Here is a 57,671-nt window from a genome sequence, read left to right on the forward strand (position 1 = left end):
CAAGATACGCTACTGCTCGTTTTTGAGAAAAATAAAGATGCTTCGCATGAGGAATTTAAAAAGCGAATAGATGAAATTGTAAAGAATGTTCAAGAGAAAGAGAGCTATGAATCTTTCCATCACCCAATCCAAAATAAAGAAATGCTACAAGATGACATCGGTTATGCGACAATTTTATTTTCCGGGAAAACAAATAAAGAAAGAATGGAAAAGACATTACAATTTGCTGATGAGATTGAGAAAGAAAGTAATGTAGCATTAAAAGTAACACCTACAGGATTTCCGAAAATTAATCAAGAGATTAATGAAAGAACGCAAAATGATTTAAAAGTAGCAGAAATGATTGGATTACCAATTGCGTTTCTTGTATTACTATTTTCGTTTGGTAGTCTTTTGGCATCAATTTTACCGATTTTGAATGGGGCGCTTAGTGTTATTAGTACGATGGGGATATTGTATTTCATCGGTGTTGATAAAGAACTATCTATTTTCGTGTTAAACGTTGCGCCGATGATTGGACTTGCATTATCTATTGATTTTGCGCTATTATTTGTGAACCGTTTTCGAGAGGAAGTTGCTAAACGAACGGTAAAAGAAGCGATAGCAATTACATATCAAACGGCAGGACGTGCGATTGTATTTTCAGGATTATGCGTATTTGTTGGGTTATCCGGTTTGTTTTTCTTTAAGATAGATTATATTCAATCTGTCGCGATTAGCGGAATGATTGTTGTCATTATGAGCATTTTATTCTCACTCACACTTCTTCCAGCACTATTATCGTTAATAGGTAAAAGAATATTAAAAAAGAATCAAGTAGCACATACGCCGGCAAAAGCATGGCGTAAATTTGCACAATTTGTGATGAAACATCCAATTGCAATGATTATTGTTGTTACAACATTTATTGTTATTTGCTTATTACCATTACGTACAGCGAATTTGCAGTTCCCTGGTGTTGAAGCTTTACCTGAAAAGAGTGATACAAGGATTGCATATGAAAAGTATGAAGAATCATTTAATGAAACTGTCAAAACACACGCTGATGTTACGTTAGTTGTAGAGACGAAAAAAGATATGAAAGAAAAAGAAAGTCTACAAAAGATAGAAGAAGTCGTTCGAAAGTTAAAAGATGATAAGAAAGTACATGAAGTAAGAAGTTTATACGACGGGTTAACTGGAATGAAAGCAGATCAAGTTGTTGGAATATTGCAGTCGCCAGAATCAGCGAAACTAACTCCTGTATTTGAAGCATACACGCAAGGGAATAAGACGACGATAGAAATCTTTTTGAAAACAAAACCACGTACAGAGACTGCAAAACAGTGGGTACGTGACTTTAAAAAGAACTATAAAGAAACGGATGTTACGTATTATCTAGGCGGAATGACGACGTTTCAACAAGAATTAGAAGATGAAATTAAAGATAAAGTTGTAATTGGTATGTCTGTTATATTTGGATCGACCTTTGTTATATTATTATTTGCATTCCGATCTATACTCATTCCAATTAAGGCAATTGTTATGAATATACTTAGTTTAAGTGCAACCATTGGAATTGTTGTTTGGTTATTTGAAGGTGGTCATTTCGGTTTAGAAGCAAGTCCGGTTCTGTTTGTCTTACCAATCTTCATTTTTGGCCTCGTATTTGGGCTTAGTATGGATTATGAAGTATTTCTTATTTCACGTATTCATGAGCTCTATGAAGAAACAGGAGATAACGATCAAGCAACGTTAGAAGGGCTCGTTTCAACAAGTAGAATCATTACATCAGCTGCTTTAATAATGATTGTTGTAACTGGTGCATTCGCATTTACTGATATTTTACCAGTAAAGCAGATGGGTCTTGGCGTTGCATTAGCAATATTTCTTGATGCAACAATTATTCGTCTTATGCTCGTACCAAGCTTAATGAAGTTATTTGGAGACTGGAACTGGTGGTTACCATTTCGAAAAAAACGAGAAAAAGCATCGTAAAAAATGCTCATCAATATGATGAGCATTTTTTATGAATAGCAAAGCCTACATTTTGCAAATAGTATGTGATAAGAACATTACATAATAAGTAGGTGAAGGCAATGTTTCGTTATTTTAAGTTTAAGTTAAATGATACAGTACAGTTTGCCGAGAACGATGGGCATATGTATCGCATTGTCGGTTATCGGTTAGAAAAAGGATTTTATCCAAAAGATGAATGGACTCATATCATTTATGAACTACTTAGAGAATTTGACGGGTATACGATGGATGCAGAAGAGGAAGAACTTGTAAAGGTCGTTCAAGTAGAGGATGAGTATTACAAAATACAAGAAGTATCAGGTTATCGCTATCCAGTAAAAATGAAACAAAAACAACAAGTGATGAAAATAGAAAAGATGGACGATTTATTAGATGCTTACAATGATTATAAAAGGTTGGCGGATTTTTTTAAAGATTTATCGTATGAACAAAAAGCTGAAGAAGTATTATTAGAAATGAAAAGACTTAGAGCTTGAGGGGCAGTCTATTATAAGACTGTCCTCTATTTTTGACAGTGCATCAAAGTGTGTTTTCCGTTACAATGAGAGAATCAATAGAAATAAGGTGATAAACAGTATGGAAACAAAGAAAAAGGGCGAATGGTGTGAAATTATCGTTCCAGCTAAATGGAATGGTATAAGTATTGAATCGGTATTAAAAGTAGAATGGGAAATACCGAAAAAGCTATTACATCAGCTTCGTATGGAAAAAGGTGTTACGGTTAACGGGGAACAAAGAAGATGGAATGAGCTTTTAAAAGAGAACGATAAGTTACAAGTCCATATGTTTGCGGAGGAAGAGTACGGTGTAGATCCAGAATATGGTGAATTACATGTAGTATACGAAGATGATCACGTACTTGTCGTAAATAAACCAGAGCAAATGGACACACACCCTGCTGAAAAAGGTGGAACCGGGACGCTTGCAAATCTTGTTGCTTTTCATTTTCAAATGCAAGGTTTAGAGACGAAGGTGCGTCATATTCATCGTTTAGATAAAGATACGACAGGTGGTGTCGTGTTTGCTAAGCATAGAATTGCTGGTGCAATTATGGATCGTCTATTAATGGAAAGAAAAATTAAAAGAACGTACGCAGCGCTCGTTGAAGGGAAAGTAAAGAAGAAACAAGGAAAGATTGATGCTGCTATCGGAAGGGATCGCCATCATGCTACAAGGCGTCGTATTTCTTCAAAAGGTGACCAAGCTATCACATATTATAAAGTAGAAAAGTATTTTAAGAAGCAAAACACGACTTTCGTAACGTTACAATTAGAAACGGGTAGAACACATCAAATTCGTGTTCATATGAGTCATAATGGTAATCCACTAGTTGGGGATGTATTATATGGTGGACAAACAAAATATATGTCCAGTCAAGCATTGCATGCGATGAAGATAAATTTCTTGCATCCAATTACGAAAGAAGCAATTGAAGTTGATGTGCCGTTTCCTACAAATTTAAATAAAAAAATAAAAGAATTTCAAAAAGAAAATGCGTAAAGTATAAGTTTTAACTTGAAAAAAGTAGATTTTTGCAGGGATTTCTCTAAAAGAAGCGAAGCCGTTAAGAGAAAAGAGAGGTGAGAATCACTTGATCAAATATAAGTATGTACTTGGAATATTTTTCGCTTGTCTTTTACTTACTCTATTTCTCTATCCCTATTTACCAAATCGTATGGCAGTACATTGGAATGTAAATGGTGAGCCAAACGAGTTTATGAGTAAACAAGTTGTTGTAGCATTTATTCCCTGTTTTATTATTTCTTCATATGGATTTTTGTATATTATTTCACATAATATATTTAAGTTTAATGAAAGAGAGCATGGTATTATAGGCGGCTTTATAAAGAAAATTACGTTATTTATGTTGTTTATTCATATGCTTATCCTCTTTATTAATTTTAGGAAGGTGATATCCTTTCAAACAGGATTAACGATTGGGATTAGTATGTTTCTTTTTATGCTGAGTAAAGAATTTAAGAACATAAAAGGCAAAGAAAAAGAAAAAGAAAAAGAAAAAGACCCAATTAAATTACAAAAAATTCGTTTAGTGAGTAGACGGATTTTTCAAGTGATGGCATGGGGCATATTGTTTTCATTGTTTTTGAACTTAGAGTGGGGATTTTATGTATTGCTTAGTATAATAAGCTGTGGATCTATGTTGTTTATGTTATATATTTTCTATTCATACATAATAGAAAGCTATGAAACTTAAAAAAGAGTCTTCTCATTATGAGAAGACTCTTTTAATCTATTTACTTCGTAATAAATTGTTGTGTCCAGTAGTTGCCGCTTTCTACATAACCAACACCGATGTGAGTGAAGCCGTTATTTAAAATGTTTGCACGGTGTCCAGCGCTGTTCATCCAAGCTTGTACTACTTCTTCAGGTGTACGTTGGCCTTGAGCGATGTTTTCACCTGCAGATGTATAAGAAATACCAAATTTCTTCATCATATCAAACGGAGATCCGTATGTAGGGCTGTTATGATCAAAGTAGTTGTTTTTTTGCATATCTTCAGACTTAATACGTGCTACTTTGCTTAATTCAGTATCGATTTTTAGTGCTGGTAAGCCTTGTTTTGCACGCTCAGCGTTTGTTAATTCAACAACACGTTGTTCGAACTCACTTAAAGATTTTGCTTCTTCAGCAGGCTTTTGCTCAGCAGGTTTTTGTTCAGCAGGTTTTTGAGTATTGTTGTTTTCAGCAGGCTTTTGAGCTTCTGGTTTTTGAACTTCTTCAGCAGGCTTTTGCTCGGCTGGTTTTTGTTCAACTGGCTTTTGAGTTTCTGGCTTAGCTGTTGGTTGCTCAGTTACAACATTTTCAGTAGGTTGTTGACCAGGAATGAAGCAGTTTGGTTGGAAGTTTCCTTGTTGCCATTGTGCTAATGATTCAACTCCCATAGATTGTAAGAATGCTTGTAATTCTTGTTGGTTCATTTGTTTCATCATCACTTTTGAATGCTGAATATTTTGAACCTTTACGTTAGATGGTTGTACTGTTGCAGCTTGTGCATCTAGAGAAGATACTCCTAAAGTAAGAGCTGTTGCAGCAGCTACAGATAATAAAACACGCTTTTTCATGATGTGTGTCCCCCTATATAAAGTTTTAATTTGTTTTCACACGATTTGTTTTTGACAGCCTGTCTGACTGACAAATTCATCGTAGCATACAATTTGCGAGAAAAAAGATGGAAAAAAATTCATAGACTTTAAAATTACCTAATTTATCCTAAGAGAAGAAGGGAGCAAAAATAAGAGAAATATAGAGTATAAAAGGAATTTATAGTGTTTTTATACTTGGTTTTAAGAGGGGGTTTTTGGATAAAGTTACCTAAATAGAAAATGAAGAATCCTATTGTATCAATGGTTTGAACGATTTTTTGAGGAATATAATGGATTGATTTTTACAAAAATGTAATGTTTCTGTTGTTCTTTTTTATAATAAAGTAACATATTTTTAATGTTGTAGCAGACAAAAAAGCGGCTATCTCTTTACATAGACGAAGGAGATAGCCGTTTTCCTATTATTACGTATGTTACGAGTTATTACGAGTTAGTTTCAATTGCTTCTAATAATAAATCCACAATGTGAATTCCTCTCATTTTATGAGAAAGCCCTTCTCGCTCAATGCCCAATTTCATTTGTAATAAACAACCTGGATTTGCAGTAACAATGGTTGCTGCTTCTGTTTCATGCACACGGTCCATTTTGTAATCTAGAAATTCCATTGATAACTCTGAATGAACAATATTGTAAATACCAGCAGAGCCACAGCAGCGGTCGGCATCTTTCATTTCTCGATATGTTGCACCTTGGATAGCCTCTAGTAACATACGAGGTTCAGAAGATGTGCGCATAACATTGCGTAAATGACAAGAGTCTTGATACGTAATAACTTGCGGCGTGAGTCGTAAGTCAGTTCGCTTATGGAAGTCTAGTTCTACTAGTATAGCAGTAATATCTTTAATCTTAGAAACAAACTGCTTAGCACGTTCAGCCCAATCCGGATCATCCTTTAAAAGATAATCATAGTCTACGAGGTAAGCTCCGCAACCACCTGCATTCGTAATAATATAGTCGATGTTTAAGTCTTCGAATGCTTTTATATTGCGCTTTGCTAATTCTTTTGCTCCACTCTTTTCACCAGCATGTCCATGCAATGCACCGCAGCAACTTTGTGTTTTCGGAATAACGATATCACAACCAGCTAATTGAAGAAGTTTCATCGTTGCGTTATTTGTTTCTAAAAACATCGTATCCATTAAGCAGCCTGTGAAGAATGCAACTTGTTTTTTCTTTGTACTTTCTGCAGGTAAAAATGAAGGACGATCTTTCATCGCTTTCATTTTAGGGACTTTTGGTAAAACGAGATCCATCGTTGCAAGTGTTTCGGGGAATAACTTCATAATCCCTGTTTTATGTGTTAGCGTTTGTAAACCAGAACGTTGATAAAATCCGATTAGTCCAGTTAATGTTCTCATTCGATTTTGATGGGGGAATAATCCTTCAAAAACGACTTTTCGAACAGCTTTCACTGGCACCGAGAATTTTTTATTTTGATTAATAATATCACGAGCTTCTTCTAATAAATGCCCATAATTTACACCAGATGGACAAACAGGCTCACAAGCACGGCAACCAAGACAAACGTTTAATGTATTCTCAACATCTTCATCTGGTTCGATTAAACCATCAACGACAGCTTTCATTAATGCGATACGTCCGCGCGGTGAATGTGACTCTTTATATCCGGATTGAATGTAGGTAGGACAAGTAGGTAAACAAAAACCGCATCGCATACAGTTTAGTAATTCATCTTCACTTAATCGTTCTTTAAATTCTTTTTGAATATTTTCTTTATTTAATGTGGTCATCGCTCAACCACCACTCTTTTTCGGGTGTCTTTCGCGAACATTTTTCCAGGATTCATAATGTTATTTGGATCGAAAGCTTGCTTTATTCCTTGCATAGCTGCAATACCTTCCTTACCTAATTTCATTTCTAAATATGGAGCTTTCATCGCACCAACACCATGTTCACCAGTAATTGTGCCACCAAGTTCAATTGCTTTCGCAAATATTTCAGCAAAAGCTTGTTCAGCTCGGTGCATTTCTTCTGCATTACGAGCGTCTGTCATACAAGTTGGATGTAAGTTACCATCACCAGCGTGTCCAAACGTACAAATAGGAATATTATATTTTTTTGCAATGGTATTAATAGCTTCAACCATCGGAGCTATTTGTGAACGTGGTACAGTTGCATCTTCTAATATTGTAGTAGGTTTTAATCGTGCGAGCGCTGATAGGGCACTACGGCGAGCGGTACGAAGCGCATCTGCTTCCGTCTCATCTTTTGCAACGCGAACATCAACTGCATTCATAGAGTGACAAACGTTAGCCATTTTTTCAATATCTCGATTGACTACTTCGGGTGGACCGTCTTGTTCGATTAATAAAATTGCTTTTACATCTGTAGGTAAACCGATTTGTGCAAACTCTTCTACTACTTCAATTGTCGGTTGGTCTAAAAACTCCAGTGTTGCTGGAATGATTTTATTTGCAATAATAGAAGAAACAGCACGTGCAGCTTCATTAATATCTTCATATAATGCAAGCATTGTTTTCTTTGTTTCAGGCATAGGAACAAGTTTTAATATGGCTTCTGTTACCACGCCAAGTGTTCCTTCAGAACCGATAAATAAACGAGTTAAATCGTAACCAGCTACATCTTTTGCTAATTTACCACCAGTGCGAATAATATCACCATTTGGTAAGACAAGTTCAAGCCCCATTACATAATCACGTGTTACGCCATATTTCAAACCGCGTAATCCACCTGAGTTTTCATTAATATTACCGCCGATTGTAGAAATTTTCATCGAGCTTGGATCTGGTGGATAAAATAAACCTTTTTCTTCTACCGCTTTAATAATATCAAGTGTAATGACACCAGCTTGTACAGTAATTGTTAAGTTTTCTTCATCAATTTCTAAAATATTGTTCATATGGCGGAAAATAAGGACGATACCGCCTTCAAGTGGACATGTTCCTGCGCAAAGATTTGTTCCAGACCCGCGCACATACACAGGAATTTTGTGAGTGTTACATACTTTTAACACTTCAGCTACTTCATTTGTATTACGAGGAGCAATGACTGCATCAGGCATTGCTTGGAAGTTTGGAGTGGCATCATAACTATAAGTTAAACGCCCCATATTGGATGTATCTACATTATCTTCGCCAACAATAGATACGAATGAATGAATAATTTGTTTTTCTAACATTGGAAATCCCCCTCAAACTGTTAACGTGTTTAGTTATAATAAACAACGTGGTAACAGTGCTTTCATTATAATGATAAAAAAGTCGAGGGATTCTTTCTATGTATAATCATCTAAAGATTAATCTGTTTTATCGTTCTTTTTTGTATGATTATCTAATAGGAGGAGTGCGAAGTATAAAACGTTTAAGTCTTTGAATTGTTTTGGATCAAGTCCTGTATGTTCTTCAATCTTTTTTAGCCTATAATGTAAGGTGTTAATGTGTATATGTAATTGTTTAGCTGTCTGTTTATAAGATTGGTTATAATCGATAAATAAGCGTAAAGTGTGCATAAGCTCAGGAGATGATAGTAAGCTTTCGATGGTACGCTCTAGAAATTGTTCACGCGTTTCGGCAGAAATATCTTGTAAACACATTTCTAAACGTAAATCTTCATTAAATACAATTTTTTTCGTTTCCAATGATACAGAAAGAGCACGTAATGCTTGTTCGTAACATATGTTCATATTGTTTGGGGTAACTGTTTGCCCAATCCCGATATATAAAGGAATAGAAAATAAAGCTTCGCAGTCTTGTTTTAACCGTTTTAAAAACTGATAAGTTTGTTCTTTGGAGCTCATCGCTGTAAATAAAATAAAACGATCATTTCCCCAGCGAACAAATAGATGCTCTTTTGTTAAAATATTTCGTACATGTTGCCATATTTTACGCTGGAGCATTGTGTCATTTTTGCCAATAGAAAACAAAACAAGTTGTTTTTTCTTATATAAATCAATGCCAAGTGTTTTGGCACGATCAAGAAAACTCGGGGACCACTCTGTATTTTGAAGCCAATCAAAGACAAAAGCTTCATAAGAACGGTGCTCAAGTTCTAATTGCTCTAAAAAGTAGTTTTCATGAATTAATAATTCGGTCATCTTACGCAATATTTCTCCGTAGCGTGAAATATTTTCAGGTTCTCCGGTAATCCCAATGACACCAATTACTTCATCATGAAATAATAAAGGAAGATTCATCCCAGCCTTTACACCTTGCAATCGCCTTTCATCTTCTTTTGTAATGATGACGGTTTTCTTTTGTTTAGCGCAGCGGAGTGCACCTTCATGAAATTGGCCAATTCTTTCTGTATCTGTACTTGCGATAATAACGCCTTCTATATTAATGATAATTATATTTTCTGTAATTAGTCTGCGTACTTCTCGTACAATTTTATTCGCTAAATCAGGAAATAGCATAATTGACACACCTCAAATTCTATTTGTTGTACATTATATATGTAAATTGAGTAAGAAAGGGGAATTTCACACTTTCCACACATTTATTTGTTATTTTACAATTATAACGAAATCATCTGAAGATGGAGGGAATCTTTTGAGAAAGTATGTTTTTCTTCTCTGTTTTTTATTTCTATTAGTAGGGTGTCAAGGAAGTTCATATACACCAATTGCTAAAGATAAAAATGTTATTATAACTACGAATATAAAAGAAGGCAGTATTAGTTTTATTGATAAAAAAGATAAAAAGTTAATTACGACATGGGAACTAAATGAGCCAATGGCCGGAATCACACTGCTTCCAAATGGCGATGAAATACTTGTATACGGTAAGCAATTAGAATATATGTATGTATATTCACTAGCGGAAGGAAGGCAAGTGGAAAAATATAAAACTGGAAAGGGCATTGTAAATGTGGTCGTATCAGCAGATAAAAAACAATTATTTGCTGCTGATCAAAATGTTCAAAAGGTAAGGTTCTTTACGATAAATGGGAAAGAGACAGGAAATGTTTCAACAGGAAAAGGGCCTATAACGATGGTAGAGTATCAGAATCGGTTATCTGTACTAAACTTTTATGATACGAAACTAACGACAATTGATACGAAGAAAAAAGAAGTTGTTCAATCCTTTATGATTCCGCCAGCATCAACAGGAGCGACGATTAGTCCTGATGGGAAAGAAATATGGATTGGCGGGCATGGTGATGGAAATCAAGTGAATGAGAAAGTATTAGTGTATTCTTTACAGAGCGGTGAAATGGTACGTTCTTTACACGCTCCATTTATGCCTGTGAACATAACGAAAGATAATAAGTACGTATATGCATTAAGCCACGGTTCGAATATGCTTAGAAAATTTGATACTAGTACGTATAAAGAGGTAGCTTCCGTTGAAATAGGCTCAAATCCATTTGCATTTTTGAAAAGCGGAGCAGAAGGATATGTAGCAAGTTATGATAGTGATGAAGTGTGTGTTATGGATATGAAGAGTATGAAAATAAAACAAACAATTAAAGTCGGAAAAGGACCGTTTCAACTCATAGAGAGGGAAGGGAAGGACAATGAATAAATATAGAGTGCTAGTTGTAGATGATGAAAGTGATATGAGGCAGCTTGTTGGAATGTATTTGGATAACTTTGGATATGAGTGGGGAGAAGCTGAAAACGGAAAAGAGGCTCTTAAAAAACTAGAAACGAATCATTATGATTTCGTTGTATTAGATATAATGATGCCAGAAATGGATGGACTTTCAGTTTGTAAAGAAATTAGAAAAACGTCAGATGTGCCGATTATATTTTTAACCGCAAAAGGTGAAGAGTGGAATAGGGTGAATGGCTTACGTATGGGAGCAGATGATTATATTGTAAAACCGTTTAGTCCTGGTGAATTGGTTGCCCGTATGGAAGCTGTACTAAGAAGATATACAAAGCAAGAACAGCAAGAAGAGATTCAATTTGGACCAATTCTTATCAATGAAAAAAGCAGACGAATTGAGGCGAATGGTGAGTCGATTTCTCTTACTGTAAAAGAGTTTGATTTACTATATTTTCTTTGTCAGCATACAGGACAAGTATTTAGCCGGGAGCAATTACTTGAAAAGGTATGGGGATATGATTATGCCGGAAGTACAAGAACAGTAGATACGCACGTGAAAACGATGCGCTTGAAGCTTGGAGAAAGTGGAAACTACATTCAAACTGTTTGGGGTGTAGGCTATAAATTTGAGGTGTAACATATGTTTACGATGGTACAAAAACTTTGGCTTACAGTAGTATGTGCAGTATGTGTAACAGTGTCCTTTCTTTATTTCGTATCTTTATACTCGTATGAAAAGTTATACGTTGATAATTTAAAAACTTCGTTAGTAATGGAAGGGAAAAGTCTTGCTGCTCAATATGATAAGCGTGAAGGAATATCAACTTTTGAAGAGAAAGTAAGATCGTTTGATCAAATATCTAGTTCAGATGTTATTTTCGTATCTAATCCGCGTGATTTAAGCGCATGTTTGCCTTTTGATGTGCATCATCATTCTCTTATAAGTGAAGGAGATAGGCAAACGCTATTAGATGGGAAAACTGTGACAAAAATAGGATATGAAGAACATTTTGACCGTAATATTATGGGGGTTGTCATTCCTGTATTGGAAAATAAAAAATTAGTCGGAATTGTCTATTCGTATATTCCTTTAAAAAGTATAAAAGATTTAATCTATGATATGGGTCTTATTTTAGCACCGTTAGCAATTGCTATGATTTTAATTACGATATGGGTTGGAAGAAAAATTATAATTGCAATTACGAAGCCACTTTCGCAAATGGAGCGGGTTGCAAATCATTTGGCTACGGGAGATTTTTCGGAGCGGATTACAGTTTCTTCAGAGGATGAAATTGGACGATTAGGAAAAGCATTTAATAAAATGGCAAATTCATTAGAAACAGAAGATGTAAAGCGTAAGGAATTTTTAGCAAATGTTTCGCATGAACTTAGAACACCACTTAGTTATATAAAAGGGTATAGCGAGGCTATTTTAGATGGTGTTGCAAAGGGAGCTCAGCAGGAAAAAGTAACTCAGCTAATTCATAAAGAAGCAGGTCGTATGCAGCGTCTCGTTCATGACTTGTTAGACTTAGCACAATTAGAAGGTGAGCACTTTCCGTTAAAGAAGCAACCTATCGTTTTTTCACAGCTGATTGAAGACGTATTAGATACGTATGAGATTAAGTTTATAGAAAAGGAAATTCATATTTCAACCAATTTAAATCCAGAGGTCATTGTCATGATTGATGAGGATCGTATGCAACAAGTGCTTCATAATGTGTTAGATAATGCGATACGATATACAAATCAAAAAGGAAATATCGTTATAACTTTAGAGCAAATCGATGATTACTGTGAATTAAAAATAAAAGATACAGGAATTGGCATTGATATAGAGCATTTGGAGAATCTTGGGGAACGCTTTTACAGAGTTGATAAAGCGAGAAGTCGTCAACATGGTGGAACAGGTTTAGGCCTTGCTATTGTGAAACAAATTGTTCATATACATGGTGGACAGTGGAAAATTGAAAGTGAAAAAGATAAGGGAACAACGGTTATTATTAAACTGAATGTACAGGATGAGGGGGGCATGTTCTAATTTTTAGGGCATGTTCTTTATATTGAAGAAAATATTTATCCCGCTATTCGCCGGTCAGTAAGACCCTCACCTCAAAATTCAGCAGAAGCAAAGAAGTTAGGTGGAGGCACTGCTGCCCGTAAAAGCCCGATTGGTGAGGGCTAATAATCAGTGGGGGATGAACAAAACCCTCACTGATTAAAGTTTCACTTTATACGTAAAAATATAAATTAATATGTAATAAATATCGAAAATTTGACTATTTTATGAACAAAACATTTGTACTTCTTATCAATTCGGTCTAAAATAGTTATGATGCAAAGTTCTTATAAATCGTTTCAATTGTTGTTTGGAAGATACTGAGGTGATTTAACTGGAGTACAAATCTATTAAACCGAAAAAAATTTACGAAGAAGTATCTGAAGCTATTTTAACAATGATTAAAAATGGTACGTTAAAACCTGGTGACAAACTACTTCCTGTGCATCAATTAGCTGAGCAGTTTCAAGTTGGCAGATCTGCTGTTCGTGAAGCGCTAAGTGCGCTAAGAGCGATGGGCTTAATTGAGATGAAACAAGGAGAAGGTACATATGTGAAGAACTTCGATTCTTCTTCATTAACGAAATCATTAAACAATAGATTATTAATGAAGAAAGAAGATATTTTGAATTTATTAGAAGTACGAAAGGTGCTTGAAGTGGGGGCAGTTCGAGTAGCGGCGGCAAAACGTACGGAAGATAATTTACAAAATATGAAACATTGGTTAGATGAAATGGCAAAGAGCATTGGAGATGAAAAGGCTGGCGAAAAAGCCGATTTTCAATTTCATATGGGAATTGCAGAGTCTTCGCATAATAGCATTTTGCTTGAACTCATGAATCATGTTTCAGAGATGATTGCTGAAACGATTGGTGAATCAAGACGCATTATTTTATATGGTGAACAAACGACATCAGAACGACTTATAGAAGAGCATCAAGTTATATATGATGCGGTGTTAAAACAAGATGTAGAATTAGCGCAGCAAGCAATGCTAGATCACTTAACAAATGTAGAAAATATTGTCACAGGTAAAAACGATATAAATTCGTAATTTAATCTTTTAAAAATTTAATTTTCTGATAAAATAGAGAAAGATTAAGTAAGCGTTTTCTTTAGAAGAGGGAGAGGATAGGCCATGGTTGAGCCTATTTCTTCTCTGCTAAGTCATCTGATGACCATATGTTTGTTGGTGAAGTTGTAAAAAGGGGGAGTAATAGTTATGAAAGTTACTTTATTTGTTACTTGTTTAGTCGATATGTTTGAAACAAATGTCGGCAAAGCAACGGTTGAAGTGTTGGAGCGTTTAGGTTGTGAAATTGAATTTCCAGAAGCGCAAGTTTGTTGTGGTCAGCCTGCTTATAATAGCGGCCATGTAGAAGCAGCAAAAGAAGCAATGAAACATATGATTGAAACTTTCGAAGATGCAGAATATATTGTTACGCCATCTGGTTCTTGTGCGACAATGTTTCATGAGTATCCACATGTTTTCAAAGATGATCCAAAGTGGGCTAAACGTGCACAAAAAGTTGCTGATAAAACTTATGAATTTACACAGTTTATTGTGGATGTTTTAAAGGTTACTGATGTTGGTGCAAGTTTACCAGGGGTCGCTACTATTCATAAATCATGTCATATGACACGTATGCTTGGAATAAAAGAAGCACCAGGAATTTTATTATCAAATGTAAAAGGATTAACTGTGAGAGATTTGCCAAACGTGCAAAATTGTTGCGGGTTTGGGGGAACGTTTTCAGTTAAGATGACTCCAATTTCTGAGCAAATGGTAGACGAAAAAGTAGATAGTGTAATGGAAACAGGTGCAGATTATTTAATTGGTGCAGATTGTGGGTGTTTGTTAAACATTGGCGGACGTATTGAGCGTTTAGGAAAAGAAGTAAAAGTAATGCATATTGCTGAGGTACTGAATAGTCGCTCATGAAGGGGGAACATAAGCTATGTCTATGAAAATCAGTGAGAAAAAATTTAATGATCGCGTTGGTGATGGAATTCAAGATTCGTTTATGCGCGGAGCAGTATCTTCTGCACAAACGCGTTTATATACGAATCGCTTAAAAGCCGCAGATGAACTAGGAAACTGGGAAGAGTGGCGTGAACTAGGTGAACAAATTCGTCAACATACGTTAGAAAATCTTGATTATTACTTAATGCAGTTAAGTGAAAATGTATCAAAAAGAGGCGGACACGTGTACTTTGCGAAAACGAAAGAGGAAGCAGCAAAGTATATTCAAGACGTTGCAAAAAAGAAGCAGGCAAAAAAGGTAGTAAAATCAAAGTCGATGGTAACAGAAGAAATTAGTATGAACCATGCGCTTGAAGAGATTGGCTGTGAAGTGTTAGAGAGTGACTTAGGAGAGTATATCTTGCAAGTAGATAACGATCCACCTTCACATATTATTGCACCTGCACTTCATAAAAATAGAACGCAAATTCGCGACGTATTTAAAGAAAAGCTAGGCTATGAAAATTCTGATGACCCGTATGAAATGACAAAGTTTGTTCGTAAACAACTTCGTGAGAAATTTATGGATGCAGAAATTGGTGTAACTGGTTGTAACTTTGCTGTTGCAAATACTGGCTCTCTTTGTTTAGTAACGAATGAAGGTAATGCAGATCTTGTTATGTCAATTCCTAAAACACAAATAGCGGTAATGGGTATGGAACGTATGGTTCCGACAATGGAAGAATTAGATGTTTTAGTTGGTTTACTATGTCGTAGTGCAGTAGGTCAAAAATTAACAAGTTATGTAACAGTAGCGGGGCCAATTCAAGAAGAGGAAGTTGATGGACCTGAAGAATTTCATTTAGTTGTTGTTGATAATGGTCGCTCTCAAATTCTTGGATCTGAATTCCGTTCAGTATTACAATGTATTCGTTGCGCTGCTTGTGTTAATGTATGTCCTGTATATCGTCACGTTGGTGGACATTCATATGGATCGATTTACTCAGGACCAATCGGTGCGGTATTAACACCGCTTCTAGGTGGATATGATGATTACAAAGAGCTTCCTTATGCATCTAGTTTATGCGGAGCATGTACAGAAGCTTGTCCAGTAAAAATTCCATTGCATGATTTATTATTAAAACATCGTCAAGTCATCGTTGAGCAAGAAGGTCGTGCACCACTTGCAGAAAAACTGGCTATGAAAATGTTTAGTATGGGTGCTTCTTCAGCTGCTTTATATAAAATGGGTTCAAAAATGGCACCAGCGGCAATGAGTCCATTTACATCTGGTAATCGTGTATCAAAAGGTGTTGGACCACTTAAAAACTGGACGGATATTCGTGAATTTCCAGCTCCAAGTAAAGAACGATTCCGTGATTGGTATAAAGATCATAAGAAAGGCGGGGATAAATAATGACAGGATTAATTCAAAACCGTGATGCCTTTCTAGATAACATTGCAAAAGAACTTGGGCGCGCGCGTAAAACAGAAGGTGTAGAGCGTCCAGTATGGAAAAGTAATGTGAATATAGAAACGTTAAAAGATTATTCACAAGAAGAATTACTAGAAGTGTTTAAAGAGCAATGTACAAACATTCATACAACTGTAGTAGAAACGACAAACGACCGTTTAGGTGAAGACCTTCAAAAAGTAATCATGGAAAACGGCGGGGGACCTATTTTATTATCAGCAGATGCGCGTTTTGATGCATATGGTTTAACATCTTTATTTAAAGAAGAACTTCCAAAACGAGATGTTGAAGTAAATGTATGGGATCCAGAGAGAAAAGACGAAAATATGCGTTTAGCTGAAAAAGCGAATATTGGTATTGCATTTAGTGATTATACATTAGCTGAATCTGGTACAATTGTTGTACAAAGTCATAAAGGTCAAGGGCGTTCTTTACACTTTTTACCGACTGTATATTTTGCTATTATTCCACGTGAAACACTTGTGCCTCGTATTACACAAGCAGTTCAGGATATGAACTCACGCGTAGAAAATGGGGAGACAGCGGCATCTTGTATTAACTTTATTACAGGGCCAAGTAACTCGGCTGACATCGAGATGAATCTTGTTGTCGGAGTACATGGACCATTAAAAGCAGTTTATTTCATCGTATAAAAGAGGGGAAAGCAGGCCTGGAAATGGCCTGCTTTTTAGTAGAATAAAGGATAATATGAAGTAGAAGTTCTCTCCTTTTTTTGCTATGTTTTTTGGGAAAGGAGAGGAAGGGATGTTCACTTATTTATATGCACTGTTAGCAGGGATGGTGTTTGGTTCTTTTTTTATGCTAGTTGCGATGAGGGTTCCATTAGGTGCTTCTATTATTACCCCGCGTTCACATTGTGATTATTGCAAATATGTGCTAAGGACAAAAGAACTAATCCCCATCATTTCATTTTATATACAAAGAGGCTGTTGTACGAATTGTAAGAGGAAAATTCCAATTATGTATGTAGCATTTGAATGTATAACAGGAGGTATATTTCTTCTTACAGTGTATATGATTGGAATAGAACGAGAGCTTATTATTATTTTATCCCTTTTTTCGCTACTTCTTATTATTTCAGTTACAGATTACTTATATATGTTAATTCCTGATTGTATTTTAATTTCGTTTGCCTTTTTACTCATTCTCGAAAGTGTTTTTGTACAATTAGTTACTTGGACAGATAGTATAGCTGGTAGTGGTGTTATATTTATTTTGTTATATTGCATGCAAAAGATATATCCAGAAGGGCTTGGCGGAGGAGATATAAAACTACTTTCGTTACTTGGATTTATAGTAGGAGTGAAAGGAGTTTTTATCGTTTTATTTTTAGCATCTTGTTTTAGTCTTTGTTTTTTCGGGATTGGTATCGGATTAAAACGTATAGAAGTACGAAAGCCAATTCCATTTGGTCCTTTTATTAGTCTCGGGGCAATATGTTATGTATTGGCCGCATATTCAAATTAGAGAGGGAATCGAAAATGAACGTATATATGGATGATCAAAGAAGTTGCCCGTTCGGGTATGTGCCCGCAACTACAGTAGAATGTGCTTTGCAAATGGTTCGGGATTATGATGTGAATATTCTTTCTCTTGATTTTAATATGGGATGGGGAGCGAAAAATGGACTAGATTTTGTAGAAGCTTTTTGTACAGAGGGGTTATATGTAAATGAAATTCACTTTCATACGAATGATGTCATCGGTATGCACAAGATGAAACAGAGAATGGATAAGGGAAAGGAAGAAGGAGAAATTACTCCTCACCTTGTTATTAAATACGTGGGAAGCTAAAAACTCCAAAGTAAAACTTTGGAGTTTTTAATGTTTCATATGGGCTTGTAAAGGAATAATCTCTTCTTGTTGAGCTGTTGCGATTTCAGTTTCTTCCTGTTGAACTTCAGGCGTTTTCTTTGTTAAGTAGTGGTATACCATACCGACAAATACTGATCCGCCAATAATGTTACCAATTGTAACAGGAATTAAGTTATGAATAGCACCTGAAAAAGAAATTGTCTCAGGATGCGGTGAAACTAAAGATAAAGCAAAGAGTGATAAGTTTGCAATACTATGTTCGTAACCAGATAAGAAGAATGTGAAAACAAGTAGCATCATGACCATTATTTTTGCTGTGTCACCTTTAACCTGAGAAGGTAAGAAGCAAGCAAGACATACGAGCCAGTTACATAAAATGGCTTTAAAGAATAACTGCATCGTAGGTGTATTCATCTTTCCTTCAACGACTTTACTCATTAAGTGACCGTGATCAATTGCTTCAAAAATTCCAGTTGCGTAAAATAGTAAGGCAAAGAATAATGCGCCGGCTAAGTTACCTGCATAACAAGCAACCCAGTTACGAAGTGTATCAGAAATCGTTGTTTCTTTTCTTAAAGTTGCGACAGTAAAGTACATTGTGTTCCCAGTAAACAATTCAGCACCGCCATATATAATAAGTACGAGAGCAATCCCGAAAAACATAGAAGCGGCTAAATAAGTTGCTGGTGAATCTGCAATGTGAAAAAAGTTACCTAATTTAAAACATAGTACAATAATAAAACCGATATAAATACCAGCAAGTGCAGCACGAATGAAATATTGCATTGGGTTTGTATCTAGTATTTTCTTTTTGCTTTTAGCCAGTTTGACAACATAATCTAGTCCTTGTTCTAGCATGAGTAATACGCTCCTTTAGTAAATCTTCTATAAATACTCCTTATATGAATAAAGTACATGGAATTGTTCTTACTTTCAATAAGTTTGTGCAATGTTTCACAAAAAGGACATACATACATTAAGAAAACGTTTACAAAAGGTAGTATAATGGAATTTTTTCTGGACATTGCGAGGAAGAAAGGAAAAAGAAAAAGCGCTGTAATTACAGCGCTTTTTCGTCTAAATTCTTTTCCACTTTTACTTCTACTTCTTTTGAGAAGAACCAACCACCAACTGCGATTCCGACTAATACAATCCAGAATGTAAGCTTCCACGGAGTGGATTCTGGGAATGAATGTGGAATTACATTTAATGCAGGATGTGCTAATGTATAAACTGCTAGCTTCACACCAACCCAACCTACAATTAAGAATGCTGCAGTTTCAAGCCCTGGTTTACGTTTTAAGATTTGTACGAAAGCAGTTGCTGCAAATCGCATAATGATTAATCCGATAAGTCCACCTACAAAGATAACAACGAATTGCCCAGTATCAAGACTACCAATTGTACCTAGTCCTGTTTTTGGTAAAGTCATTGCTAGTGCAACAGCAGCTAAAATTGAATCAACTGCGAAGGCGATATCAGCAACCTCAACTTTAAATACAGTCCACCAAAAGTTCTCTTGTTTTTTCTTTGCTTCTTTTTCTTCTGTTTCTTCATCTGTATTCTTTTTAACATATGTTTTAAATAAGTGATTACCAGCGATAAACATAAGGTAGATGGCACCGATTGCTTGCACTTGCCATACATCGACTAAGAACGAAATCATAAATAACGATCCAAATCGGAAAACGAATGCCCCCGCTAATCCGTAAAATAGTGCTTTCTTTCGTTTTTCTTCTGGTAAATGTTTTACCATAATTGCAAGAACAAGAGCGTTATCAGCCGCTAAAATCCCTTCAAGTGCAATTAGGATGAGTAATACCCAACCATACTCCAATAATAATGATACATCCATGTACATTCTCCTCTCATCTCTATAACTTCTAAATAAGTGAAGAATTTCCCCACTATTTAGTTTCCCCATACTCCTGCCTATTAACTTTGGGAGAATCTGGAAATGAATGCAAAAAAGACCTCTGCCGTTAATAGGCAAAGGTCTTGCTAGACATATGTAATAAAAATGCCAACAAAGCCGGAAGAACTAAGTTCTACGTAATGACGACTTTGTTTCCAAGATATATTCTTGGACGCTACTCCCCTTTGGAGATATGTTATTGTATTCTCATTATATGGATAATTTATACGGTTGTCAACCTGTTAAAATATCTTCATTCGGATATTTTATTTTTCGGTTCTTTTTACGAGCAAATGAAAATGCCAATGTTAAAGGACCCATTTTCCCAAAAAACATCATAAAAATAATAATCGCTTTTCCAATTATAGTTAAGTGGGGTGTTAAGTTCATACTGAGGCCAACAGTCCCAAATGCTGAAAATACTTCGAAAGCACTCATCAATAGAGGAACTCGTTCAGTAATACTCAAAATTAAAATAGCAAAAAAGATAAATGAAATAGAAATAATAGTAATGGTTAATGATTTGACAATGAGAGTATCTTTAATGGATTTTTTAAATACGACAATATCTTCTTGTTGTTGTAAAAATTTAAATACACCAAAAAATATGATTAAAAATGTTGTTAACTTAATCCCCCCACCCGTTGAAGCACTACCAGCACCAATAAACATAAGTAGCATCATTAATAGTAGGGAAGGTTTTGACAATGTAGAAATATCAACTGTATTAAAACCGGCAGTTCGCGTTGAAATTGCTTGGAAATAAGAGGCCATTCCTTCTTCAAATGGGGTAAACCCTCTCATAGAAAGGGAGTTATGGAACTCGAATATAAAAATAAAAAGGGTAGCAATAATGTTGATGATTAGAGTAGAAGAGAGCATAAGTTTTGAATGTAGTGTAAGGTTTTTAAAGTTTTTCTTTCTTTTTATGTCTACGATCACTGTAAAACCAATTCCACCTAAAATGATGAGAGAGGAAATGACGAAATTGACAATAATGCTATGAGAATGGGACATTAAATTATCGCTCCACACAGAAAAACCAGCATTGTTAAAGGCTGAGATTGAATGGAAAAAACTATAATAGATCCCTTTGGTAACCCCGTATTTTGGTACCCACTCAAAAGAAAGAATTAAAGTAGCGATACATTCGACTGTAAAAGAGAATAAAAATAATGCTTTGGCAAGACGGATGACGCCGCCTATATTCGTTTGATTTAATGCTTGTTGCAGTAAAATCCGATTTTGAAGACCGATTTTTCTTCCGAGCATAATCGCAATTAAGACAGCAAAGCTCATAATACCAAGCCCGCCAACTTGTATAAGCGTTAAAATGATACATTGTCCAAACAAAGTAAATACTTTTCCAGTGTCCACAACACCAAGCCCTGTAACCGTACAAGCAGAAACTGTTGTAAATAAAGCATCGAGCCATGAAATAGACGTTGTTGTAGCAATTGGAAGCTTTAATAAGCATGTACCTATAATTGATAACATGATAAAAGACAAAGTAAGAACGCGGGGAGGACTCATACGAATGTTAATCCGTTTCATGTTATATATCGTTCCTTTCTGTTTGCTCTTACTAGTATGTGAAAAAGTCCGATTATGTATGTGAAAAATAGAAAGAGGCAGAGAATATCTGCCTCTAAGCCATATGTTATATTATTATCCACGTAATTGTTGTTGAGCTAAAGAAACAAGACGTTTTGTTACTTCACCGCCAACTGATCCGTTAGAACGAGATGCTGTATTAGACCCTAAGCTTACGCCGAATTCTTGTGCAATTTCATATTTAAATTGATCAAGTGCTTGTTCAGCACCTGGAACTAGTAATTTGTTTGTTTTTGCCATGATGATACACATCCTTATGAGTAATCCAGTCCAGATAAGTACTTATCTGAATTGGTACTGTTATTTTATGTGGAACCGGCGTGCTCATACGCGGAAGTAATCGGTGTGATTAGAAGTTATTGGATAGAAAAAAGAGTAGCAAATTTGCTACTCTTTTTTTAGTATTGTCGCTGTACCTTCCACGACAATATCATCCGATTGATTATATATATTTGTTTGCAACGTAATGATTTTTTTATCGTCACGCTTCTTAATAACCTCTGCCACAACGCGAAGTGTATCACCGATTTTGACAGGGGCACGGAATGAAACATTTTGGGATAAATAAATCGTATTTTTGCCTGGGAGTTTCGTTCCAAGGATGGTAGAAATAAAACTCGAAACGAGCATACCATGGGCAATACGTTCTTTAAACATTGTCGTTTTCGCAAAAGAATCTAAAATGTGAATAGGATTCACATCTCCAGTCAATTTTGCAAAATTGATAACATCTTCATCTGTAATTGTTTTTGTAAGGGATGCTTGATCACCGACTTGAATCTCATCATAGCGAAGCTCCGGAACAGTTTGTGCTTCTTGAAATGGATTCATTTTGTCCTCCTTCTTTTCCATATCGAAAAATGTTAGCCATCTTGATGTAGTAGGAGGAAGAAAGAGTTTTGTTTGTGCTGCGGTTAGCTCCCACATTTTTCTTACTTGATGGAAGTAAATAGATTTTTTGAGTTTTCCTCGAACTTTTTTGCGAGTTCCAACTGTTTTGACTTGAACTCTTCCAAAAAACCCTCTAACTGTTTTTGAGCCTCTTCACGTTGTAATTGTTGTTGCTCAATAAATTGTTTTGTTGTTTCTTCAAATTGACCGCTTGTTTGTGTAAGAATTGACAAAGATGTTTTTGTAGGAGAAACAGTAAGTTGATGCATATGAGCAGAAAGTTCCTTCCATTTGTCCTGCCACTCGTTAATTTGATCATTTAAGGAGTTTCCAGTTAATTGTTTCACGTAATCTGTATATTGGTTGTTGAACTGAGCAGTGAGTTGTTGTAGTTCTTTTTCTAGTTCATCTACTCCTGATGTTAATTTATGCAAAGCGTCTTGTTGTTGTTTTAATGTTTCTAAAGTAAGCTGCTCTAATTGTTTCCCAGCTGAAGAGAAAAGGGAAAGTGATTGAGACCAGTTTTTCCAAAATGCATCGACTAATTCGTATGGTTTAGTTTCCATTGTTTGACCCCCAAATGTTTTTTTGCATATTGTGAACGCAGATTACTCTGCTGTACCACCAGGTGAAGATGAAGAATCCTTTTCATCCTTTTCTGGAGAAGTAGAAAATGGAAAGAATGCATTGGTGTATAACGTGAAAAACGTTCGCAACATATTTTGATAATGTTCAAAAGAAGTCGCACATGTTGTTAAATATTGCTCTCCATATTCAGTTAAAGAATAAATTCTTTTTGCCGGCCCTCCATCGCTTGTATCCCAAGTAGAAGAAATAAGGTTTTCTTTTTCTAATTTGCGTAGTGTTCTATAAACATTACCTTGGTCAACAGAAGAAAAGCCGATATCCATTAGCATTTGAATAAGTTTGTAACCATGAAGACTCCAGTCTTTTAGACAGAGAAGTAAGAAGGGAACTAAGAAGTTTTTTGGCATGGAGTTTGGTTGCTTCGCTTGGTTGCTCTCCAAACTTTCGCGTTGTTCTGGTTCATTTTGTAGCATGATTGTGCATCACCTCATGAATCAGTTAGATGGAATTTTTTGCTTATAAGTGCAATTTACACCTATCTGTTTTTAAAGTCAACACATTTGTTAGAAAATAGAAAAAAATAAAATATAGACTTGAAGTTTTATTCAGAATATTAGAAAATAGTGAATAGGTTGAATTGTTTCAAAAACGAAAAAGGGAGTGTAGGTAAAGTGATTGATCAAAAATTCGATCCACTACAAGCATGGAAAAATGCTTATGAACAAACCGAAACATTTTGGGGAAAAGCGCTCAATGAAACAATTAAAACAGAAGAATATTCTGCTTGGATGGGCAGCGTTCTAGATTTGAATTTGTTTTATCAAAAAGCATTAAATGATACGACAAAAAACTATTTAGAACAAGTAAATGTGCCGACGAAAGAGGATATCGCGAGAGTAGCTACGCTAGTTATTAACTTAGAAAATAAAGTAGATAACATTGAGGAGTTTCTAGAGGAGAAAGTCGATTCTTTAGGACAAGCTCCTACATTAAAGCGTGATGTGACGAAAGTGAAACAAGATATTCGTACGCTTGAAACAAAAGTAGATCAAATTTTAGAATTGCTAGAAAAGCAAAATGCAGTACTAGCTAAACTACAAGTACCTGTAAAAGAAGAGGTAAAGCCTGCGAATAAGCCAGAAAATAAAAAATGATAAAAGCGCTTGTTTATAACAGATAAAAGAGAGAGGGAGAATCTCTTTTCACGTATAAACAGCGAAACATAATTATATATGGACTCTATAGTATGAGTACCAAAATGATTCATAACAATCGTTCACAAATTCATTTAAGGGGGAAAAGAAATGGTTCAATTAAATGGAAAAGTAGCAATCGTAACAGGTGGAGCAAAAGGAATTGGAAAAGCAATTACAGTAGCATTAGCACAAGAGGGAGCAAAAGTAGTTATTAACTATAATAGCAGTAAAGAAGCAGCTGAAAATTTAGTGAATGAATTAGGAAAAGACGGACATGATGTTTATGCAGTGCAAGCGGATGTTTCTAAGGTAGAAGATGCAAACCGACTTGTAGAAGAAGCTGTGAATCATTTTGGTAAAGTTGATATTCTTGTTAATAATGCTGGTATTACAAGAGATCGTACATTCAAAAAGTTAAATCGTGAAGATTGGGAGCGCGTAATTGACGTGAATTTAAGTAGCGTATTTAATACGACAAGCGCTGTTCTTCCATACATAACAGAAGCGGAAGAAGGAAGAATTATTAGCATTTCTTCTATTATTGGTCAAGCAGGTGGATTTGGCCAAACAAACTACTCAGCAGCAAAAGCAGGTATGTTAGGATTTACAAAATCATTAGCGTTAGAACTTGCAAAAACAAATGTCACTGTAAACGCTATTTGCCCAGGATTTATTGATACTGAAATGGTAGCAGAAGTACCAGAAGAAGTACGTCAAAAAATCGTTGCAAAAATCCCGAAAAAACGTTTTGGTCAAGCCGATGAAATTGCAAAAGGTGTAGTATACCTATGCCGTGACGGTGCGTATATCACAGGTCAACAATTAAACATTAACGGCGGATTATATATGTAATGAAGTAAGAAAAAAGTGCATATCCATAGCAGGAATGCACTTCTTTTTTTAAGAAGGAAATCGACCAAAAAGGAGATAAAAAAATGACTACATTCGCAACAGAATGGGAAAAGCAATTAGAGCTATACCCAGAAGAGTACCGAAAAGCATACCGCCGAGTGAAAAGGGCGAGTGAAATTTTATTACGTGAACCAGAGCCGCAAGTAGGGTTAACGCCGAAAGAGGTTATTTGGACGAAGAATAAGACGAAGCTTTATCGCTACATTCCAAAACAAGAAAAAACACAAAGAGTTCCAATTCTGTTAATATATGCTCTTATTAATAAACCATATATTATGGATTTAACTCCTGGAAATAGTTTAGTGGAATATCTAGTGGATCGTGGTTTTGATGTGTATATGCTTGATTGGGGCACATTTGGTTTAGAAGATAGTCATTTGAAATTTGATGATTTTGTGTTTGATTATATTGCAAAAGCAGTAAAAAAAGTAATGCGAACTGCAAAATCGGACGAGATTTCTTTACTTGGTTATTGCATGGGTGGAACGCTAACTTCTATTTATGCAGCACTTCATCCGCACATGCCAATTCGTAATTTAATTTTCATGACAAGTCCTTTTGATTTCTCTGAAACAGGATTGTATGGCCCTTTATTAGATGAGAAATACTTCAATTTAGATAAAGCGGTTGATACATTTGGAAATATTCCGCCAGAAATGATTGATTTCGGAAACAAAATGTTAAAGCCAATTACGAACTTTGTTGGTCCATATGTTGCTTTAGTAGATCGTTCAGAGAATGAGCGCTTCGTCGAAAGCTGGAGATTGGTTCAAAAGTGGGTTGGTGATGGTATTCCGTTCCCAGGTGAATCATACAGACAGTGGATTCGTGATTTTTATCAAAATAATAAGTTGGTTAAGGGTGAACTCGTTATTCGCGGACAAAAGGTAGACCTTGCAAATATTAAGGCGAATGTCTTAAATATTTCCGGGAAACGTGATCATATCGCTTTGCCATGTCAAGTAGAAGCATTACTAGACCATATTTCTAGCACAGATAAACAATATGTATGTTTACCAACAGGGCATATGTCTATCGTTTACGGTGGAACAGCTGTAAAACAAACATATCCGACGATTGGAAATTGGCTTGAAGAGCGTTCTAATTAAAAATAAAAAAATCCAACTAGCTTATGTTAGTTGGATTTTTTTATGAAAAATAACAAAACATAGAAAGGAGAAATTTATATTTTAGGAGTATAATTATGAAACTTATGATGGGTAAGTTGTTTTGGAATACAGGAGTTTCTGTACCTTGTTATCCACTGTTAGAAAATGATATGATATGTGATGTGCTCGTAGTTGGAAGCGGTGAAGCCGGTGCTCATATAGCGCATTCGTTAGCGAAAATTGGCATGAGTGTTACACTTATTGAAAAAAGAGCAATTGCGTGTGGTAGCACAGCTGCTAATACAGGTTTACTACAATTTCTTCATGATAAATCGTTAACCTCTCTTATCCATACATTTGGTAAAGAAAAAGGGGTACGAGCATATAAGCTTTGTTATGAAGCGCTAAGAACAATGGAAGAGGTTATACCGACTCTTGATATTAATCCCCATTTTATTCCGCGAAATAGTTTATATTATGCAAGTAAAAGTGAGGATGTCTCATTTTTACAAGAGGAATATAATACGTTACAGAATTATGGATTTCCAGTTGAATATTTTACAGAAGCTGATATTAAGAAACGTTATTCTTTTGCAAAACAAGCAGCGTTATATACGCAAGGTGATGCTGAGGTGAATCCGTATTTACTAGCGTATAGTTTTTTGCATAAAGCAAACCAAATGGGAGCTAATATATATGAACATACAGAGGCAATACATATAAAAAAACGCAAAAATGATTTAATTTGTTACACGAAAACAGGAAATCAAATTGTAGCAAAGAATATTATTATGGCGACAGGTTATGAGGCGCTTTTTGGAAAGAAAGAAAAAAATACAACAGTAGACACCTCTTATGCAATTGTAACAAATGAAATAGATCAATTTGAAGGCTGGCATGAGCGATCGTTAATTTGGGAAACGGCACGGCCCTACTTATATTTTCGAACGTATCGAAACCGCATTATTGTAGGCGGATTAGATGAAGCGCTACAAATTCAAACAATTGGTGATACGAAATTATTGCATAAGCGTGATATCCTTATTAATATTGTAAAAGAGATGTTCCCGCAGTATAAAAATATACAGGCAGACTACTATTGGGCAGCCGCATTTGGTGGTACTCATGATGGTCTCCCCATTTTAAAAGAAGACGAAAAGATACATAATTTGTTTTATGCATTGCCGTATGGAGGTAATGGAACTGTATATGGAATGGTCTTTGCCAAATTATTTGAGCAGTTATTTACAAATAAAGAAAGTAAAGATTTTTCTTTATTTAATCGATAGAAAAAAGGTAGCGAAGTGATGGAATGAGAGATATAAAAAAGTTTTTACAAAAATTACGTCCTGTACAACTCATCGTTTTGTTTTATTTATTAGCGGTAGTTGTATCGGTGATATTGCTTAGTTTACCGTTTGTTACGAAGCCTGGTGTGAAATGGACATTTATAGATGCGCTTTTTACATCGGTTAGTGCGGTAAGTGTTACGGGACTGTCTGTTATTACGATTTCAGATACGTTTACTACAGCAGGAATTATTGTTTTAGCTCTTATTTTACAATTAGGCGGCTTAGGAATTATGGCGCTTGGGACATTTGTTTGGATCATTACGGGGAAAAAGATTGGTTTGCAAAGAAGAAGATTAATTATGGCAGACCATAATCAAGGAAATTTATCGGGTCTCGTAGAATTGATGCGTTCTATTTTAATTGTAATTATTTCAATAGAACTTATTGGAGCAATCTTATTGGGGACAAGATTTTTACTTTACTTTCCGACTTGGCAAGAAGCTTATTTTCACGGTTTCTTTGCAGCTGTTAGTGCGACTACGAACGGCGGATTTGATTTAACAGGACAATCATTAATTCCGTATAAAAAAGATTATATTGTTCAAATGATTCATATGTTACTAATTATTTTAGGAGCGATTGGTTTCCCTGTGCTAATGGAAGTGAAACAATTCCTTAGTAAAAGGAGACAACAATTATTCCGTTTTTCATTATTTACAAAATTGACGACAACAACATTTTTTGCACTCGTTGTTGTTGGTACAATTATGATTTTTTTACTGGAGAGAAATCATTTTTTAGTAGGAAAGTCATGGCATGAAACTGTATTTTATACATTATTCCAATCTGTGACGACGCGAAGTGGTGGACTTGCAACAATGGATATACGTGAATTATCACAACCGACGCTTTTATTTATGAGTATATTAATGTTTATAGGGGCATCTCCAAGTTCGGTTGGGGGCGGAATACGTACAACTACATTTGCTGTTAGTATATTGTCACTATACACCTTTGCAAGGGGCGGTAGAACAGTTAGAGTCTTCAAACGTCAGCTACATGAAGAGGATGTACTGAAAGCATCTGTCGTTATGACGATGGGGATTTTGTTATGTGCTACTGCGCTATTCATTTTATCTATTACGGAAAATGTACCGCTTATGAGCTTAATTGTTGAAGTTTGTTCTGCTTTCGGAACGACGGGACTATCAACAGGTGTCACGCCTGATTTAACAACTGTTGGGAAACTTGTACTTATTGTGCTTATGTTTATCGGACGCGTTGGTATTTTAACATTTATTTTAGCTAGTGGTGGAAGGGAACAACCACCTCGCTATAAATACCCGAAAGAGCGGATTATTATTGGATAGTATGAAACCATTCTACCTACGTTAGGTAGAATGGTTTTTTAGTCGTTAATTCCAAATTGTGGATGCATGAAAGCTTCATCTTTATTATCCGCTTCGTTTTTTAGCAACTCTTGATTTTCTTCTGAAATCCACCCAATATCATTTGTAGGATGGATCCACTCATCGCCAGCCATAATGGCAGGATCTACTTCATCACTCCAATTGTTAAGCGGACTGTTCTCGGAATTATATTTACTGTCTCCAATTACAACATTATATTGATTCACAAAAGGTTGTTGCATCGTTTTTCCTGTTCCTTTAAAAGATGGAAAATTCATTTGATGCGGGAGCGTTTCGTCTAAAATGGGTGATTGAATCTTTTCTTTTTTCTTCAAAATTATCGCTCCTTTTTATAATGATTTCTTCATATGTAGTATTTCCATCTAACGCCTCTTATGTACTTGTTAACACTTGCCAGTAATAATTATTTTAAGTTGTTTCAAACTAGAGTAGAAAGTGATTTCTTGAGAGCAGGTGAATGTATTGGTAAAAAGAAAAGTGAAACAAAATGCGGCAATCAATAATAATAAAACTCCGAAAGAAAGCTTACCAGATGCAGAATTTGCATTAGAGTATGAAGGAGAAAATAGCGCAAAGTATGCGAATCGTAATTCAAAAAAAGGGAAACAAAAATGAGGCGTTTTTTACAAACGCCTCATTTTTTTGTGGGATTATAAAGGTTTTTTTAATTATTTGTAAATTTAGTGTTTTCTATGAGCAGAAAAATGCGAAAAAACATAGAAGTAGCAACGTATTACACAAAAACAAACAACAAACAAAAGATTAATGTTGGTTTAATACTGCTTTTACACTAGTTGTTTATATTTGAGTTGTACATAAGATTTGTAAAAGGAGAGAGAAACAGTGAAAAAAACAATCTTTAAAGCTGTAGCGACTGGAATGGTATTTTCGTTATTAATGGGGTGTGGTGCAAAGAAGGAAGAAAGTGCTGGAGCGAAAGTGAAAGATGACAAATTATCTGGATCATTAACTGTTTACACAGCAATTGAAGAAGAGCTTGTACCAATTTATCTTGATTCCTTTAAAAAGAAATATCCTGATGTGAAATTGAACATTGTACGTGATTCAACAGGAGTTATTACTGCGAAATTGCTAGCTGAAGGGAAAAATACACAAGCAGATGTTGTATGGGGAACTGCGGCATCAAGTCTATTAGCTTTAGATAAAAAAGATATGTTAAAAGGATACTCTCCAAAAGGAGCAGATCGTGTTCTTCCACAATTTAAAGATGATAAGCAACCTGAAAAATGGGTAGGAAATACTGCATTTATGACGGGGATTGCTGTAAATAAAGAAGAGTTAAAGAAGAAAAATTTACCGATGCCAGAATCATATGAAGATTTAACGAAACCAGAGTATAAAGGAACACTTGTTATGCCACATCCAGCATCATCTGGAACAGGATTTTTAACAGTTTCTGCATGGCTACAAATCATGGGTGAAGATAAAGGCTGGGATTACATGAAGAAACTTCATGATAATATGGCAAGTTATACGCATTCAGGATCAAAACCAGCGAAATTAGCAGGAGCGGGTGAATATCCAGTTGGCGTATCAATGGTTTATAGTGCTTTGAAAGAGAAACAAAAAGGTGCACCAGTTGAAGTTGTATTGCCGAAAGAAGGATTAGGTTGGGAAGTAGAAGCGAACGCACTTATTAAAAAAGATAATGCAAAAAATGAAAAATTAGCGCAAGCATTTTTAGATTGGGCGATTACTGATGATGTAATGAAGTTATACTTCGAGAAAAATGGATTTGCGACAATTAAAAATGATTATAAACTTCCAGATGGATTCCCTAAAGATGTAACAGAAAAGTTATACAAAAAGAATGACTTTAAGTGGGCAGCAGAAAATCGTGACAAAATTTTAGAAAAATGGGAAAAAGAGTTTGGCCAAAAAGCAGAACCGAAAAAGTAAGTGAGTGGGAGAGAGAAAAAATGAGCGAATATTTATCAATTCAACACATTCAAAAACAGTTTGATGCATTTACAGCGTTAAAAGATATTTCTTTTACTGTGAACAAAAATGAGTTTGTATGTTTATTAGGCCCAAGTGGTTGTGGGAAAACGACATTGCTTCGAATTTTAGCAGGGCTAGAAGAGGCAACAACAGGTAGCATAGCTGTGAATGGAAAAGATATTACAGCATTACCTCCTGGAAAGAGAAACTTCGGAATGGTGTTTCAATCGTATGCATTATTTCCGAATTTAACAGCACTTGAAAATATTGAATACGGCTTAAAGACAAAAAAATATGGAAAAGTAGAAGTAAAAGAGAAAGCGCTAGAGGCGTTAAAACTTGTAGATTTGCTGAATGTAAAAGATAAATATCCTGCTCAAATGTCTGGTGGACAACAGCAGCGAGTGGCACTTGCACGTGCGCTCGCTCTGTCTCCAGATATTTTGTTACTCGATGAGCCGTTATCTGCTTTAGATGCAAAAGTACGTGAAAAGTTACGTAGAGAAATGCGTGATTTGCAAGAGAAAGTAGGAGTAACAACTATTATGGTCACGCATGATCAAGAAGAGGCATTAACGATGGCTGATAAAATTGTTGTAATGAATCATGCGGAAATTATGCAGATTGGAACACCAGAGGAGATTTATCAAAGACCGGCCAATCCGTTTGTGGCAGATTTTATTGGTTCTATTAATTTCTTTTCGAAAAATAACGAAGAGCATGCAATTCGTCCTGAACATGTAACAATTGTACAAAAGGACGGTATTAAAACAGTTGTGGAAAGTATGGAATTTCGTGGATCTGTATATCGAACGGAAGTGCGAGTCGTAGAAGAAAACACACACCTTTATAATGAGAAAATTGTAGTGGATATATTAGCATCAGAAGTAGAAGTAGCTGATATTAGAAAAGGAAAGCCGATTCAAATCTCTTTCTCAGAAAATCATATGTTGTCATATGGAAAGAAGGTCATTGTATAGATGGAGATGTTAGAAAACTACAAGGTAGAAAGTGCGAAAAAAAAGATTAAGAGAAGTATAGGGAAAGAGGAATGGATCCAAAGGCTTGTAATTATCGGTATGATTCTTTCCTTCCTTGTCATACTTGTATTACCACTATTACAACTATTTACACAAGCTTTTTATAATAAAGATGGAGTTTTCATTGGTTTAGCGAATTTTAGTAAATATTTTACAACACCAACTTTAGTTCAGTCTTTACAAAATACGGTATGGATTTCGGGCGCAACAACAATTATTTCAGTTTCAATTGCATTCGTTTACGCATATGCAATTGCCCGTACGAATGTTTTTGGAAAGCGTGTATTTCAGTATGTAGCGTTATTACCATTGTTTGCACCAACGATGATGCACGGTATAGCACTTACATATTTATTTGGTAATCAAGGGCTAGTAACGAAAGGAATGTTTGGGTTATTTGAAGGTATACAAATCCCTTTATATGGACCAGTAGGAATTGTAATAGCTGAAGTTATGTATACATTTCCGCAAGCCTTTCTCATATTACTAATTGCCTTTCAAGGATCCGATTATCGTTTATATGAAGCTTCTAATATGCTAGGGGCGAGTAAAACAAAACAATTTTTCACGGTTACTTTACCTAGTGTAAAGTACGGATTAATTAGTGCAATGTTTGTTGTGTTTACACTTAGTTTCACTGATTTTGGGGCACCAAAAATTGTTGGTGGACAATATAATGTGCTTGCTACTGACGTATACAAACAAGTAATTGGACAGCAAAATATGTCGATGGGTGCAACAGTTGGAATGATTTTATTAATCCCAGCTATATTCGCATTTGCAGTTGATCGTATTACGCAAAGAAAGCAGGCGAATTTCTTATCTTCAAAAGCAGTACCATACAGAATAATAGCTAATAAGAAAAGAGATGTCATCTCATTCATATACTGTAGTGTGATTACATTTATGATCATTCTGTTATTTGTGGCAGTTGGTATTGCTGCAAGTGTGAAAGTATGGCCATATAATATGAGTTTTACATTTGAGCATTTTAATTTTTCGAGTTTAACAGGAGATGGACTTGAAGCATTTAAAAATAGCGTAATTGTTTCAGCAGTTACAGCAGTTATTGGGGCGATTTTAACATTTGTATTTGCATATGCAATTGAGAAAATAGACCAGCTACAATTCTTCCGAAAAACAGGTTACTTTTTCTCTATCGTTCCTTTAGCCATACCAGGTTTAGTACTCGGATTAGGATATGTCTTTTTCTTTAGTCAACCAACGATTCAAATTTTTGGACTATCAGTAACGAACCCGTTTCATTCTTTATACGGAACAATCGCTGTGTTAGTACTAGTAAATATCATTCATTTTTATTCTGTAACATTTGTCACGGCAACGACTGCTTTAAAGAAATTAGATCGAGAGTTTGAGCTTGTTTCGCAGTCGATGGGTATTCCGTTTTATAAAACATTCTTTAGAGTAACGGTACCAATGTGTTTACCAGCAATTTTAGAAATGGTAATGTACTACTTCGTAAATTCAATGGTAACTGTATCGGCAGTTGTATTCCTATATGCAGCTGATTTTAAACTAGCTGCCGTATCAATCGTAAATATGGATGATGCAGGAAATGTGGCGCCAGCAGCTGCAATGAGTGTGCTTATTGTTGTTACAAATATTGTAGTAAGAGTTGTATATGAATGGGGAACGAAAGCACTTCGTAACCGAACTTCACAATGGCAAAAAAGATAAGTAAGAAAGGTGATGGACAGAATGAAAATTGAAGCAGTTATTTTTGATTGGGCAGGGACAACAGTTGATTACGGATGTTTTGCACCACTAGAAGTATTCATGGAGATTTTTCATAAACGGGGTGTAGCAATTACAGCAGAAGAAGCTCGTAAGCCAATGGGGTTATTAAAAATAGATCATGTAAGGGCACTTACTGAGATGCCTCGTATTGCGAGTGAGTGGAATCGTGTTTTCCGACAATTACCAACAGAAGCAGACATTCAGGAGATGTATGAAGAATTTGAAGAGATTCTCTTCGCTATTTTACCGCGCTATGCTTCGCCGATTAATGGAGTAAAAGAAGTGATTGCTTCTTTACGTGAAAGAGGAATTAAAATTGGTTCAACGACTGGTTATACGAGAGAAATGATGGATATTGTAGCAAAGGAAGCAGCGTTACAAGGATATAAACCTGATTTTCTTGTTACGCCAGATGATGTTCCAGCAGGCCGTCCATATCCATGGATGTGCTATAAAAATGCAATGGAACTTGGTGTGTATCCGATGAACCATATGATAAAAGTTGGGGACACAGTATCAGATATGAAAGAAGGTAGAAATGCTGGAATGTGGACAGTTGGTGTAATTCTTGGCAGTAGCGAGCTCGGTTTAACGGAAGAAGAAGTGGAGAAGATGGATTCGGTAGAACTTCGTGAAAAAATAGAAGTAGTTCGCAATCGTTTCGTTGAAAATGGGGCGCACTTTACGATAGAAACGATGCAGGAACTCGAAAGCGTAATGGAACATATCGAGAAACAAGAACTTATTATTTCATAAAAGGGGAATAGGATCATGACTGAAAATCACTACTTATTATTAACACCAGGACCATTAACGACAACAAAATCAGTAAAAGAAGTTATGCTATACGATTGGTGTACGTGGGATGATGAATATAATACGATGGTGCAAGAAGTAAGAGCTAAACTTGTATCGTTAGCGACGAAGGAAGAAGAGAAATATACAACAGTGTTAATGCAAGGAAGCGGTACGTTTTCAGTTGAAGCAGTAATTGGTTCTGTTATTCCGGCAAATGGGAAGATTCTCGTTTGTACAAATGGTGCGTACGGTAAGCGCATTGTGCAAATGGCAGAGATGTTACAGATTGATGTAGTGGTCAGTCAAACAGAAGAGTGGGAACCTACTAATATTGTAGAAGTAGAGAAGTTATTGCAAGAAGATAAAGAGATTACGCATATTGCAGTTGTTCATTGCGAAACGACGACAGGCATTATAAATCCAATTGTAGATGTATGTAAATTAGGAAAACAGTATGGAAAGGTTACAATTGTTGATGCGATGAGTAGTTTCGGCGGGATTGAAATAGACATTGCTGATTTACAAATTGATTTTTTAATTAGTAGTGCGAATAAGTGTATTCAAGGGGTTCCTGGATTCGGATTTGTAATCGCAAAACGTGATGAATTATTGAAGTGTAAAGGGCAAGGACGCTCTTTATCTCTTGATTTATATGATCAATGGGAAACGATGGAAAAACAAAATGGGAAATGGCGTTTTACTTCACCTACACATGTTGTACATGCTTTTTATCAAGCACTACTTGAACTAGAAAAAGAGGGAGGAGTAAGAGCGCGTTACAATCGATATTACAACAATCAAAAACTACTAGTAAATAGAATGGGAGAAATCGGATTTAAGCCACTAGTAGATGAGGAATACCAATCTCCTATTATTACATCTTTCATTTATCCAAAAGAGGGATTCGAGTTTCAACAGTTATATAACGAATTAAAGCGTTATGGATTTGTTATTTACCCTGGGAAAATTTCGAAAGTAGATACGTTCCGCATTGGAAATATCGGTGATGTACATGAACAAGATATTAATCGCTTAGTTGATAGTATTGCTAAAGGAGCTGTTATTGGGTGAAAGTGTTTTGCTTAGGTGGAGCAGGTAAAATTTGTCGCGAAGCTATTTTGGATTTAGTTCAATTTTCATCTTTTGAGACAATTACAGTAGCTGATTTTAACGAGGTAGAGGGCCGTAAAGTAGTAGAATGGCTCAACGACCCTCGTGTTGATTTTGTAAAAGTAGATGTAACGGATCACGAGGATACGGTTGCAAAAATGATTGGTTATGACATTGTAATGGACGGTACGACGATAAAGTTAAACAGATTGTCGACCCGCTGTATTGCAGAAGCAGGATGTCACGGTGTGAACTTAAATGGATTTGGTGAAGAAAATGAATCGCATGCTATATTTGTTGAAAATGAAAAGATATGTTTACCTGGATTTGGCATGACGCCGGGTGTAACGCAAATGATGGCAATGCATGCAGCAAATCAATTGGATACTGTAGAGTCTGTCCGTGTAAGTCACGGTTCGTATCGTCCGATTGCTTTTTCTGCATCAATTACAGAGACAACGACATATGAATATGATCCATATTTACCATCGCGTACAGTGTATGAAGATGGTGAATTTAAGCAAGTACCTCCGTTTGCGCGTCCGAGAGAAATAGAATTGCCAGAGCCTTATGGTAAGGCAACGCAGTATATCATTCCGCATTCTGAAACGATTACGCTAGCAAAGGCATTAGAAAATAAAGGTGTCAAACTGATAGAGACGAGAGGAACTTGGCCACAGCAAAATATGCAACTTGTACGTGCTTTATATGATTACGGCATATTGCGTAATGATCAGATTGAAATAAACGGGAAAGAAATAGGCATTATGGATTGTATTTCACAGTATTTATTGCAATCGAAAGAAGGGCAAGAAACAGAGCTTTATGGTTATGCACTTCATGTAGAAGTAATAGGTATGAAAAATAATGAGAAGCAAAGACATGTGTTATATCATACACATCCGTTATCTGATGGTTCTGTTGTAGGATGGGAAAAATTAAGAGCGTATACGAGAAACGTCGGTATTCCATTTGGGATTGCTGCAGAGTTAATTGCAAATGGAAATGTAAATAGGGTGGGTGTTGTTACGCCTGAAGAAGCCTTTGAAAATCCACAATTGATTTTTGATGAGCTAGCAAAGCGCGGTATTCATATTCATGAAGAAGTTTCTACTTATAAAGAAAATTATAGCTTTGTATAAGTAAGGACGTTTATAAGGGAGATATAAATGAGGTGAAGCTATGTCTGTAGTAGGAGAAGAAAGAAAGCGAACCATTCTTGAAAAGGTAGAATTTAAAGGGAAAGTAAAGGTTTCAGAATTAGCGAGAGAATTTGCTGTATCAACAGAAACGATTCGTCGATATTTAGAAGAATTAGATCGTGAAAAGAAGCTGAAAAAAGTGTATGGTGGAGCTGTTCAACTTCCAGGCGCTGGAGTAGAGGCACCAATGTTAGAAAGAGAAATGCTACATATAGAAGAGAAGAAAAGAATTGGTTATAAAGCAGCGACATTTGTAGAAGACGGTGATGTCATTGCAATTGATGATGGAAGTACACCGCTTCAAATGGTTCCATACCTTGTTCATCGTAAAAACTTAACGATTGTAACAAGTTCATTTCCAGTCGCAACACAATTAATTTCTTCTATTAATAAAAAGATGTTTCACGGTGAAGTTTTGTTTATAGGTGGAAAAGTATCTCCAAAGCATTCGCGTGTATCAGGGTCTATTTCTCAGCAAGTCATACAGCAATTTCATTTTCATAAAGCGTTCGTTTCGATTGATGGGTTATTACCTAGTTTTGGAGTTTCCAGCTTTGAATTAGAGAAAGCGAAATTGTCAGAGGCGATGATGAAATTAGCTGAGAAAACATATATTTTATGTGATCATACGAAGGTAGGCGTGAAAGGGAATTATCGTATAGCAGCAATTTCGCGTATTCAACACGTAATTTGTGATAAAAAAATGCCATATAGCTTTGAAGAAGAACTTAAGAAGCATAATATACAGTGGACAGTTTGTTAAATACAGTGAAAGCACATAAACTCCCGCCTAATTTTTAGGAGGGAGTTTTATTATCTGTAAATCGTAAAATAAAAGATTTGCAGTTATGCAAAAAGTGGACACATTTTCTCACCTCTTTCATATAATTTACCAATACAAAAAAAGTTGGTCGAAGGAAAGAAGGGAGAACATGTCAGAACGAATATATAATAAACTTGTATTGTACGCGAATATTTTGCAAAAAATCGGTGTCATCAATGAGAAGGAAAAAAGTGAAATTCTTCATACGATAGGTAAAAAAGCCCTTTGAATAAAGGGCTTTTTTATTTTTTATCTTTAAAAATATAAATTTAATGTAATATTCTCATTGACAATGATAATGATATTCATTATCATTTATTTGTGGATAATTGATAATACTTATCAATTGTAAAGATTATATATGATAGGGGATATTATTTTGAAAAAAAATTACATGAAGGCGCTAGTAGTAGCGACAACATTAGCAATTCCATTTGCTACGTACTCTACTCCAGCATTAGCGGCATTAAAAGTTGAAGCAAATCAATCGGTAGCAGCAGCGAGTGCTCGCACGTATGATACTGAGATTAAAATATATAAGGACCAAAAAGATGAGCCATCTATGGTTTCTCAATATATAAAAGATCCTAAAGTAACGATTGCAGCTGGCAAAAAAATTGTCACTGTAACAATGCAAGATAGTGATTATTTTCAATATCTTAGAATAGAAGATAGAAACCAGCCTGGTGTATTTCATGATGTGAAGGTTTTGTCAGAAGATAAGAGGAAGAATGGAACGAAAGTAGTTCAATTTGAAATTGGTGAGTTTGAGAAGAAGCACAATATGCAAATGCATATACTTATTCCAGCTATTGGATATGATCACAAATATCAAGTTCAATTTGAAATTAAAGATCCAACTATAGGTAACAAAGAAACAGAGAAACCAGATGATAACTCTAATTCAGGCAATACGGAAACGGATAATCCAGTTGATAATCAAAATATGATAACAGATAACAAATTAAGAGAACTTGTGAATAAAAAAGTATTTAATAGAAAAGATTTAAATACACCAATTACGAAAGAAGAGTTATTACAAGTAAAGGATTTGTTTTTAAATACGAATGAGATACTTGATTATAGTGCATTAAAATATATGCCAAATTTAAAATCTTTAACAGTTGCGAATGCGAAGATAAAAGATCCGTCGTTCTTTGCGAACTTAAAGCAATTAAGTCATTTAGCTTTGCGTGGTAATGAATTTTCAGATGTAACGCCACTTGTTAAGATGGATAATTTAGAATCTCTTGATTTAAGTAATAATAAAATTACAAACGTTGCACCACTAACTGAAATGAAAAATGTAAAAAGTTTATTTCTATCAGGCAACCAAATAGAAGATGTAACAGCATTAGCGAAAATGGAACAACTAGATTACTTGAATTTAGCAAATAATAAAATTACGAACGTTGCTCCATTAAGCGCTTTGAAAAATGTAACATACTTAACTTTAGCAGGTAATCAAATTGAAGATATTAAAGCGTTATATTCATTACCTTTAACAGACTTAGTATTAACACGTAATAAAGTTAAAGATTTATCCGGCATTGAGCAAATGAAGCAATTAGAAGAATTGTGGATCGGGAAAAATGAAATAAAAGATGTTACTCCTCTAAGTAAGATGACACAGTTAAAACAATTACACTTACCTAACAATGAGTTAAAGGATATTACGCCATTATCAAGTTTAGTAAACTTACAAAAGCTTGATTTAGAAGCGAATTATATTTCAGACTTATCACCAGTTAGTAATTTGAAAAAATTAGTATTTCTAAGTTTTGTTGCAAATGAAATCCGTGATGTCCGACCAGTTATAGAACTAAGTAAGACGGCTTATATTAATGTCCAAAATCAAAAAGTATTTTTAGAGGAAACAGAAGTAAATAAAGAAGTAAAAGTACCTATATATGAAAAAGATGGTGAGGTTTCTACGAAAATCCGTCTGAAGAGCGATAACGGTACGTATAGTAATGGTGTAGTGAAATGGAGTACACCAGGTGAGAAAATATATGAATTTGGTGTGAAAGATCCATTCGCGGATACAGGAATTTTCTTTACAGGGTCTGTTATTCAAAATGTAGTAGAAAGTAAAGACGGTAATACGTCTAAAGAAGATGAGAAAACAGAAGTGGTAGAATTTAAAGATGTACCAAAGGGACATTGGTCAGAAGAAGCAATTAATTACTTAGCGAAAGAAAAATTATTTATAGGCTATGGAAATGGTGAATTTGGATTTGGTGATAACATTACTCGTGGACAAGTAGCTCTTCTAATACAAAGGTATTTAAAATTAGAAAATAATCTAGTACCAAAAACGGCATTTACAGATACGAAAGGAAATATGTATGAAACGGCTATTGATGCAGTGGTTCAAGCTGGAATTATGACAGGCTATGGAAATGGTATGTTCCGTCCAGATGGAGTATTAACTCGATATGAAATGTCAGTAGTATTACAAAGAGTATTTCAGTTAAAAGAAAATGAAAATAGTGCAGAGAATTTTAAAGATATACCAAATGACCATTGGGCGAAAGGATATGTGAAAGCTTTAGTGGATAATAAAATATCAAAAGGCGATGGGGAAGGGAATTTTTTAGGAGATAATTTCGTAACACGTGAACAATATGCACAGTTTTTATATAATGCAATAAAGAAATAAAGTGAAACTTTAATCAGTGGGGGTTTTGTTCATTCCCCACTGATTATTAGCCCTCACTAATCGGGCTGCCCGTTAATGCGGAATAAAAAATGAGGAAAATACGCTATTCTTTAATTAAAGAGTAGCGTATTTTTATGTACAAAATGAAATAGGAAATAGATAGGAGTATAGACATATGAATAGCCTATTTTAAAGAAGAACCACGAAACTATATTGACAAAAAAGCGTTCTCATGTGATAATTCAATTAATTTTTAGAATAATCAAAAAATATTCCTTTTACATAGAAAGGATTCGAACCTTATATGAATATTATGCCGGGGGTGACGAAATGTTATTTTTTCTGAAGAAATGGAATGAATTAAAAGATGTGAAATCTGAATTGGCACTTCGTGATTGGTTTTATGGTACCAAAATTAGCTTATCGCTATGTACGTCAAAAGAGCCGTTAACATTCTTAGTAAATGTTGAAGGAAGAGATAAAGGGCTATTTTCGGAAGAAGATTTTATTGTCGTAAATTGCATGTGCGAGTCAGTATTTGAAAATGAAGAAAAACCAGCTGCAGAGTCATTTATGCATGCGGATATTTATAAAAAAAGTAGTGCAGGATGTATTTTACAAGTGCAGACTGTAGATAGTCATTTAATATCAGAGTTATATGGGGAAGAAGGAGAAGTAACGTTCGATAAACGCAGTGTGGAGCGTGTTTTCGGAAAAGAAGGTATAACAGAAATGACAATTCCAATTGTAGAAGATGAAAAAAAATTCGCTGATTTATTAGAAAGGAATGTTCCGAATTTCATTGAAGGTGGAGGAGTAGTTCTTGTTCATAATTACGGCATGATTGTGTGGGGAAAAACGCCAGAAGAGGCGAAAAAATGGCTAGAGGGTATAGAATATTTAATGAACTATCATGTAAAGTTATTAATGATTAAGGGGGCAAGGAGCTCTGTTATATAAAAATGGATGTGATATAGCTACAAGTTAATAAATAAATGAAAGCGTTTTAAAAATAATTTCACTCATAAAATATAGGTCTCCTTATTATATATAGATTACATGTTGACATGTAAGGAGGAACATATTTTGCGAGTTAAATATCATTTTCTGCCAAAGCAGCAAGTAACATTTTGCAAAATAAATGATTCTGGTGAAGAGGCACTGCAAATGATGAACGAAACGGGATTTCGAGCCATCCCGGTATTAGCAGAAGATGAGAAGAAATTCACGGGGATTATTTATAAAGTAGATTTATTAGAAAAAAAATGCAATAGCGGATTAGAGCATGTAAGTGCAGGGGATATGCTCGACGATTCCAATGCATTTATTTTTGAAAAGGATTCCTTCTTCAGAGCCTTTTATGTAATTCGTCGGCTTCCGTTTTTAGCCGTGCTAAATCATTATAATGAATTTGTCGGTATGTTAACGCATTCGAATATATTTGATGTTATTGAAGATTCATTTGGTATGCGAACAGGTGGTTATATATTAACAATTGCAACACAAGATTGTAAGGGAACGATTAAAGAGCTTGGGACATTGTTAAAAGCATATAATATCGGTGGCCTATTTACGCTAGATAACGGTGATCAATATATCCGCCGCGTTATTGTAAATATATCAGATGAGTTAGATGAAACAAAATTAAAGCAATTAATCGGAAAAATAGAGAAAAAAGGATTCAGAGTGAGTCACGTAGATTATATTTAAGTTAAAAAGAAAAGTACCTATCTGTTATATATAGATAGGTACTTTTTTGTCCCACTATTTGTGGGTAGTAAAATCCACGCCTCAAAATTTGGTGAAAGCAAAGAAGTTAGGTGGGCGGGTGTTACCTGTAAAAGCCCAATTGGTGAGGGCTGATTATATGTGAGTAATGAACTTTATTTTGAAACAGGAGGCGGGGATAATGCTAGATCAGATAAGAAAATAAAGTCTGCATGCTCACGAATTTTAGGGATAGAAGTTTCAATAACGCGTGATGTAATTTCACCTGGGGGGCCCACATGCCCGATAGCTACCATAATAGGTTTTTCTTGAATTTTTTTGATGAGTAATTGGGCTTGTTTTGAAATATGTCCTGCTGTATACACATCATCAAAAAATAGTTGGTTTTCAATAATAGGAACTCCTAATTCTTTTCCGATTTTTGGGACGACACTATTAGGATTCGTTTTACTATCTAAGTAAAATAAACCGTGTTTTTTACAAGCAGCAAGTATAAGGCGAACAATTCTTTCATCCGCTGTTACTTTTGACCCCATATGATTGTTCATTCCAATTGCATGCGGTACTTCTTGAATGGCTTGTTCAAGTCGGTTGTTTATTTCTTCATCGCTTAAATCAGTTGTAATTGCTTTCGGCCCAAGCCATTCTTTTTTACCTTTTATAGGTTCCATTGGCATATGTATAATAACTTCATGGCCTTTCTTATGGGCAGCTATTGCGTCTTCTTTTGTGGAAGGAAGAAAAGGCATAACAGCAACAGTGAGTGGAATGGGAAGTGATAACATTTGATTAGTCCCCTTCATATTATTACCGAAATCATCAATGACAATAGCAACTTTATTCGTATGAGCATTTGCTTGAATAGGAAATAAGAAAGACGGTAAAAACAAAACAATGATGAATAATGCAATCGTATATTTTCGCATATAAATATTTCCTTTCTATTGTTATCCTGCTATTTGTGGGTAGTAAGACTCCCACCTCAACATTGGGCTGGATAGGTGGGAGATTCACTGCCTACCCGATTGGTGAATGCTAATTATCAGTGGGGGTTGAACAAAAAAACACTGATTAAAGTTTCACTTTATCAATCATCATTATGTTTTGCTTTTTTATATAAATTAAACAAAAAATGTCGAAGAAAAGTAGGTGGAAAATTAAGAATCCCCGGTTTACGTAGAATTTATAAAAAAAGAAGATGAAAAAAATGTCTATTATTGCGAATGTATTTACAAAGATAGAATAATTTGTAATAATTCTCAAAGTGAGGGTAAAGATTTGTAAATTACAGGGAGAAAATGTTAAATTTTCTGATTCTTCAAATTTGCATATGATTAAGTAGTTAAAAAAAGTCAATGGAGAAGTGAAGTTAAGAGCATGGAAGTATAATAAGGGGGATATGGATGTTTACTGTAAAAAGGAAGTACACATTAGAAAAGCTTTCACGTGATATTCATATGAAACGTGAAGAAATGATTCAACTAGGATTAACAAGTGGGCTAAATAGTAGGGAGACAATTCAAGTTAGTCAAGAATTGGACAAGCTTATTTTACAATATCAATGTTATAAAGAAAAACAAACACCGAAATGGTTTTCAATTATAAAAATACCTATTTTCCAAATCGGGTATGAAGGAAAATCAAATAATTTTTGGCGAATGCTTGTGGCTGGTTTTATGAAATAAGTATAATTACCCTTATAGGATAAGGATAATTATACTATGTGTAACGGAATTTCGATATGAACTGTCGTTCCTTCATTTTCTGTACTGTCGATAAAAATATGCCCATTATACATCTCTACAATTCGTTTACATATGACAAGTCCAAGACCTGTTCCAGTATCTTTATTAGTAAAGAACGGATGAAAGAGGTGTTTTTGAATATGTTGCGGAATCCCTTTTCCAGTATCTGTAATATGCAGTTGTGCGTGTGTTTCATTGTTTTTTACTACAATGGTTAGTGTATCATTAGAAGTCATGGCCTCAATTGCATTTTTGGTAATGTTTAAAACCACTTGTTTCATATGGTCTTTCGAACAACGGATATGAACAGGATGGTCTGGCAAATGTAAATGGAATACAATGTTATGTAAATTCGCCTCAGATTGAATAATTAATGCTACCTCATTTAGAATTGTTCTTACATCATATGTTTGTTCGATGATGGCGGTTGGCTTTCCTAGAATAAGAAATTCACTTACAATTTCATTGATTCGCTCTATTTCTTGTTCAATTACGGAAAAGTAGAACTGATCTTGTTCATCTTTATATTTCTCTTTTAATAGAGCGACGAGTCCTTTAATTCCAGTAAGAGGATTACGGATTTCGTGTGCTGTACTCGCTGCAAAAGTTCCAACTAATTCAATTTTCTGTAGTTCATTTTGTTGTCTTTCAAGTTTTGTTTGACGTTTTAACAACATATATTGAGCAAGCAAAAATAAAATAGACATTAAAAATAAAGTAGCTATACACTCTATTGCAACCCACTGGTATAAGGTTTTTTGATGAATGGGTAATGGAGAAACAGAGACCTTCCAATTTAATCTTTGGAGTGGGGTAGTAAGCATATTAGAATGCGTATCACTTGTGTCGTTATTATCATCGGTTAGAAAAACTACATCATGTTTATCAGTTACCTCAAAATGGTATTGCGGTTTAATGGCATTTAAAGAAGAGGAAATGTAATCAAAGCGTAAACTAGCTAATAATAATCCTGAGAGCTCCTTCTGTTTATTAAATATGGGGGCAGCAATCATAATAGCTTTATGTCCAAGAACGCGATCAGTAATGACTGATGATACAGTGGTTTTTTTAGTTTGGAGCGCGTCTTGAATATATTTACGGTCTGAAACATCTATAGGCTTTGATTCATCTTCAGATGCGATTGTAATGACTCCTTCTGGTGTAGCGTAATATAGACCAGAAAAGCGTGCATCGTTTCCATCTGTATCATGTACAATTTGTTTAATGCCATTTATATTACCAGTCTCGGTGCCTACAACTTTTGCAAGCATGTCTAAAGCAGAAATTGCTTCACCAAGATGATGATCCAAATAATCTCTATATAAAAAGAGAACTGTATGAGCAGATAATTTGTTTTCCTGTTTCATTTTATATGTATGATACGAATAAAATGTAGCACCAATCCCTATTGTCGGTAGGATAACAAGCAATATATATATAATTATGCTTTGGAATTTGACTTTCAAATGTGGTACTCCTTCTTTTTTTATTATCATTATATATAAACTATGTTAAAATTGTCATGTTTTTATTCAAGAATGATTTTTAATATATTAGGGGAGAGGAAATGGATGAGTGAATGCTCATTCGGAATTCACATGAAGTATGAAGTGGTATTTTCTTTTTATTGCTGAGAATTTAAGTGAAGGGTTGAAAGTTGTATGACATCAAATAATGAACGAGAAGATATTTCTCAATCTTTAAAAGTATTTATTGCATTATCTCGTGTACATCGTTCTGTTATGGATACTACAAATAAATCTATACAAAGTAACGGGTTAAATCCAACTGAATTTGCTGTATTAGAACTGCTATATCATAAAGGCGGTCAACCACTCCAGCAAATTGGTGAGCGCATTTTAATAGCTAGTGGCAGCATTACATATGTTGTAGATAAGTTGGAGAAAAAGGGATTAGTAAAGAGAATCCCATGTCCGAATGACAGACGTGTTATATACGCGCAATTAACTGAGTCTGGCGAGAACTTTATTGCTTCTATTTTTCCGGGGCATGAGAAAGTTATACATCAGTCTTTTGAAATGTTAACGAAAGATGAAAAAGATGAATTACTTGATTTATTAAAAAAAATTGGGAAGTATGAAAAATAATATGTTCCAAAGGAGCTTTGGATAAATAAATCCAAGGCTTTTTTATTTGTAATGAACTCAGGGCAGTCACTGCCGAAATTTGTTGAAAATTAAGAGGGGATTCGAGAATACGTATTGAATTATAATAAAGGTATGTAATGGAGAGGAGGCTCGTTCATGTCATTTAAAGACTATGAATATAAACGCCCAAATATTGAAGAGTTAAAAGAGAAATTTACTGTTGCTTTAGAGAAGTTTGATAACGCAAAAACTGTAGAAGAACAAAAACAAGTCATTCATTCAATTAATGAGATTCGCAACGATTTTGGTACAATGGGAAACCTTTGTTACATTCGCCATTCTGTTGATACGACGGATACTTTTTATAAGGAGGAGCAGGATTTCTTTGATGAATTCTCTCCAGTTGTACAAGGATATGGTACAAAATATTATAAGGCACTCATTAATTCTCCATTTCGTGAAGAATTAGAGGCGTATTATGGAAAACAATTATTTGCTCTAGCAGAATGTGATTTAAAAACATATTCAGATGAAGTCGTGAAAGATTTACAATTAGAAAATAAATTATCATCGCAATATACACAGTTATTAGCATCTGCAAAAATTGACTTTGCTGGAGAAGAAAGAACGTTATCGCAACTGATTCCGTTTATGCAAGGAAAAGAAAGAAGCGAACGTAAAGCAGCAAGTGAAGCATACTACGGATTTTTAGCTGGAAATGAGGAAGAACTAGATCGTATTTATGATGAGCTTGTTAAAGTGAGAACGAAAATCGCAAAATCTTTAGGTTTCAAAAACTTTGTTGAACTTGGATATGCAAGAATGTACCGTACAGATTATAATGCGGAGATGGTGGCTAATTACCGTCAGCAAGTGCTAGATTATATCGTTCCCGTTACAACGGAATTAAGAAAGCGACAACAAGCACGTATCGGTGTAGAGAAGTTAGCTTATTACGACGAAAACTTTGAGTTTGCTACAGGTAATCCAACTCCAAAAGGAGATGCGGATTGGATTGTTGATCATGGAAAGACAATGTATAAAGAGTTATCGGTTGAAACAGATGAATTTTTCAATTTCATGCTAGATAATGATTTATTAGATTTAGTCGCGAAAAAAGGAAAAGCTGGTGGCGGATATTGTACATATATTGAGAATTATAAAGCGCCATTTATTTTCTCAAACTTCAATGGAACATCTGGTGACATTGATGTATTAACACATGAAGCAGGTCATGCTTTCCAAGTATATGAAAGTCGTAAATTTGAAATTCCAGAATATAATTGGCCAACATATGAGGCATGTGAAATCCACTCTATGAGTATGGAATTCTTTACATGGCCATGGATGAAGCTATTCTTTGAAGAAGATGCAGATAAATATTACTTCTCTCACTTAAGTTCAGCACTTCTGTTTTTACCTTATGGTGTATCTGTTGATGAATATCAACATTATGTATATGAAAATCCTGAAGCATCACCTGAAGAGCGTAAGACAGCATGGCGTAACATAGAGAAGAAATATTTACCACATCGTGATTATGAGGATAATGATTATTTAGAGCGCGGTGGTTTTTGGCAACGTCAAGGGCATATTTATAGCTCACCGTTCTATTATATTGATTACACGCTTGCTCAAATTTGTGCGCTACAATTTTGGAAACGTGCAAGAGATAATAGACAAGAGGCTTGGGAAGATTATGTGAATCTGTGCCAACAAGGTGGAAGTAAATCGTTCTTAGAATTAGTAGAAGTTGCAAATTTAACATCACCATTTGCTGAAGGCTGTGTGAAAAGTGTTATTACAGAAATTGAAGCATGGTTACATGCGATTGACGACACAAAATTGTAAAAAACATGCGCTTTTTTTCACATGTTTAACATCGACATAATGGGAAAATGATGAGATAATAAAAGAAAATTCAGAATACTAAAGAGGTGTTTCTAATAAGGAGCACCTCTTTTCACAAACAAAAGGGGGGAACAAGTATGCTTCAATCTAATATGGATGTAAGTTTAGAAAGTTTAGTAAACTCATTACAGTCTACTCGAAGCACGCTATTATCAGAAATTGAAATGTTAAATGACACAGAAGTGAATGTAAAGCCACGCCGTGATAAATGGAGCATTATTCAAATTTTACACCACTTGCATTTAGTTGAACAATCTGTCACGTCTGCCCTTGTATATGCTTTACAAAAAAAGGAAAGAAACATGACTCCATTTAAAGACCTCCAACTTACGCTTGATCGCACACATAAACGAGAAGCTCCTCAGCAAATGCAACCAACAGAAACTTTAATGAAAAAACAGCAAGGAATTCAATTACTAGAACATTCACGCCAAGAACTATTACACGCGCTTCATAGTGTTATAGATGAAAAAGATTTATTTGAAAATGGATTAAAGCATCCTGTTTTTAATGATCTGAATTTGTATCAATGGGTTCAATTTCTTGATTTGCATGAACAAAGACATCTTACGCAGTTAAAAGAGGCGAAACATGCAATTTTGCAACGCTAAAGTGGAAGAAGTGGGAAACCACTTCTTTTTTGATACGTGCATAGTTTTCTTTCTTATTTTGGAATACTACATGGAGAAAGAAAAGAAGGAGTTGAAAAAACATGTCTAAGAAGAAGCGAGAAGAAGAGCGCGCCTGGAAAGCACGTAAAGAAAATCAACAACCGCACGGAAAAGTGAAAGCTTTTGCTGAATTAGTTGAAGGAACAGAAAAAACGTGATGAGTATTTCATCACGTTTTTTGTATGAGTGGAAAAGTTAATAAAAAGGTTGTACCGATTCCTTTTTCACTTATAATATCAATTTTTCCATTCATAGCTTGAACAACACTGAATACGACCATCATTCCAAGTCCAGTACCTTTTTCTTTCGTTGAATAAAAAGGAGAGCCAAGACGTTTTACTTGTTCTGAATCCATACCGACTCCTGTATCTTTTATATATAACTGAATATGCTTATGATCAGGAATTAATGTGAAATAAAGATCACCGCCTTTTGGCATAGCCTCAATGCAATTTTTTAAAATATTTAATAAACATTGATTTAGTTTTTGCTTTTCACCAACGATAAAAAAAGAAGTGCTTTGCTTTATATAATGAGTACGTACATTTGTTAAATTAGCAAGCGGTGTAATTAACGACAATGCATGTAGTAATTCTTCTTCTAACTGTAATGTTTGTTCTTTTTCAATGCTTGGTTTAGCAAAGGTTAAATAATCTGTAAGAACATGATTTGCTTGTTCGATGCCATTAATGGCAATGTCGATATATAATTTTCGTTCCTGCTCAGTGCATGTATCTGATTGTAACAGTTGTAAAAAACCTTTCGTTGAAGTTAATGGATTGCGAATTTCATGAGAGATAGACGCTGCCATTTCACCAATTAAATGAAACTTTTCAGCATTTATAAGTTCGTTTTGGAGACGAACTTGAGTTTGTAATATGTGTAGTAAATATAGAATTAGAATCGTACCAAGCATTGAACATAATTCATACACAATAATATGCGGTATATAATCAGTCTTATTTGTAACCTTTGAAAGGAAGAAGGGTATCCAACTAAATCCGTATGTGAGACTGTAGATAATAGCAAGTGTTATTTTTACACGATTAGAAGTTCGATTGAAAAATTTATATGTTAATAATAGAACAATAAATAGAAGAACAGAACCGATAAGAGATGGGAAAACACCTACCCCACCTAATAATAAGCGATATATGTTTAATACAACTAAGATAGAACCACCAGCAATAGGCCCTCCCGTTAATGTACCGACAATTAATACAATATGGCGCATATCAAATTGAAAACCATTATTTGTTTTTGCTGCAAATGTAATACAGAGTACGGTAGCAAGGCAACAGAGTACAATGAATATAGCTGAATTTAATTTAGGAGAGCGTTTCCCTTTTTGATTCCAAAATAAATGATATACGAGCATTGTAATCAGGATGAATAATATATTTAAAAAGAGATAAATAATAAAGGATTTCAGTGGGATGCCTCCTCTCTTCTTAGATTAAATTAATCATACTATAAAATGAAAGAAATGAAATAATAAATAGCGGAAAAATCAGAAATTTTTACGCTAGTATACAATATGTTACAATAAGCTGTGTCAATGAAAGAAGAAATTCCGTGCATCGCGCGGGAGAGGTTCGCGAACTCCCTCTATAAAAAACTATGGAAACAACAATATCCTTAGGTATTGTTTTGTTTTTTTATTGTGACAGTTCAAGAACGTTCTTTCTTCTTATTTATAGTAGAGAAGGAGAATGAGTGAAATGAAAAAAGAAAAAGCAGTTGTTGTTTTTAGTGGAGGACAAGATAGTACGACATGTTTATTTTGGGCAATAGAGCAGTTTGCAGAGGTAGAAGCTGTAACGTTTAATTACAATCAACGTCATAAGCTAGAAATTGATTGTGCAGCGGAAATTGCAAAAGAACTAGGAATAAAGCATACGGTACTAGATATGAGTCTATTAAATCAACTTGCTCCAAATGCGTTAACCAGAACGGATATGGAGATTACACATGAAGAAGGTGAATTGCCATCGACATTTGTAGATGGACGAAATTTACTCTTCTTATCATTTGCTGCTGTATTAGCAAAACAAGTTGGAGCACGTCATATTGTAACGGGTGTATGTGAAACTGATTTCAGTGGTTATCCAGACTGCCGTGACGTGTTTGTGAAATCGTTAAATGTTACTTTAAATTTATCTATGGATTACCCGTTTGTCATTCACACGCCACTTATGTGGATTGATAAGGCTGAAACATGGAAATTATCAGATGAGCTTGGAGCATTTGAGTTTGTTCGAGAAAAAACATTAACATGTTATAACGGAATCATTGGTGATGGTTGCGGTGAATGTCCAGCATGTCAACTTCGTAAAGCAGGATTAGATACGTACCTACAAGAACGCGAAGGAGCGAATAACTAATGGATAACTTTTTTGGATTTCGCATCGTAGAGAATTTGCAAAAAATGGACAAGGATATTCAGCGTAAACAACTCAAATACCATAATAAAAGAGTAATGGTCAGCAAGGAATTTACATTTGATGCAGCACACCATTTACACTGTTATGAAGGGAAATGTAAAAACTTACACGGTCACACATATAAAGTTGTATTTGGAATTAGTGGATATGTAAATGAAATAGGTCTTGCAATTGACTTTGGAGATATAAAAGAAATTTGGAAAAATGAAATCGAAATTTATCTAGATCATCGTTATTTAAACGAAACGTTACCTGCAATGAATACGACTGCTGAAAATATGGTCGTTTGGATTTATGAAAAGATGGCAGAAGCACTAACAAAAGAGAATCGAGTGAACGAATATAAAGGAGCTCGCGTTGAATTTGTTCGTCTATTTGAGACGCCGACTAGTTATGCGGAAGTAAGACGGGAGTGGATGCTTGATGAGTAAAATCCCTGTCTTAGAAATATTCGGTCCGACTATTCAAGGTGAAGGAATGGTTGTAGGGCAAAAAACAATGTTTATCCGTACAGCTGGTTGTGATTATAGCTGTGCTTGGTGTGATTCTGCTTTTACGTGGGATGGATCAGCTAAAGATCAAATTAGACAGATGACACCAGAAGATATTTGGGATGAGCTTGTTGCAATTGGAGGAGAAAATTTTTCACATGTTACGATTTCAGGTGGAAATCCGGCATTACTGAAAAATATTGAGTTTCTTCTTTCTATATTAAAAGAAAATGGAATGCGAACGGCAATTGAAACGCAAGGGAGTAAATGGCAAGATTGGTTACTTCAAATTGATGAGGTAACAATTTCTCCAAAACCACCAAGTTCAACGATGAAAACAGATTTTCATAAGTTAGATGCTATTATTCAGAAACTAGCAGGAAAAGATATTAGTTTAAAAGTAGTAGTATTCGATGATCATGATTTTGAATATGCAGTTAAGATGCACGAACGTTATCCAAAGGTACCATTTTTCTTACAAGTAGGAAACGATGATACAAAAACAGTGGATGATGCGATGCTTATAAAAAAATTATTAGATAAGTATGAATGGCTGATTGATAAAGCTGTAAATTGTAAAGAGATGAATGATGCAAAAGTATTGCCTCAGCTTCATGCGTTAGTATGGGGAAATAAGCGCGGCGTATAACGAGAAGGGATGTTTAAAATGACAGGAAGATTAGATGAAGATTTAAAAGATGTAACATTACTAGGGAATCAAAATACAAAATATTTATTTGAATATAGCCCAGAAATATTAGAGGTATTTGATAATAATCATCCAAACCGTGATTATTTTGTAAAATTCAATTGTCCTGAATTTACAAGTTTATGCCCGAAAACAGGACAACCAGATTTTGCAACAATTTATATTAGCTATATTCCAGAGCAAAAAATGGTAGAGAGTAAATCTTTAAAGTTGTATTTATTTAGTTTCCGCAATCATGGTGATTTCCACGAAGATTGCATGAACGTTATTATGAACGATTTAATTAAATTAATGGATCCGCGTTATATTGAGGTATGGGGGAAATTCACACCACGTGGTGGCATTTCAATTGATCCATACTGCAACTACGGGCGCCCAGGTACGAAGTATGAACAAATGGCTGACTACCGCATGATGAACCACGATCTATATCCGGAAACAATTGATAATCGTTAATAGAAAGAAAGGGCCTGTATAGTATACAGGCCCTTTCTTTCTATTATATTATGCATTTTGATTAATGACAGTATAGTTTTTATGACTTACAACTGTAAGAGGTTCCATATCTAGTTCTCTAAAATTCTTCATAATTGTTATATCAACAATAACAGAGTTTTGATTTACTTTTTGAACACGGCCTTGCATTCCACCTTTAAATTCGATGATATCTCCAGTTTCTGCGATCTGCATAAGCAACTCTCCTTGTTACAGTTTTCCCAAAAAAAGAATAAATTTGGGTTTTTTTATTTCCTCCTATTTTGAACCATATTTCCTACTTTGTAAATGTTTCCAAAGTAAAAATTCGAAAAATATTCACTTTTTGTAAGAAAATATGTAGAAAATCCATGTTTTTTAGAAAAAATAGCAAAAATGCGAGAATCTTTATATCGAGGTATAATGAAAAAGTAGAATAACCTGCTGAAGTGGGAGAAATTAGAGGCGGTAAAATGATGTTTGAATTTGTGGGGAGTGTTATAGCTTTAATTTTATTTTTATTTTCTTATATGCATTTAAAAAAGATTCGTCAATATGATACGAGTACATATTTTGATGGGATGGATGGTATCCATGCTTCGATAACACATGATAGTGGTGGGGAGATGTAAAGGTATATAACTTTATTTTCTTGCGTGGTATGATGTTTAGAACTAGTGCATAATAGAGTTCATAAGTGATGAATGGAGAGTGAAAAGAATGAAGATTTCTTTTATTCGTCATGGTTGTTTAAGTCGTATAAGAGAACCGATGACAATTAATTCATTTCACGAATGGATGAAACAGTATGATTCCGAGTCAATGATACAAAAAGCTAAAATGCCGATAGAAACAATAGAGGCAATTGAAGCAGCGAAATTTGTCTTAACAAGTGATCAAAGGCGTGCTGTACAATCAGCAGCTGAATTGACGGATTCTTTATCTTTTATGCAAAATTCTCTTTTTAGAGAAGCTGAAGTTCCTTCATGCTTTTTTGCTCCGAAGTGGTTGAAATGCACAATTAAGGTATGGATGTTCATTGGACGAACATTATGGATACTTGGCTACCATAAAGATGTTGAGTCTTATAAGGAAGTAAGAGAGAGGGTAAGGCAAGCGGCTTACCTGTTACATCGTTATGCTCTCGTACATGGAAGTATAGCTCTTGTAGGTCATAATTATGTGAATGTAATGATTGGTGCCGAACTGAGAGCGATGGGATGGTCTGGTTCTCCTATTTTGCACAGAGAGCCATGGGGATGTACAACATATACGTTTCACGAGGCGATGGATGGAAATATATTAAATACAAATTTAACATAAAAGCACACGATTTATATAAATCGTGTGCTTTCTTTTTAAGATATAGAAATTTTGACGTTTAATGGTTTTACGAGATGAGCATAAGGTTCCCCTACTAGCATAACAATTTCATCTTTTTTATAACCTAACTTTTCGTATAGTGAATAGGCGCGTTTGTTTTCTAAATTAACAAGTAAAGCGATTTTTTTATGCCCTTTTTCAGTTGCATAGATTTCGGCAGCTTCAATTAATTTAGAACCTATACCTTTTCCGCCGTGTGCACTTGAAACTGATAATGTATCAATGTAATACTCATCAAGCTCAGCTTCTTTTTCTAACGTAATTGATTCATCTTTATGTAATGCTCTTAAGTGATATACAATTGGTGCGTCAAGCTGTGTTGCTTCACTACCGTGATAAGCGACAATAATTCCAACTGCACTCTCGTCTTGTTCATAGACAAAACAGTTTTCGTAGCTCAGACGGTTATTTTCTTTTGAGAACCATGTCTCAAGTCCTAGTAATACTTCTGCTTCAACTGTGCTACCTGTGATTTTTTCAGCAATTTCATGCAGAGCATTATACAATAAAGGAGCTATTGCCATTGCATCTGTCTTTTTTGCTTTCCGAATCATAGTATCCCTCCTAGTTCTATTTGTATATTGTAGCATAGTGGTATGGAACTTTGCATAATTGAATGCCGAAATGTTTGATATAGAGAAGTAGCTATGTTAGTATATGATATTTAGTGGACATATAGTAAAACAATATTGTTTGCGAAATAACGAAAATAAAATCATGGCATAACAACGAGATAAAGTGAAACGTTAATCAGTAAGATTTTTTGTTCATTCTACGACTGATTAGTAGTCAACACCAATCGGACTACCTGCAAATAGCGGGATAAATTTACAGTTGTTGACCTATAGAATATAAGATAAAATAAAATATTGCAGAGAGGTGAAATACATGGATAAAGAATTAGCAAATACAATTTTAGATCAGCTAAAAAATGGTGAAATAAAGGAGTATGTTGTTACGAAAGATGTATTTTATACGTTCAGAGAAGTTGTTGTAAATAGAGAAGACTTTAAGCATTTCATTGGTAACGCACAGCGAGGCGGGCAAGTGATTTATACATATTCAGAAACGCCACGTTCATAAAGGAGAATTTTGATCAGCAGGGCATCTCTCACTGATTAGTAGCCTTCACCAAACGGACGTTTCATGCGGGATAAATAAAAGATAAAGGAGAGGGGAATTATGGGCGATTTTAAACAAGGCATTTTACCACATTGGGATTATATGTGGAAAGATAGAGCCGGCAATCGATTTATGGGAATGGTTATGTATCCAGAGAAACGAAAATGTTCAGCAAAAATGCTTCAGAAAATAAAAAGAGCATATGAAGAAGCAATAGAAATTAAAGTAACTGTACAAGTTCAACATACATATCAGTACGTAGAAGGACTGATTGTATACTTTGATGAAGAGGCTCCTGTATGTACAATGCTTGATAAAGATGAAAATCCACATCATATATTTGTAAAAGATATTTTGCGCATTGAGTACTCTGAATAAACTTTTCATAAATAAATTGAAGTTCCATAATAATAATCTTTTTCTATAATAGTTATCTTTTAGTATGTAACGAAAAACGAAAGTATATGTATAATATATTTAATAAGGTAAATTTGATAAATGTAATCGTTTTTTAGAGCAGATTATAGTTTCATATCTGTTCTTTTTTGCGTGATGCTGGAGAAATATATTTCTTCAGCATCTACCGTTTTATGACAAAATATATTGTTAACTTTTTTAAAAATAAGGTTAAATTCGTTGACAACTTTTTTGAAAAGCACTTTATTGACATGAGTTTTAGAATGTTGTTTCATAGTCATTGTATTGAAAAAAAACGGCTATCATGTCGAAAAGTAAAAGTTAAAAAAAGAAAGAATTTATACATATATCTTGTGTCTTATTTTGAAACGTAATACAATATATAGAGAAATCAAGAACAACATATAGAGAATATAGATTTGAGAGGGAGGGTCGGAAATGTTAGTTGCATATGATTCTATGACAGGAAACGTGAAGCGTTTCATTCACAAATTAAATATGCCGGCCGTTCAAATTGATGAAGATCTAGTAATAGATGAAGACTTTATTCTTATTACGTATACAACAGGTTTTGGAAATGTACCAGAACGTGTTTTAGACTTTTTAGAGCGCAATAATGAAAAATTAAAAGGCGTATCTGCAAGCGGCAATCGTAACTGGGGAGACATGTTCGGTGCAAGTGCTGACAAGATTTCTACTAAATATGAAGTGCCTATTGTATCAAAATTTGAGTTATCTGGAACAAATAACGATGTAGAATATTTTAAGGAAAGGGTGCGGGAGATTGCGACACATTGAACTGAATAATGAAATCACGCAAATGCAGGACGGTTTTTATCAGCTTCATAAAGATAAAGAGGCATTAGAAGTCTTTATGGAAGAAGCTAGAGAGAATACCGTTCCTTTTAATAGCGTGGCAGAGCGAATGGAGTATATGAAAGAACATGATTACTATTACAACGTTCTGGACGAGTATAGCTTGGAGGAAGTAGAGGAAGTATATAACATCGCTTATGGTGAAAACTTCGAGTTCCAATCTTATATGGCAGCATCTAAGTTCTACAAAGATTATGCGTTAAAAACGAATGATCAAAAACAATACTTAGAAAGCTATGAAGATCGTGTAGCAATTGTTTCATTATACTTAGGACGCGGTGATGTTTCGAAAGCAAGACAATTCGCAAGCATGATTGTAAAACAAAACTACCAACCAGCGACACCAACCTTTTTAAATGCGGGAAGAAGCAGAAGAGGAGAAATGGTGTCTTGTTTCTTGTTAGAGATGGATGATAGCTTAAATTCAATTGGCTTTAACATTAATACTGCGATGCAATTATCAAAAATCGGCGGGGGAGTAGCTTTAAACTTATCTAAGCTACGCGCACGTGGTGAGCAAATTAAAGGTATCGACAACGCTGCAAGTGGCGTAGTACCTGTTATGAAATTGCTTGAAGATTCGTTTTCATATGCGAATCAGCTTGGCCAACGAAAAGGTGCCGGTGCAGTATATTTAAACATTTTCCATTGGGATATTATTGAATTCCTTGATACAAAAAAAATAAATGCCGATGAGAAGAGCCGTATTCAGTCTCTATCAATCGGAATTATCGTTCCAAGTAAGTTCTTTGAGCTTGCTGAGAAAAACGAACCTTTCCATGTTTTCGCGCCTTATACGGTTTATAAAGAATATGGCAAGCATTTAGATGATATTGACATTGATGAAATGTACGATGAATTAATGAGCAATCCGAAAGTGAAGAAGAAGCCACTAGATATTAGTGCACGTGATATGCTTATTAAAATCGCTATGATTCAGCTTGAGTCTGGTTACCCATACTTAATGTTTAAATCAAATGCAAATAATCAACATCCATTGAAGGATATTGGAACTGTGAAGATGTCGAACTTATGTACAGAAATCTTCCAGCTTCAAGAAACTTCAGAAATAAATGATTACGGTACAGATGACATTATCCGTCGTGATATTAACTGTAACTTAGGATCGTTAAATATCGTAAACGTAATGGAAAATAAAGAAATTCGTGAAGCAGTTCATGCGGGAATGGAAGCTTTAACAGCTGTTTCTGATATGACGATTATTCCGAATGCACCAACTGTGAAAAAAGCAAATGACGAGCTTCATTCAGTTGGACTTGGAG

General features: G+C 34.9%; 61 protein-coding genes and 2 riboswitches (2 of these 63 running past the window's edge). Of the genes, 44 read left to right on the forward strand and 17 right to left on the reverse strand.

What is annotated here, in order from left to right; genetic code table 11:
• The 4 genes from HFD78_RS02400 to HFD78_RS02415 all read left to right on the forward strand — a co-directional run.
• On the forward strand, positions 1 to 1,977 hold the 3' portion of the coding sequence (locus HFD78_RS02400; protein ID WP_098005797.1) for an MMPL family transporter. It extends 216 nt beyond the left edge of the window; only the last 1,977 of its 2,193 coding nucleotides appear in the window; the start codon falls outside the window, past its left edge; its stop codon occupies positions 1,975 to 1,977.
• Between the two features lie 101 nt (positions 1,978 to 2,078).
• Positions 2,079 to 2,495 carry a hypothetical protein gene (locus HFD78_RS02405; protein ID WP_000490301.1) on the forward strand — a complete coding sequence of 139 codons (417 nt, stop codon included), beginning with the start codon at positions 2,079 to 2,081 and terminating at the stop codon, positions 2,493 to 2,495.
• A gap of 100 nt (positions 2,496 to 2,595) precedes the next feature.
• Entirely contained in the window at positions 2,596 to 3,519 is a 924-nt protein-coding gene (locus HFD78_RS02410) for an RluA family pseudouridine synthase (RefSeq protein ID WP_000448325.1), read from the forward strand.
• A 91-nt stretch (positions 3,520 to 3,610) separates the two neighbouring features.
• Entirely contained in the window at positions 3,611 to 4,234 is a 624-nt protein-coding gene (locus HFD78_RS02415) for a DUF1648 domain-containing protein (protein WP_000599000.1), read from the forward strand.
• Between the two features lie 40 nt (positions 4,235 to 4,274).
• Here the strand turns inward: HFD78_RS02415 and HFD78_RS02420 are convergent, their stop codons facing one another.
• From HFD78_RS02420 to HFD78_RS02435, 4 genes are all read right to left on the reverse strand, one after another.
• Positions 4,275 to 5,102, reverse strand: coding sequence for a CAP domain-containing protein (locus HFD78_RS02420; protein WP_000747593.1), 828 nt, complete (start codon positions 5,100 to 5,102; stop codon positions 4,275 to 4,277).
• Positions 5,103 to 5,567: 465 nt separating this feature from the next.
• Positions 5,568 to 6,896: a (Fe-S)-binding protein gene (locus HFD78_RS02425; protein WP_000209649.1), complete on the reverse strand. Its 1,329-nt coding sequence runs from the start codon at positions 6,894 to 6,896 to the stop codon at positions 5,568 to 5,570.
• The gene (gene glcD / locus HFD78_RS02430) at positions 6,893 to 8,305 is read right to left on the reverse strand and encodes a glycolate oxidase subunit GlcD (protein ID WP_000890754.1); all 1,413 of its coding nucleotides are present in this window, start codon (positions 8,303 to 8,305) and stop codon (positions 6,893 to 6,895) included. Before glcD ends, HFD78_RS02425 begins: the two co-directional genes overlap by 4 nt.
• Positions 8,306 to 8,422: 117 nt before the next feature.
• The gene (locus tag HFD78_RS02435) at positions 8,423 to 9,547 is read right to left on the reverse strand and encodes a CdaR family transcriptional regulator (protein ID WP_001999325.1); all 1,125 of its coding nucleotides are present in this window, start codon (positions 9,545 to 9,547) and stop codon (positions 8,423 to 8,425) included.
• A gap of 127 nt (positions 9,548 to 9,674) precedes the next feature.
• Between HFD78_RS02435 and HFD78_RS02440 the strand changes: the two genes are divergently transcribed.
• The 9 genes from HFD78_RS02440 (at position 9,675) to HFD78_RS02480 (ending at position 17,986) form a co-directional block, all read left to right on the forward strand.
• Positions 9,675 to 10,649, forward strand: coding sequence for a YncE family protein (locus HFD78_RS02440; protein ID WP_001234147.1), 975 nt, complete (start codon positions 9,675 to 9,677; stop codon positions 10,647 to 10,649).
• Positions 10,642 to 11,313 (forward strand): response regulator transcription factor, encoded by a 672-nt coding sequence (locus HFD78_RS02445; RefSeq protein ID WP_001046405.1) that lies wholly within the window; start codon positions 10,642 to 10,644, stop codon positions 11,311 to 11,313. The genes HFD78_RS02440 and HFD78_RS02445 overlap by 8 nt, the downstream gene beginning before the upstream one ends.
• Before the next feature lie 3 nt (positions 11,314 to 11,316).
• A complete protein-coding gene (locus HFD78_RS02450) occupies positions 11,317 to 12,717 on the forward strand; it encodes a sensor histidine kinase (protein WP_000494818.1) in 1,401 nt (466 codons plus the stop codon).
• 382 nt (positions 12,718 to 13,099) lie between these two features.
• The gene (locus HFD78_RS02455; RefSeq protein WP_254905699.1) at positions 13,100 to 13,789 is read left to right on the forward strand and encodes a FadR/GntR family transcriptional regulator; all 690 of its coding nucleotides are present in this window, start codon (positions 13,100 to 13,102) and stop codon (positions 13,787 to 13,789) included.
• Positions 13,790 to 13,957: 168 nt separating this feature from the next.
• Positions 13,958 to 14,677: a (Fe-S)-binding protein gene (locus tag HFD78_RS02460; RefSeq protein ID WP_000869150.1), complete on the forward strand. Its 720-nt coding sequence runs from the start codon at positions 13,958 to 13,960 to the stop codon at positions 14,675 to 14,677.
• Positions 14,678 to 14,693: 16 nt separating this feature from the next.
• Positions 14,694 to 16,115 (forward strand): LutB/LldF family L-lactate oxidation iron-sulfur protein, encoded by a 1,422-nt coding sequence (locus tag HFD78_RS02465; RefSeq protein ID WP_000061930.1) that lies wholly within the window; start codon positions 14,694 to 14,696, stop codon positions 16,113 to 16,115.
• A complete protein-coding gene (locus HFD78_RS02470; protein ID WP_000147183.1) occupies positions 16,115 to 16,825 on the forward strand; it encodes a LutC/YkgG family protein in 711 nt (236 codons plus the stop codon). The genes HFD78_RS02465 and HFD78_RS02470 overlap by 1 nt, the downstream gene beginning before the upstream one ends.
• Positions 16,826 to 16,937: 112 nt before the next feature.
• Positions 16,938 to 17,660 (forward strand): prepilin peptidase, encoded by a 723-nt coding sequence (locus tag HFD78_RS02475; protein ID WP_000495716.1) that lies wholly within the window; start codon positions 16,938 to 16,940, stop codon positions 17,658 to 17,660.
• 14 nt (positions 17,661 to 17,674) lie between these two features.
• On the forward strand, positions 17,675 to 17,986 hold the full coding sequence (locus HFD78_RS02480) for a cyclic-phosphate processing receiver domain-containing protein (RefSeq protein ID WP_001103760.1): 312 nt from the start codon (positions 17,675 to 17,677) through the stop codon (positions 17,984 to 17,986).
• Between the two features lie 27 nt (positions 17,987 to 18,013).
• Here the strand turns inward: HFD78_RS02480 and HFD78_RS02485 are convergent, their stop codons facing one another.
• From HFD78_RS02485 to phaQ, 7 genes are all read right to left on the reverse strand, one after another.
• The gene (locus HFD78_RS02485; RefSeq protein WP_000893027.1) at positions 18,014 to 18,865 is read right to left on the reverse strand and encodes a formate/nitrite transporter family protein; all 852 of its coding nucleotides are present in this window, start codon (positions 18,863 to 18,865) and stop codon (positions 18,014 to 18,016) included.
• A gap of 202 nt (positions 18,866 to 19,067) precedes the next feature.
• Positions 19,068 to 19,862: a TerC family protein gene (locus HFD78_RS02490; RefSeq protein ID WP_000383326.1), complete on the reverse strand. Its 795-nt coding sequence runs from the start codon at positions 19,860 to 19,862 to the stop codon at positions 19,068 to 19,070.
• An 82-nt stretch (positions 19,863 to 19,944) separates the two neighbouring features.
• Positions 19,945 to 20,118: riboswitch (yybP-ykoY riboswitch) on the reverse strand.
• Positions 20,119 to 20,156: 38 nt separating this feature from the next.
• Positions 20,157 to 21,476, reverse strand: coding sequence for a TrkH family potassium uptake protein (locus HFD78_RS02495; RefSeq protein ID WP_000822330.1), 1,320 nt, complete (start codon positions 21,474 to 21,476; stop codon positions 20,157 to 20,159).
• 114 nt (positions 21,477 to 21,590) lie between these two features.
• Complete coding sequence (locus HFD78_RS02500) at positions 21,591 to 21,776, reverse strand: alpha/beta-type small acid-soluble spore protein (RefSeq protein ID WP_001140707.1); 186 nt, start codon at positions 21,774 to 21,776, stop codon at positions 21,591 to 21,593.
• A gap of 147 nt (positions 21,777 to 21,923) precedes the next feature.
• The gene (locus tag HFD78_RS02505; protein ID WP_001067916.1) at positions 21,924 to 22,367 is read right to left on the reverse strand and encodes a MaoC family dehydratase; all 444 of its coding nucleotides are present in this window, start codon (positions 22,365 to 22,367) and stop codon (positions 21,924 to 21,926) included.
• A gap of 101 nt (positions 22,368 to 22,468) precedes the next feature.
• Positions 22,469 to 22,993 carry a polyhydroxyalkanoic acid inclusion protein PhaP gene (gene phaP, locus HFD78_RS02510; protein ID WP_000448594.1) on the reverse strand — a complete coding sequence of 175 codons (525 nt, stop codon included), beginning with the start codon at positions 22,991 to 22,993 and terminating at the stop codon, positions 22,469 to 22,471.
• Positions 22,994 to 23,035: 42 nt separating this feature from the next.
• Positions 23,036 to 23,488 (reverse strand): poly-beta-hydroxybutyrate-responsive repressor, encoded by a 453-nt coding sequence (gene phaQ, locus HFD78_RS02515; protein WP_000939955.1) that lies wholly within the window; start codon positions 23,486 to 23,488, stop codon positions 23,036 to 23,038.
• Positions 23,489 to 23,686: 198 nt separating this feature from the next.
• On the opposite strand from phaQ, the gene phaR reads away from it, so the two are divergent.
• From phaR to HFD78_RS02540, 5 genes are all read left to right on the forward strand, one after another.
• On the forward strand, positions 23,687 to 24,169 hold the full coding sequence (gene phaR, locus HFD78_RS02520) for a polyhydroxyalkanoic acid synthase subunit PhaR (protein ID WP_000566942.1): 483 nt from the start codon (positions 23,687 to 23,689) through the stop codon (positions 24,167 to 24,169).
• Positions 24,170 to 24,319: 150 nt separating this feature from the next.
• Complete coding sequence (locus HFD78_RS02525; protein ID WP_000250407.1) at positions 24,320 to 25,063, forward strand: acetoacetyl-CoA reductase; 744 nt, start codon at positions 24,320 to 24,322, stop codon at positions 25,061 to 25,063.
• A gap of 83 nt (positions 25,064 to 25,146) precedes the next feature.
• Complete coding sequence (phaC, locus tag HFD78_RS02530) at positions 25,147 to 26,232, forward strand: class III poly(R)-hydroxyalkanoic acid synthase subunit PhaC (RefSeq protein WP_000206336.1); 1,086 nt, start codon at positions 25,147 to 25,149, stop codon at positions 26,230 to 26,232.
• Between the two features lie 95 nt (positions 26,233 to 26,327).
• Positions 26,328 to 27,521, forward strand: coding sequence for an NAD(P)/FAD-dependent oxidoreductase (locus HFD78_RS02535; RefSeq protein WP_000772518.1), 1,194 nt, complete (start codon positions 26,328 to 26,330; stop codon positions 27,519 to 27,521).
• Positions 27,522 to 27,544: 23 nt separating this feature from the next.
• A complete protein-coding gene (locus HFD78_RS02540) occupies positions 27,545 to 28,894 on the forward strand; it encodes a TrkH family potassium uptake protein (protein WP_001204707.1) in 1,350 nt (449 codons plus the stop codon).
• 38 nt (positions 28,895 to 28,932) lie between these two features.
• On the opposite strand, the gene HFD78_RS02545 is transcribed toward HFD78_RS02540, so the two are convergent.
• Entirely contained in the window at positions 28,933 to 29,268 is a 336-nt protein-coding gene (locus HFD78_RS02545) for a DUF3905 domain-containing protein (protein WP_000726027.1), read from the reverse strand.
• 148 nt (positions 29,269 to 29,416) lie between these two features.
• On the opposite strand from HFD78_RS02545, the gene HFD78_RS02550 reads away from it, so the two are divergent.
• The 11 genes from HFD78_RS02550 (at position 29,417) to cbpA (ending at position 42,019) form a co-directional block, all read left to right on the forward strand.
• Entirely contained in the window at positions 29,417 to 29,569 is a 153-nt protein-coding gene (locus tag HFD78_RS02550; protein ID WP_000240799.1) for a hypothetical protein, read from the forward strand.
• A gap of 228 nt (positions 29,570 to 29,797) precedes the next feature.
• Positions 29,798 to 30,874, forward strand: a complete 1,077-nt coding sequence (locus HFD78_RS02555; RefSeq protein WP_000750895.1) for a putative 2-aminoethylphosphonate ABC transporter substrate-binding protein — start codon at positions 29,798 to 29,800, stop codon at positions 30,872 to 30,874.
• Positions 30,875 to 30,894: 20 nt separating this feature from the next.
• Complete coding sequence (locus HFD78_RS02560) at positions 30,895 to 31,896, forward strand: putative 2-aminoethylphosphonate ABC transporter ATP-binding protein (RefSeq protein ID WP_000006192.1); 1,002 nt, start codon at positions 30,895 to 30,897, stop codon at positions 31,894 to 31,896.
• Positions 31,897 to 33,654, forward strand: coding sequence for a putative 2-aminoethylphosphonate ABC transporter permease subunit (locus tag HFD78_RS02565; RefSeq protein WP_000425517.1), 1,758 nt, complete (start codon positions 31,897 to 31,899; stop codon positions 33,652 to 33,654).
• Between the two features lie 21 nt (positions 33,655 to 33,675).
• The gene (gene phnX, locus HFD78_RS02570) at positions 33,676 to 34,470 is read left to right on the forward strand and encodes a phosphonoacetaldehyde hydrolase (RefSeq protein ID WP_000687365.1); all 795 of its coding nucleotides are present in this window, start codon (positions 33,676 to 33,678) and stop codon (positions 34,468 to 34,470) included.
• A gap of 15 nt (positions 34,471 to 34,485) precedes the next feature.
• Positions 34,486 to 35,583 (forward strand): 2-aminoethylphosphonate--pyruvate transaminase, encoded by a 1,098-nt coding sequence (gene phnW, locus HFD78_RS02575; RefSeq protein ID WP_000138230.1) that lies wholly within the window; start codon positions 34,486 to 34,488, stop codon positions 35,581 to 35,583.
• On the forward strand, positions 35,580 to 36,764 hold the full coding sequence (locus HFD78_RS02580; RefSeq protein ID WP_000862174.1) for a saccharopine dehydrogenase family protein: 1,185 nt from the start codon (positions 35,580 to 35,582) through the stop codon (positions 36,762 to 36,764). Before phnW ends, HFD78_RS02580 begins: the two co-directional genes overlap by 4 nt.
• Before the next feature lie 40 nt (positions 36,765 to 36,804).
• The gene (locus tag HFD78_RS02585) at positions 36,805 to 37,587 is read left to right on the forward strand and encodes a DeoR/GlpR family DNA-binding transcription regulator (RefSeq protein ID WP_000117667.1); all 783 of its coding nucleotides are present in this window, start codon (positions 36,805 to 36,807) and stop codon (positions 37,585 to 37,587) included.
• A 421-nt stretch (positions 37,588 to 38,008) separates the two neighbouring features.
• On the forward strand, positions 38,009 to 40,309 hold the full coding sequence (locus tag HFD78_RS02590) for an NEAT domain-containing leucine-rich repeat protein (protein WP_097862896.1): 2,301 nt from the start codon (positions 38,009 to 38,011) through the stop codon (positions 40,307 to 40,309).
• A 330-nt stretch (positions 40,310 to 40,639) separates the two neighbouring features.
• A complete protein-coding gene (locus HFD78_RS02595; protein WP_000896005.1) occupies positions 40,640 to 41,269 on the forward strand; it encodes a class II aldolase/adducin family protein in 630 nt (209 codons plus the stop codon).
• Between the two features lie 126 nt (positions 41,270 to 41,395).
• Positions 41,396 to 42,019 (forward strand): cyclic di-AMP binding protein CbpA, encoded by a 624-nt coding sequence (gene cbpA / locus HFD78_RS02600; RefSeq protein ID WP_097862897.1) that lies wholly within the window; start codon positions 41,396 to 41,398, stop codon positions 42,017 to 42,019.
• A gap of 173 nt (positions 42,020 to 42,192) precedes the next feature.
• Here the strand turns inward: cbpA and HFD78_RS02605 are convergent, their stop codons facing one another.
• Positions 42,193 to 42,963 carry a divergent polysaccharide deacetylase family protein gene (locus tag HFD78_RS02605; RefSeq protein WP_001234107.1) on the reverse strand — a complete coding sequence of 257 codons (771 nt, stop codon included), beginning with the start codon at positions 42,961 to 42,963 and terminating at the stop codon, positions 42,193 to 42,195.
• A 477-nt stretch (positions 42,964 to 43,440) separates the two neighbouring features.
• On the opposite strand from HFD78_RS02605, the gene HFD78_RS02610 reads away from it, so the two are divergent.
• Positions 43,441 to 43,722: an aspartyl-phosphate phosphatase Spo0E family protein gene (locus HFD78_RS02610; RefSeq protein WP_000495536.1), complete on the forward strand. Its 282-nt coding sequence runs from the start codon at positions 43,441 to 43,443 to the stop codon at positions 43,720 to 43,722.
• A gap of 29 nt (positions 43,723 to 43,751) precedes the next feature.
• Here the strand turns inward: HFD78_RS02610 and HFD78_RS02615 are convergent, their stop codons facing one another.
• The gene (locus tag HFD78_RS02615; protein ID WP_000865053.1) at positions 43,752 to 45,248 is read right to left on the reverse strand and encodes a DUF3149 domain-containing protein; all 1,497 of its coding nucleotides are present in this window, start codon (positions 45,246 to 45,248) and stop codon (positions 43,752 to 43,754) included.
• A 195-nt stretch (positions 45,249 to 45,443) separates the two neighbouring features.
• Between HFD78_RS02615 and HFD78_RS02620 the strand changes: the two genes are divergently transcribed.
• The 4 genes from HFD78_RS02620 (at position 45,444) to HFD78_RS29385 (ending at position 48,630) form a co-directional block, all read left to right on the forward strand.
• Entirely contained in the window at positions 45,444 to 45,890 is a 447-nt protein-coding gene (locus tag HFD78_RS02620; protein ID WP_000203336.1) for a MarR family winged helix-turn-helix transcriptional regulator, read from the forward strand.
• Between the two features lie 156 nt (positions 45,891 to 46,046).
• Complete coding sequence (locus HFD78_RS02625) at positions 46,047 to 47,741, forward strand: M3 family oligoendopeptidase (RefSeq protein WP_000008578.1); 1,695 nt, start codon at positions 46,047 to 46,049, stop codon at positions 47,739 to 47,741.
• 137 nt (positions 47,742 to 47,878) lie between these two features.
• Positions 47,879 to 48,412, forward strand: coding sequence for a DinB family protein (locus tag HFD78_RS02630; protein ID WP_000941970.1), 534 nt, complete (start codon positions 47,879 to 47,881; stop codon positions 48,410 to 48,412).
• A 101-nt stretch (positions 48,413 to 48,513) separates the two neighbouring features.
• Entirely contained in the window at positions 48,514 to 48,630 is a 117-nt protein-coding gene (locus tag HFD78_RS29385; protein ID WP_000038355.1) for a DUF6254 family protein, read from the forward strand.
• Between the two features lie 11 nt (positions 48,631 to 48,641).
• On the opposite strand, the gene kinB is transcribed toward HFD78_RS29385, so the two are convergent.
• Positions 48,642 to 49,850 (reverse strand): sporulation sensor histidine kinase KinB, encoded by a 1,209-nt coding sequence (gene kinB, locus HFD78_RS02635; protein ID WP_097862898.1) that lies wholly within the window; start codon positions 49,848 to 49,850, stop codon positions 48,642 to 48,644.
• Between the two features lie 206 nt (positions 49,851 to 50,056).
• A riboswitch (PreQ1 riboswitch) is annotated at positions 50,057 to 50,100 on the forward strand.
• A gap of 93 nt (positions 50,101 to 50,193) precedes the next feature.
• Between kinB and queC the strand changes: the two genes are divergently transcribed.
• From queC to queF, 4 genes are read left to right on the forward strand one after another with little or no spacing between them, the layout of a single operon-like run.
• Positions 50,194 to 50,856, forward strand: a complete 663-nt coding sequence (queC, locus tag HFD78_RS02640) for a 7-cyano-7-deazaguanine synthase QueC (RefSeq protein ID WP_000711595.1) — start codon at positions 50,194 to 50,196, stop codon at positions 50,854 to 50,856.
• Positions 50,856 to 51,347: a 6-carboxytetrahydropterin synthase QueD gene (gene queD / locus HFD78_RS02645; protein WP_000368414.1), complete on the forward strand. Its 492-nt coding sequence runs from the start codon at positions 50,856 to 50,858 to the stop codon at positions 51,345 to 51,347. Before queC ends, queD begins: the two co-directional genes overlap by 1 nt.
• Positions 51,340 to 52,056 (forward strand): 7-carboxy-7-deazaguanine synthase QueE, encoded by a 717-nt coding sequence (gene queE, locus HFD78_RS02650; RefSeq protein ID WP_000036297.1) that lies wholly within the window; start codon positions 51,340 to 51,342, stop codon positions 52,054 to 52,056. The genes queD and queE overlap by 8 nt, the downstream gene beginning before the upstream one ends.
• 18 nt (positions 52,057 to 52,074) lie before the next feature.
• Complete coding sequence (gene queF / locus HFD78_RS02655; RefSeq protein ID WP_001986050.1) at positions 52,075 to 52,572, forward strand: preQ(1) synthase; 498 nt, start codon at positions 52,075 to 52,077, stop codon at positions 52,570 to 52,572.
• A 48-nt stretch (positions 52,573 to 52,620) separates the two neighbouring features.
• Here queF and HFD78_RS02660 read toward each other — a convergent pair whose 3' ends face one another.
• Positions 52,621 to 52,806, reverse strand: coding sequence for a YkvS family protein (locus tag HFD78_RS02660; protein WP_001165082.1), 186 nt, complete (start codon positions 52,804 to 52,806; stop codon positions 52,621 to 52,623).
• 260 nt (positions 52,807 to 53,066) lie between these two features.
• Here HFD78_RS02660 and HFD78_RS02665 point away from each other — a divergent pair, with 260 nt between their 5' ends.
• Entirely contained in the window at positions 53,067 to 53,222 is a 156-nt protein-coding gene (locus HFD78_RS02665; protein WP_000461432.1) for a hypothetical protein, read from the forward strand.
• Positions 53,223 to 53,310: 88 nt separating this feature from the next.
• Positions 53,311 to 53,913 carry a histidine phosphatase family protein gene (locus HFD78_RS02670; RefSeq protein WP_000703098.1) on the forward strand — a complete coding sequence of 201 codons (603 nt, stop codon included), beginning with the start codon at positions 53,311 to 53,313 and terminating at the stop codon, positions 53,911 to 53,913.
• Between the two features lie 35 nt (positions 53,914 to 53,948).
• Here the strand turns inward: HFD78_RS02670 and HFD78_RS02675 are convergent, their stop codons facing one another.
• Positions 53,949 to 54,527: a GNAT family N-acetyltransferase gene (locus HFD78_RS02675; RefSeq protein WP_000619549.1), complete on the reverse strand. Its 579-nt coding sequence runs from the start codon at positions 54,525 to 54,527 to the stop codon at positions 53,949 to 53,951.
• Between the two features lie 334 nt (positions 54,528 to 54,861).
• Here HFD78_RS02675 and HFD78_RS02680 point away from each other — a divergent pair, with 334 nt between their 5' ends.
• The 4 genes from HFD78_RS02680 to nrdE form a co-directional block, all read left to right on the forward strand.
• A complete protein-coding gene (locus HFD78_RS02680) occupies positions 54,862 to 55,056 on the forward strand; it encodes a hypothetical protein (RefSeq protein ID WP_000356684.1) in 195 nt (64 codons plus the stop codon).
• A 99-nt stretch (positions 55,057 to 55,155) separates the two neighbouring features.
• Entirely contained in the window at positions 55,156 to 55,473 is a 318-nt protein-coding gene (locus tag HFD78_RS02685) for a hypothetical protein (RefSeq protein ID WP_000502197.1), read from the forward strand.
• 477 nt (positions 55,474 to 55,950) lie between these two features.
• Positions 55,951 to 56,310: a class Ib ribonucleoside-diphosphate reductase assembly flavoprotein NrdI gene (nrdI, locus tag HFD78_RS02690; protein ID WP_000959447.1), complete on the forward strand. Its 360-nt coding sequence runs from the start codon at positions 55,951 to 55,953 to the stop codon at positions 56,308 to 56,310.
• Positions 56,297 to 57,671, forward strand: the 5' portion of a protein-coding gene (gene nrdE, locus HFD78_RS02695; protein ID WP_001215839.1) for a class 1b ribonucleoside-diphosphate reductase subunit alpha. The gene runs 710 nt beyond the window's last position; 1,375 of the gene's 2,085 nt are visible here — the first part of the coding sequence; its start codon is at positions 56,297 to 56,299; its stop codon lies beyond the right edge, outside the window. Before nrdI ends, nrdE begins: the two co-directional genes overlap by 14 nt.

Origin of the sequence: Bacillus sp. EKM501B, assembly GCF_011800505.1 — a bacterium.
GTDB lineage: Bacteria > Bacillota > Bacilli > Bacillales > Bacillaceae_G > Bacillus_A > Bacillus_A cereus.

Excerpts from the sequence above, each read along its gene's own strand:
- HFD78_RS02405 (WP_000490301.1), top strand. The coding sequence starts at position 2,079 with ATGTTTCGTTATTTTAAGTTTAAGTTAAATGATACAGTACAGTTTGCC.
- HFD78_RS02410 (WP_000448325.1), top strand. The coding sequence starts at position 2,596 with ATGGAAACAAAGAAAAAGGGCGAATGGTGTGAAATTATCGTTCCAGCT.
- HFD78_RS02420 (WP_000747593.1), bottom strand. The coding sequence starts at position 5,102 with ATGAAAAAGCGTGTTTTATTATCTGTAGCTGCTGCAACAGCTCTTACT.
- HFD78_RS02425 (WP_000209649.1), bottom strand. The coding sequence starts at position 6,896 with ATGACCACATTAAATAAAGAAAATATTCAAAAAGAATTTAAAGAACGA.
- glcD (WP_000890754.1), bottom strand. The coding sequence starts at position 8,305 with ATGTTAGAAAAACAAATTATTCATTCATTCGTATCTATTGTTGGCGAA.
- HFD78_RS02445 (WP_001046405.1), top strand. The coding sequence starts at position 10,642 with ATGAATAAATATAGAGTGCTAGTTGTAGATGATGAAAGTGATATGAGG.
- HFD78_RS02450 (WP_000494818.1), top strand. The coding sequence starts at position 11,317 with ATGTTTACGATGGTACAAAAACTTTGGCTTACAGTAGTATGTGCAGTA.
- HFD78_RS02460 (WP_000869150.1), top strand. The coding sequence starts at position 13,958 with ATGAAAGTTACTTTATTTGTTACTTGTTTAGTCGATATGTTTGAAACA.
- HFD78_RS02465 (WP_000061930.1), top strand. The coding sequence starts at position 14,694 with ATGTCTATGAAAATCAGTGAGAAAAAATTTAATGATCGCGTTGGTGAT.
- HFD78_RS02470 (WP_000147183.1), top strand. The coding sequence starts at position 16,115 with ATGACAGGATTAATTCAAAACCGTGATGCCTTTCTAGATAACATTGCA.
- HFD78_RS02475 (WP_000495716.1), top strand. The coding sequence starts at position 16,938 with ATGTTCACTTATTTATATGCACTGTTAGCAGGGATGGTGTTTGGTTCT.
- HFD78_RS02480 (WP_001103760.1), top strand. The coding sequence starts at position 17,675 with ATGAACGTATATATGGATGATCAAAGAAGTTGCCCGTTCGGGTATGTG.
- HFD78_RS02485 (WP_000893027.1), bottom strand. The coding sequence starts at position 18,865 with ATGCTAGAACAAGGACTAGATTATGTTGTCAAACTGGCTAAAAGCAAA.
- HFD78_RS02490 (WP_000383326.1), bottom strand. The coding sequence starts at position 19,862 with ATGGATGTATCATTATTATTGGAGTATGGTTGGGTATTACTCATCCTA.
- HFD78_RS02495 (WP_000822330.1), bottom strand. The coding sequence starts at position 21,476 with ATGAAACGGATTAACATTCGTATGAGTCCTCCCCGCGTTCTTACTTTG.
- HFD78_RS02500 (WP_001140707.1), bottom strand. The coding sequence starts at position 21,776 with ATGGCAAAAACAAACAAATTACTAGTTCCAGGTGCTGAACAAGCACTT.
- HFD78_RS02505 (WP_001067916.1), bottom strand. The coding sequence starts at position 22,367 with ATGAATCCATTTCAAGAAGCACAAACTGTTCCGGAGCTTCGCTATGAT.
- phaP (WP_000448594.1), bottom strand. The coding sequence starts at position 22,993 with ATGGAAACTAAACCATACGAATTAGTCGATGCATTTTGGAAAAACTGG.
- phaQ (WP_000939955.1), bottom strand. The coding sequence starts at position 23,488 with ATGCTACAAAATGAACCAGAACAACGCGAAAGTTTGGAGAGCAACCAA.
- HFD78_RS02525 (WP_000250407.1), top strand. The coding sequence starts at position 24,320 with ATGGTTCAATTAAATGGAAAAGTAGCAATCGTAACAGGTGGAGCAAAA.
- phaC (WP_000206336.1), top strand. The coding sequence starts at position 25,147 with ATGACTACATTCGCAACAGAATGGGAAAAGCAATTAGAGCTATACCCA.
- HFD78_RS02535 (WP_000772518.1), top strand. The coding sequence starts at position 26,328 with ATGAAACTTATGATGGGTAAGTTGTTTTGGAATACAGGAGTTTCTGTA.
- HFD78_RS02540 (WP_001204707.1), top strand. The coding sequence starts at position 27,545 with ATGAGAGATATAAAAAAGTTTTTACAAAAATTACGTCCTGTACAACTC.
- HFD78_RS02560 (WP_000006192.1), top strand. The coding sequence starts at position 30,895 with ATGAGCGAATATTTATCAATTCAACACATTCAAAAACAGTTTGATGCA.
- HFD78_RS02565 (WP_000425517.1), top strand. The coding sequence starts at position 31,897 with ATGGAGATGTTAGAAAACTACAAGGTAGAAAGTGCGAAAAAAAAGATT.
- phnX (WP_000687365.1), top strand. The coding sequence starts at position 33,676 with ATGAAAATTGAAGCAGTTATTTTTGATTGGGCAGGGACAACAGTTGAT.
- phnW (WP_000138230.1), top strand. The coding sequence starts at position 34,486 with ATGACTGAAAATCACTACTTATTATTAACACCAGGACCATTAACGACA.
- HFD78_RS02585 (WP_000117667.1), top strand. The coding sequence starts at position 36,805 with ATGTCTGTAGTAGGAGAAGAAAGAAAGCGAACCATTCTTGAAAAGGTA.
- HFD78_RS02590 (WP_097862896.1), top strand. The coding sequence starts at position 38,009 with ATGATAGGGGATATTATTTTGAAAAAAAATTACATGAAGGCGCTAGTA.
- HFD78_RS02595 (WP_000896005.1), top strand. The coding sequence starts at position 40,640 with ATGTTATTTTTTCTGAAGAAATGGAATGAATTAAAAGATGTGAAATCT.
- HFD78_RS02605 (WP_001234107.1), bottom strand. The coding sequence starts at position 42,963 with ATGCGAAAATATACGATTGCATTATTCATCATTGTTTTGTTTTTACCG.
- HFD78_RS02610 (WP_000495536.1), top strand. The coding sequence starts at position 43,441 with ATGTTTACTGTAAAAAGGAAGTACACATTAGAAAAGCTTTCACGTGAT.
- HFD78_RS02620 (WP_000203336.1), top strand. The coding sequence starts at position 45,444 with ATGACATCAAATAATGAACGAGAAGATATTTCTCAATCTTTAAAAGTA.
- HFD78_RS02625 (WP_000008578.1), top strand. The coding sequence starts at position 46,047 with ATGTCATTTAAAGACTATGAATATAAACGCCCAAATATTGAAGAGTTA.
- HFD78_RS02630 (WP_000941970.1), top strand. The coding sequence starts at position 47,879 with ATGCTTCAATCTAATATGGATGTAAGTTTAGAAAGTTTAGTAAACTCA.
- HFD78_RS29385 (WP_000038355.1), top strand. The coding sequence starts at position 48,514 with ATGTCTAAGAAGAAGCGAGAAGAAGAGCGCGCCTGGAAAGCACGTAAA.
- kinB (WP_097862898.1), bottom strand. The coding sequence starts at position 49,850 with ATGCTCGTATATCATTTATTTTGGAATCAAAAAGGGAAACGCTCTCCT.
- queC (WP_000711595.1), top strand. The coding sequence starts at position 50,194 with ATGAAAAAAGAAAAAGCAGTTGTTGTTTTTAGTGGAGGACAAGATAGT.
- queD (WP_000368414.1), top strand. The coding sequence starts at position 50,856 with ATGGATAACTTTTTTGGATTTCGCATCGTAGAGAATTTGCAAAAAATG.
- queE (WP_000036297.1), top strand. The coding sequence starts at position 51,340 with ATGAGTAAAATCCCTGTCTTAGAAATATTCGGTCCGACTATTCAAGGT.
- queF (WP_001986050.1), top strand. The coding sequence starts at position 52,075 with ATGACAGGAAGATTAGATGAAGATTTAAAAGATGTAACATTACTAGGG.
- HFD78_RS02660 (WP_001165082.1), bottom strand. The coding sequence starts at position 52,806 with ATGCAGATCGCAGAAACTGGAGATATCATCGAATTTAAAGGTGGAATG.
- HFD78_RS02665 (WP_000461432.1), top strand. The coding sequence starts at position 53,067 with ATGTTTGAATTTGTGGGGAGTGTTATAGCTTTAATTTTATTTTTATTT.
- HFD78_RS02670 (WP_000703098.1), top strand. The coding sequence starts at position 53,311 with ATGAAGATTTCTTTTATTCGTCATGGTTGTTTAAGTCGTATAAGAGAA.
- HFD78_RS02675 (WP_000619549.1), bottom strand. The coding sequence starts at position 54,527 with ATGATTCGGAAAGCAAAAAAGACAGATGCAATGGCAATAGCTCCTTTA.
- HFD78_RS02680 (WP_000356684.1), top strand. The coding sequence starts at position 54,862 with ATGGATAAAGAATTAGCAAATACAATTTTAGATCAGCTAAAAAATGGT.
- HFD78_RS02685 (WP_000502197.1), top strand. The coding sequence starts at position 55,156 with ATGGGCGATTTTAAACAAGGCATTTTACCACATTGGGATTATATGTGG.
- nrdI (WP_000959447.1), top strand. The coding sequence starts at position 55,951 with ATGTTAGTTGCATATGATTCTATGACAGGAAACGTGAAGCGTTTCATT.